The 56651-nt window shown below is 60.0% G+C and carries 58 protein-coding genes (1 of these 58 running past the window's edge); 24 read left to right on the plus strand and 34 right to left on the minus strand.

The genetic code is table 11. The features are described 5' to 3' along the window. The 5 genes from C8265_RS14280 to C8265_RS14300 form a co-directional block, all read right to left on the minus strand. Positions 1 to 123, minus strand: a 123-nt coding sequence (locus C8265_RS14280; protein ID WP_240611103.1) for a GTP-binding protein, incomplete at its 3' end; no start/stop codon positions are given. Positions 124 to 234: 111 nt separating this feature from the next. Continuing rightward, positions 235 to 855: a hypothetical protein gene (locus C8265_RS14285; RefSeq protein WP_126623179.1), complete on the minus strand. Its 621-nt coding sequence runs from the start codon at positions 853 to 855 to the stop codon at positions 235 to 237. 81 nt (positions 856 to 936) lie between these two features. Next, the gene (locus C8265_RS14290; protein ID WP_108484707.1) at positions 937 to 2091 is read right to left on the minus strand and encodes a M48 family metallopeptidase; all 1155 of its coding nucleotides are present in this window, start codon (positions 2089 to 2091) and stop codon (positions 937 to 939) included. Further along, positions 2088 to 3281 (minus strand): DUF898 family protein, encoded by a 1194-nt coding sequence (locus C8265_RS14295; RefSeq protein WP_108484708.1) that lies wholly within the window; start codon positions 3279 to 3281, stop codon positions 2088 to 2090. The genes C8265_RS14290 and C8265_RS14295 overlap by 4 nt, the downstream gene beginning before the upstream one ends. Further along, positions 3278 to 5692 (minus strand): DNA topoisomerase IV subunit A, encoded by a 2415-nt coding sequence (locus C8265_RS14300; protein WP_108484709.1) that lies wholly within the window; start codon positions 5690 to 5692, stop codon positions 3278 to 3280. Before C8265_RS14300 ends, C8265_RS14295 begins: the two co-directional genes overlap by 4 nt. 120 nt (positions 5693 to 5812) lie before the next feature. Here C8265_RS14300 and C8265_RS14305 point away from each other — a divergent pair, with 120 nt between their 5' ends. The 7 genes from C8265_RS14305 to C8265_RS14335 all read left to right on the plus strand — a co-directional run bounded on the left by C8265_RS14305 (position 5813) and on the right by C8265_RS14335 (position 10706). Continuing rightward, complete coding sequence (locus C8265_RS14305; protein ID WP_108484710.1) at positions 5813 to 6346, plus strand: SH3 domain-containing protein; 534 nt, start codon at positions 5813 to 5815, stop codon at positions 6344 to 6346. 8 nt (positions 6347 to 6354) lie between these two features. After that, positions 6355 to 7188 (plus strand): SDR family NAD(P)-dependent oxidoreductase, encoded by an 834-nt coding sequence (locus tag C8265_RS14310; RefSeq protein ID WP_108484711.1) that lies wholly within the window; start codon positions 6355 to 6357, stop codon positions 7186 to 7188. Positions 7189 to 7243: 55 nt separating this feature from the next. Beyond that, positions 7244 to 7453 (plus strand): twin transmembrane helix small protein, encoded by a 210-nt coding sequence (locus tag C8265_RS14315; RefSeq protein ID WP_108484712.1) that lies wholly within the window; start codon positions 7244 to 7246, stop codon positions 7451 to 7453. After that, positions 7454 to 8026: a cob(I)yrinic acid a,c-diamide adenosyltransferase gene (locus C8265_RS14320; RefSeq protein ID WP_108484713.1), complete on the plus strand. Its 573-nt coding sequence runs from the start codon at positions 7454 to 7456 to the stop codon at positions 8024 to 8026. Positions 8027 to 8298: 272 nt separating this feature from the next. Continuing rightward, complete coding sequence (locus C8265_RS14325) at positions 8299 to 9060, plus strand: electron transfer flavoprotein subunit beta/FixA family protein (protein WP_108484714.1); 762 nt, start codon at positions 8299 to 8301, stop codon at positions 9058 to 9060. Beyond that, positions 9060 to 9986 carry an electron transfer flavoprotein subunit alpha/FixB family protein gene (locus C8265_RS14330; protein ID WP_108484715.1) on the plus strand — a complete coding sequence of 309 codons (927 nt, stop codon included), beginning with the start codon at positions 9060 to 9062 and terminating at the stop codon, positions 9984 to 9986. Before C8265_RS14325 ends, C8265_RS14330 begins: the two co-directional genes overlap by 1 nt. A 240-nt stretch (positions 9987 to 10226) precedes the next feature. After that, positions 10227 to 10706, plus strand: a complete 480-nt coding sequence (locus tag C8265_RS14335) for a helix-turn-helix domain-containing protein (RefSeq protein WP_108484716.1) — start codon at positions 10227 to 10229, stop codon at positions 10704 to 10706. Positions 10707 to 10757: 51 nt separating this feature from the next. On the opposite strand, the gene C8265_RS14340 is transcribed toward C8265_RS14335, so the two are convergent. After that, positions 10758 to 11582: a DUF6473 family protein gene (locus tag C8265_RS14340; protein WP_108484717.1), complete on the minus strand. Its 825-nt coding sequence runs from the start codon at positions 11580 to 11582 to the stop codon at positions 10758 to 10760. 159 nt (positions 11583 to 11741) lie between these two features. Between C8265_RS14340 and C8265_RS14345 the strand changes: the two genes are divergently transcribed. Further along, positions 11742 to 12617: a 3-hydroxybutyryl-CoA dehydrogenase gene (locus C8265_RS14345; protein ID WP_108484822.1), complete on the plus strand. Its 876-nt coding sequence runs from the start codon at positions 11742 to 11744 to the stop codon at positions 12615 to 12617. On the opposite strand, the gene C8265_RS14350 is transcribed toward C8265_RS14345, so the two are convergent. After that, positions 12614 to 14548, minus strand: coding sequence for an AsmA family protein (locus tag C8265_RS14350; protein ID WP_108484718.1), 1935 nt, complete (start codon positions 14546 to 14548; stop codon positions 12614 to 12616). The genes C8265_RS14345 and C8265_RS14350 overlap by 4 nt on opposite strands. Positions 14549 to 14798: 250 nt before the next feature. Between C8265_RS14350 and C8265_RS14355 the strand changes: the two genes are divergently transcribed. Continuing rightward, positions 14799 to 15992 (plus strand): MFS transporter, encoded by a 1194-nt coding sequence (locus C8265_RS14355; RefSeq protein ID WP_108484719.1) that lies wholly within the window; start codon positions 14799 to 14801, stop codon positions 15990 to 15992. 12 nt (positions 15993 to 16004) lie between these two features. On the opposite strand, the gene C8265_RS14360 is transcribed toward C8265_RS14355, so the two are convergent. Further along, on the minus strand, positions 16005 to 18194 hold the full coding sequence (locus C8265_RS14360) for a primosomal protein N' (RefSeq protein WP_108484720.1): 2190 nt from the start codon (positions 18192 to 18194) through the stop codon (positions 16005 to 16007). A 183-nt stretch (positions 18195 to 18377) separates the two neighbouring features. Here C8265_RS14360 and fsa point away from each other — a divergent pair, with 183 nt between their 5' ends. The 4 genes from fsa to C8265_RS14380 all read left to right on the plus strand — a co-directional run bounded on the left by fsa (position 18378) and on the right by C8265_RS14380 (position 21580). Then, positions 18378 to 19031: a fructose-6-phosphate aldolase gene (gene fsa / locus C8265_RS14365; RefSeq protein ID WP_108484721.1), complete on the plus strand. Its 654-nt coding sequence runs from the start codon at positions 18378 to 18380 to the stop codon at positions 19029 to 19031. Positions 19032 to 19204: 173 nt separating this feature from the next. After that, the gene (locus tag C8265_RS14370) at positions 19205 to 19912 is read left to right on the plus strand and encodes a DUF484 family protein (protein ID WP_108484722.1); all 708 of its coding nucleotides are present in this window, start codon (positions 19205 to 19207) and stop codon (positions 19910 to 19912) included. Positions 19913 to 19916: 4 nt separating this feature from the next. Further along, positions 19917 to 20834, plus strand: a complete 918-nt coding sequence (locus C8265_RS14375; protein WP_108484723.1) for a tyrosine recombinase XerC — start codon at positions 19917 to 19919, stop codon at positions 20832 to 20834. A 47-nt stretch (positions 20835 to 20881) separates the two neighbouring features. Further along, entirely contained in the window at positions 20882 to 21580 is a 699-nt protein-coding gene (locus C8265_RS14380) for a CDP-alcohol phosphatidyltransferase family protein (protein WP_108484724.1), read from the plus strand. A 10-nt stretch (positions 21581 to 21590) separates the two neighbouring features. On the opposite strand, the gene C8265_RS14385 is transcribed toward C8265_RS14380, so the two are convergent. From C8265_RS14385 to C8265_RS14400, 4 genes are all read right to left on the minus strand, one after another. Continuing rightward, positions 21591 to 22049 (minus strand): methylated-DNA--[protein]-cysteine S-methyltransferase, encoded by a 459-nt coding sequence (locus C8265_RS14385; protein WP_338065787.1) that lies wholly within the window; start codon positions 22047 to 22049, stop codon positions 21591 to 21593. Next, the gene (gene ileS / locus C8265_RS14390) at positions 22046 to 25009 is read right to left on the minus strand and encodes an isoleucine--tRNA ligase (RefSeq protein ID WP_108484725.1); all 2964 of its coding nucleotides are present in this window, start codon (positions 25007 to 25009) and stop codon (positions 22046 to 22048) included. Before ileS ends, C8265_RS14385 begins: the two co-directional genes overlap by 4 nt. 185 nt (positions 25010 to 25194) lie before the next feature. Continuing rightward, positions 25195 to 26208: a YcjF family protein gene (locus tag C8265_RS14395; protein WP_108484726.1), complete on the minus strand. Its 1014-nt coding sequence runs from the start codon at positions 26206 to 26208 to the stop codon at positions 25195 to 25197. A 46-nt stretch (positions 26209 to 26254) separates the two neighbouring features. After that, positions 26255 to 27670, minus strand: coding sequence for a YcjX family GTP-binding protein (locus tag C8265_RS14400; protein WP_108484727.1), 1416 nt, complete (start codon positions 27668 to 27670; stop codon positions 26255 to 26257). Positions 27671 to 27837: 167 nt separating this feature from the next. Here C8265_RS14400 and truA point away from each other — a divergent pair, with 167 nt between their 5' ends. The 3 genes from truA (at position 27838) to C8265_RS14415 (ending at position 29736) form a co-directional block, all read left to right on the plus strand. Further along, positions 27838 to 28635: a tRNA pseudouridine(38-40) synthase TruA gene (gene truA, locus C8265_RS14405; RefSeq protein ID WP_108484728.1), complete on the plus strand. Its 798-nt coding sequence runs from the start codon at positions 27838 to 27840 to the stop codon at positions 28633 to 28635. Between the two features lie 98 nt (positions 28636 to 28733). Next, positions 28734 to 29045 carry a hypothetical protein gene (locus tag C8265_RS14410; protein ID WP_108484729.1) on the plus strand — a complete coding sequence of 104 codons (312 nt, stop codon included), beginning with the start codon at positions 28734 to 28736 and terminating at the stop codon, positions 29043 to 29045. A gap of 4 nt (positions 29046 to 29049) precedes the next feature. Then, positions 29050 to 29736, plus strand: a complete 687-nt coding sequence (locus C8265_RS14415) for an NAD-dependent deacylase (RefSeq protein ID WP_108484824.1) — start codon at positions 29050 to 29052, stop codon at positions 29734 to 29736. Positions 29737 to 29791: 55 nt separating this feature from the next. Here C8265_RS14415 and rpmB read toward each other — a convergent pair whose 3' ends face one another. Continuing rightward, entirely contained in the window at positions 29792 to 30079 is a 288-nt protein-coding gene (gene rpmB, locus C8265_RS14420; protein WP_108484730.1) for a 50S ribosomal protein L28, read from the minus strand. A gap of 133 nt (positions 30080 to 30212) precedes the next feature. Continuing rightward, complete coding sequence (meaB, locus tag C8265_RS14425) at positions 30213 to 31205, minus strand: methylmalonyl Co-A mutase-associated GTPase MeaB (protein ID WP_108484731.1); 993 nt, start codon at positions 31203 to 31205, stop codon at positions 30213 to 30215. A 106-nt stretch (positions 31206 to 31311) separates the two neighbouring features. On the opposite strand from meaB, the gene hrpB reads away from it, so the two are divergent. Both hrpB and C8265_RS14435 read left to right on the plus strand, forming a co-directional pair. Beyond that, a complete protein-coding gene (gene hrpB, locus C8265_RS14430) occupies positions 31312 to 33750 on the plus strand; it encodes an ATP-dependent helicase HrpB (protein WP_108484825.1) in 2439 nt (812 codons plus the stop codon). Positions 33751 to 33787: 37 nt separating this feature from the next. Further along, positions 33788 to 33994 carry a hypothetical protein gene (locus tag C8265_RS14435; RefSeq protein ID WP_108484732.1) on the plus strand — a complete coding sequence of 69 codons (207 nt, stop codon included), beginning with the start codon at positions 33788 to 33790 and terminating at the stop codon, positions 33992 to 33994. Between the two features lie 65 nt (positions 33995 to 34059). Here C8265_RS14435 and argF read toward each other — a convergent pair whose 3' ends face one another. Beyond that, positions 34060 to 34965, minus strand: coding sequence for an ornithine carbamoyltransferase (gene argF, locus C8265_RS14440; protein ID WP_108484733.1), 906 nt, complete (start codon positions 34963 to 34965; stop codon positions 34060 to 34062). A 78-nt stretch (positions 34966 to 35043) separates the two neighbouring features. Then, a complete protein-coding gene (locus C8265_RS14445; RefSeq protein ID WP_108484734.1) occupies positions 35044 to 36225 on the minus strand; it encodes an aspartate aminotransferase family protein in 1182 nt (393 codons plus the stop codon). Positions 36226 to 36460: 235 nt separating this feature from the next. Between C8265_RS14445 and C8265_RS14450 the strand changes: the two genes are divergently transcribed. Both C8265_RS14450 and C8265_RS14455 read left to right on the plus strand, forming a co-directional pair. Beyond that, complete coding sequence (locus C8265_RS14450; protein WP_108484735.1) at positions 36461 to 37351, plus strand: DMT family transporter; 891 nt, start codon at positions 36461 to 36463, stop codon at positions 37349 to 37351. A 126-nt stretch (positions 37352 to 37477) separates the two neighbouring features. Beyond that, positions 37478 to 38092 carry a GcrA family cell cycle regulator gene (locus tag C8265_RS14455; protein WP_108484736.1) on the plus strand — a complete coding sequence of 205 codons (615 nt, stop codon included), beginning with the start codon at positions 37478 to 37480 and terminating at the stop codon, positions 38090 to 38092. Positions 38093 to 38136: 44 nt separating this feature from the next. Here C8265_RS14455 and C8265_RS14460 read toward each other — a convergent pair whose 3' ends face one another. From C8265_RS14460 to C8265_RS14490, 7 genes are all read right to left on the minus strand, one after another. After that, a complete protein-coding gene (locus C8265_RS14460; RefSeq protein WP_108484737.1) occupies positions 38137 to 39012 on the minus strand; it encodes a lysophospholipid acyltransferase family protein in 876 nt (291 codons plus the stop codon). A gap of 116 nt (positions 39013 to 39128) precedes the next feature. Next, complete coding sequence (locus tag C8265_RS14465) at positions 39129 to 39407, minus strand: HPr family phosphocarrier protein (protein WP_108484738.1); 279 nt, start codon at positions 39405 to 39407, stop codon at positions 39129 to 39131. Beyond that, positions 39404 to 39805, minus strand: coding sequence for a PTS sugar transporter subunit IIA (locus tag C8265_RS14470; RefSeq protein ID WP_108484739.1), 402 nt, complete (start codon positions 39803 to 39805; stop codon positions 39404 to 39406). Before C8265_RS14470 ends, C8265_RS14465 begins: the two co-directional genes overlap by 4 nt. Positions 39806 to 39846: 41 nt before the next feature. Further along, positions 39847 to 40764: an RNase adapter RapZ gene (gene rapZ / locus C8265_RS14475; protein ID WP_108484740.1), complete on the minus strand. Its 918-nt coding sequence runs from the start codon at positions 40762 to 40764 to the stop codon at positions 39847 to 39849. Continuing rightward, positions 40757 to 41200, minus strand: a complete 444-nt coding sequence (locus tag C8265_RS14480) for an HPr kinase/phosphorylase (RefSeq protein WP_164512341.1) — start codon at positions 41198 to 41200, stop codon at positions 40757 to 40759. The genes rapZ and C8265_RS14480 overlap by 8 nt, the downstream gene beginning before the upstream one ends. Then, the gene (locus C8265_RS14485; protein WP_108484741.1) at positions 41197 to 42903 is read right to left on the minus strand and encodes a sensor histidine kinase; all 1707 of its coding nucleotides are present in this window, start codon (positions 42901 to 42903) and stop codon (positions 41197 to 41199) included. Before C8265_RS14485 ends, C8265_RS14480 begins: the two co-directional genes overlap by 4 nt. 3 nt (positions 42904 to 42906) lie before the next feature. Beyond that, complete coding sequence (locus C8265_RS14490) at positions 42907 to 43608, minus strand: response regulator transcription factor (RefSeq protein WP_108484742.1); 702 nt, start codon at positions 43606 to 43608, stop codon at positions 42907 to 42909. Positions 43609 to 43942: 334 nt separating this feature from the next. Between C8265_RS14490 and C8265_RS14495 the strand changes: the two genes are divergently transcribed. The 3 genes from C8265_RS14495 to C8265_RS14505 all read left to right on the plus strand — a co-directional run bounded on the left by C8265_RS14495 (position 43943) and on the right by C8265_RS14505 (position 47820). Next, the gene (locus tag C8265_RS14495) at positions 43943 to 45541 is read left to right on the plus strand and encodes a phosphoenolpyruvate carboxykinase (protein ID WP_108484743.1); all 1599 of its coding nucleotides are present in this window, start codon (positions 43943 to 43945) and stop codon (positions 45539 to 45541) included. Between the two features lie 142 nt (positions 45542 to 45683). Next, the gene (locus C8265_RS14500; RefSeq protein WP_108484744.1) at positions 45684 to 47372 is read left to right on the plus strand and encodes an acyl-CoA dehydrogenase family protein; all 1689 of its coding nucleotides are present in this window, start codon (positions 45684 to 45686) and stop codon (positions 47370 to 47372) included. A gap of 85 nt (positions 47373 to 47457) precedes the next feature. Further along, entirely contained in the window at positions 47458 to 47820 is a 363-nt protein-coding gene (locus C8265_RS14505) for an META domain-containing protein (protein WP_108484745.1), read from the plus strand. Here the strand turns inward: C8265_RS14505 and recO are convergent. From recO to folK, 11 genes are all read right to left on the minus strand, one after another. Beyond that, on the minus strand, positions 47811 to 48536 hold the full coding sequence (recO, locus tag C8265_RS14510; protein ID WP_108484746.1) for a DNA repair protein RecO: 726 nt from the start codon (positions 48534 to 48536) through the stop codon (positions 47811 to 47813). The two genes, C8265_RS14505 and recO, sit on opposite strands and share 10 nt — an antisense overlap. Next, entirely contained in the window at positions 48533 to 48862 is a 330-nt protein-coding gene (locus C8265_RS14515; protein WP_108484747.1) for a DUF1491 family protein, read from the minus strand. The genes recO and C8265_RS14515 overlap by 4 nt, the downstream gene beginning before the upstream one ends. Before the next feature lie 52 nt (positions 48863 to 48914). Further along, entirely contained in the window at positions 48915 to 49823 is a 909-nt protein-coding gene (gene era, locus C8265_RS14520; protein ID WP_108484748.1) for a GTPase Era, read from the minus strand. Continuing rightward, positions 49820 to 50503 carry a ribonuclease III gene (rnc, locus tag C8265_RS14525; protein WP_108484749.1) on the minus strand — a complete coding sequence of 228 codons (684 nt, stop codon included), beginning with the start codon at positions 50501 to 50503 and terminating at the stop codon, positions 49820 to 49822. Before rnc ends, era begins: the two co-directional genes overlap by 4 nt. After that, entirely contained in the window at positions 50500 to 51276 is a 777-nt protein-coding gene (gene lepB / locus C8265_RS14530) for a signal peptidase I (protein WP_108484827.1), read from the minus strand. Before lepB ends, rnc begins: the two co-directional genes overlap by 4 nt. Before the next feature lie 163 nt (positions 51277 to 51439). Beyond that, positions 51440 to 51838, minus strand: a complete 399-nt coding sequence (gene acpS, locus C8265_RS14535) for a holo-ACP synthase (RefSeq protein ID WP_108484750.1) — start codon at positions 51836 to 51838, stop codon at positions 51440 to 51442. A 31-nt stretch (positions 51839 to 51869) separates the two neighbouring features. Then, positions 51870 to 52622 carry a pyridoxine 5'-phosphate synthase gene (locus C8265_RS14540; RefSeq protein ID WP_108484751.1) on the minus strand — a complete coding sequence of 251 codons (753 nt, stop codon included), beginning with the start codon at positions 52620 to 52622 and terminating at the stop codon, positions 51870 to 51872. Positions 52623 to 52636: 14 nt separating this feature from the next. Continuing rightward, entirely contained in the window at positions 52637 to 53224 is a 588-nt protein-coding gene (locus C8265_RS14545) for a DUF2062 domain-containing protein (protein WP_240611097.1), read from the minus strand. Between the two features lie 96 nt (positions 53225 to 53320). Beyond that, a complete protein-coding gene (locus tag C8265_RS14550; RefSeq protein WP_108484829.1) occupies positions 53321 to 55441 on the minus strand; it encodes a RelA/SpoT family protein in 2121 nt (706 codons plus the stop codon). 29 nt (positions 55442 to 55470) lie between these two features. After that, positions 55471 to 55827: a DNA-directed RNA polymerase subunit omega gene (rpoZ, locus tag C8265_RS14555; RefSeq protein WP_108484752.1), complete on the minus strand. Its 357-nt coding sequence runs from the start codon at positions 55825 to 55827 to the stop codon at positions 55471 to 55473. Between the two features lie 87 nt (positions 55828 to 55914). Continuing rightward, positions 55915 to 56508, minus strand: a complete 594-nt coding sequence (gene folK / locus C8265_RS14560; protein WP_206050343.1) for a 2-amino-4-hydroxy-6-hydroxymethyldihydropteridine diphosphokinase — start codon at positions 56506 to 56508, stop codon at positions 55915 to 55917. 97 nt (positions 56509 to 56605) lie between these two features. Between folK and C8265_RS14565 the strand changes: the two genes are divergently transcribed. Continuing rightward, on the plus strand, positions 56606 to 56651 hold the 5' end (the start) of the coding sequence (locus C8265_RS14565) for a LabA-like NYN domain-containing protein (protein WP_108484753.1). The gene runs 530 nt beyond the window's last position; only the first 46 of its 576 coding nucleotides appear in the window; its start codon is at positions 56606 to 56608; its stop codon lies beyond the right edge, outside the window.

Genomic DNA, 56651 nt, shown 5'->3' on the forward strand with positions numbered 1-56651 from the left:
GGCCTGAAAATCGCCAAAATACTTGGTGATCGCCGCGGTCAATGTCGTCTTGCCGTGGTCAACGTGACCAATCGTGCCAATGTTGACGTGCGGTTTGTTACGTTCAAACTTTGCCTTTGCCATGGTGGCGTTACCCTTAATCTGGGGCTCGGATTGGCCCGGTTCAATCGGGGCCACCGAAGTGGCCAATTATTACGCGCGCTCTCTATCGCCCACAGCGGGCGAAATCAAGCGTCAGTTGGCCTGCGCCAGCCCAGAGGCAAGTGCCTTGGCCTTTTGGGCATTGCGGTCAAATTCGGTGCGGGGGGTTTCGGGATCGGGCACAAACCACTCGGGGTTCTTTTTCAGCCAATCCTGAAGCAGGCGCGCGCCCTCTTGCGTGAGGTTTTTCAACTGTGCCGCCTTGTCGCGGGTCAGACCCGAGCCGACGATCGGGGCTGAATTTTGCAGCCCTTCGAACGCCATGATCCGGTGGGGTTTTTCATTCAACTTCTTGCCCGTCGCATTGTCATACACGGTCACATCAAAAATCAGAACCGATTTCGGCGTGTAAATCACCGGCAAACCCGGTTGCGCCAGAACGTAACCGCCAATGGAAATGCCGAAATGATACAATCCATTGCCGTCGTAACGAACAAAGCGTTCTTCGATCGCAGCGGCCAAACCATCGCTCAGCTCTTGCGCGGTTGCATCGCGCGAAAACGGGCCCTTTTGCGCATCGGGGGCGATGACAATGTTATGGCCAAGCCGGAAATCGCCCAGCGGCACCAAGGGGCCCTGTGGGTCGACATTGGTACAGGCAGCGACCAGCGCCACCAAAACAAGGGCCATAAAACGGGTGGCATGGGTCAACATGGGGCGCAATCCTTTGTTCAGATCGCACTGGATTACCGCAGCTTTGCCCAAGGTGCAATTGGCGCCACGCTCACAGCCGCGTCAGGGCGTGTCGGACGGCGCACAGATCCGTTGCAGTGCGCGCCACGCATCCGCGTCCAACGCCGGGCGCGGTGTTTCGGGCGCGGTGGCGGCGGCGGCCTTGGCAATGCGGTCACCCAACGCCGGGTGCGCCATGAAATGCGCCATCACCGCCGAGGGCTCATCGCCCAGGGTTTGCAGGTGTTCGAAAAACCGCGCCAACGCGCCGGGCGCGATTTCGGCCTGTTGCATCAGCGTCAGGGCATAATCATCTGCCGCTGCCTCGGCCTGTTGGGTATAGGTGGCCTGAATCAACCGCTCGGTCAGAAACAGCACCACCGCCCCACCGGCAAAATCCCCCAACAAAAGCCCCAGCACCCCGATTGATCCGGCAGACCGCAGGGCAATGCGCGTGGGATCACGCGCCGCCACATGGCCGATTTCATGGGCCAGAACCGCCGCCACCTCATCGGGGCCTTGGGCCGCGTCGATCAGCCCGCGAAACAGCACAATGCGCCCCCCCGGCAAGGCAAAGGCGTTGACCAGCTCATGATCCAGCACGCTCACCTTTAACGGTTGCGCCACATCACCCGCGCCCGACAGTCGCCGTGTCATCGCGGCCAGGGCGGCGATGCCTTCGGGCGCGTCACAGATCGGCAACGGATTCATCCCGGTCTGGTTCAGCGCGCGGCGCACCTGTTCCAGCGTGGCATCGCCCAGCGCCGCCTCACCCTCGGGGGGGAGTCGTTCGGCCAGCTGATTGGCCAACAGCGGCACAAGCACCATCACGATCAGCGCCACCGACCCAACCGCCGCGCCCGCCCAGATCAACAGACGCCCCACCCCCAGGGGCCTGGGCCGTTTGCCCAGATCGGGGCAGCGGGCGCGCAACAGGCGGATGGTTTCGGGATCTTCCACGATCATGCGCGCCACCGGATCGCCCGTATGCGCCAGCACCATCCGCGTGCGATCCGCCTGATCGGGGATTGTGCGGATATCGGCCAGGGGCCACAGGGTGGGTGACAGGCCCGGCCCCTCAATCATCAAATTGCGCTGCTCTTCGTCAATCTGCAGGCTGATCGCGCGCAGCTCTGCCGTTGCACCGTCAAGATACAGCGCAGTGCCAGCAAAGGGCGCAGGCGCGCCGCCCACATGGATCACCATCCGCCCGGTCATATGGCGGCCCCCACGTCCAGCGCTTCGGCAAAACCTTCGGCCTCGTGAAACGGATCGCGGGGGCGCTGCGCCACGCTGGCAAGGGCGCCAACCCCGGTCAGGGTCAGGGTTTCACTGTAATGGCGCCACAACGGCAGGGTCAAAAACACATGCCGCATCACCCCGAACGTGATGAACACCGCAAAATACAGCGCCGCACCAATGGCAAATATCACCCAACCCGGCAAAATATCGTCCAGAACCTCTGGCAAGGGTTTGGAGGACGACACAACCCCCGTTTCCATCAGCCCGATCAAAACCGCGCCCACGCCCCCCACCACCAAAACCGGCCCAAGCAGAGTCATGAACCCGCCAAAGGCCCAGATCCACGCCACCCGCCCCACCCGGGGCTGCGCAATCAGGCCCAATGACCCCGCCGTCTTGTGCGCGGCCAACCGGCGAAACCCATGCACCCGGTAATGAACCAAGCCATAAAGCGCCCAAGGCACGAACCCGACCAGCAGCCATAGAAAACGATAGTTTTCGTTGGCCACGGCAATGGCAACGGTTGCCGCACTGAACAACACACCAAACATCAGATGCACGAATGCCTGATACAGCATCGCCACATTCCCCCCTTGGTGCAGGGTCACGGTACCAAATGTGGTGCGGTCGGTGCGGTATTTTTCCAACCAGAATGTCATCCGCGGCCAGGCCAGACCAAGGGTCAGGATCAGCACCACCCAATGGCCCATCGCCCGCCACGCATAGCCCGCCGCGCCCTGTTCCATCCCAAACCGGATGCCGCGCCAGCGGGTGCGCGACAGCACATAGCGCCGGGCGCGATAGCTGGCGTAAAACCACAGCGGGATCACCCCGAGAAAAGACAAAAGATACGCCACGCCATTGCTTTGAAACAATGAAAAGCTGGCAAAGACCAAAAGCAGATTCACGATCCCGAGGTAAAACGCCATGATCACCACGGCGATGAGAAAGCCCAACAGCTTTTCCAACGGCTCGCCCACATATTCCACCGGGCTGCCCGCCGGGCGGATCGATGACCAGTAATAACGCCGAAGGCGGCTTTTCATCCAGAACCGATACAGACCCAACGTCAGAACCGTCAGGATCGACAGGCCCAGCGCCATGGCAAACACCGGGGCGCGGCGGCCCACAAATTCGGTTGCGGCCCTGTCCGGCCCCGGGATCATGTAAACCGGTTGTTACGCGGGAACCCCCGGGGGGCCATGCGCCCGGAACTGGCGCGTTTGCCAACCCATTCGGCCAGTGCGGTTTCGGTGCGGGTGCGCCCCGCCGGGTCTTTCCAGCTTAGCCCATCGGCCAGGGTAAAGGTGGTGAGATCGCTCATCCCGCCGTCTTTGTAACTTTGCAGGCGCACGCCCTTACCCCGGCCCATTTCCGGCAGGTCTGCCAGTGGAAAAATCAACACTTTGCGGTTTTCGCCCACAACCGCCACATGATCGCCCGTGGCCCGGTGACACACCGCCGCGCGAACGCCGGATTTCACGTTCAGCACCTGTTTGCCACTGCGGGTCTGGGCAATCACATCGGCTTCGGCCACGACGAACCCATCACCGGCAGACGAGCCAAGCAATAGCCGCGCGTCGGGGCGGTGAATGAACAGATCAACGATTTCGGATTCGTTGGGCAGATCGACAATCAGGCGCACAGGTTCGCCCATGCCCCGCCCACCGGGCAGAGTGCTGGCCGCGATGGTGTAAAACCGCCCGTTGCTGCCGAACAGCAACAGTTTATCGGTGGTTTCGGCGTGAAACATAAAGCGTGATTCATCGCCGTCTTTGAATTTCAACTCTCGATCCAACGCGACATGGCCTGACAGCGCCCGAATCCAGCCCATTTTCGAACAGACAACGGTGATCGGTTCGCGCTCGATCATCGCCTCAAGCGGGACATCCTCGACCACGCCCGCCTCGGCGAATTGGGTCAACCGTTCACCGCGCAGGGTGTGTTTGCCAAATTGCTTGCGGGTTTCGCGCAGCTGATCGGCCACTTTCGCCCATTGCAGATCAGTTTCACCCAACAAATCCTCAAGCTCGGCCCGTTCTTTCAACAGGGCGTCGCGTTCGCGCAGCAACTCCAGCTCTTCCAACCGGCGCAACGATCGCAGCCGCATGTTGAGAATCGCCTCGACCTGCACATCGCTAAGGTCTTTGCCGGGGTAACGGTGCGGCACGCCTTTGGGGGCATCGGCCCCGTCGAGCGCGGCAATCGCGGCGGCGCTGGCCTGTTCATCGGCGATGGTGCCCTGGGCGGCGATATCCACACCGGTCAGGGGCGATTTATAATCAGCCTCGTCCATGGCGCGACCAATGGTGGCCTGATGGGCGGGGGTCCAATCCTCCCACATCATCGCGCGCTTTGGGTCATCGTCATACCGGATAATATCAATCACCCGATCGAGGTTGAGAAAGGCGATGATGAACCCTTCCAACACTTCCAGCCGATGATCGATTTTCGCCAAACGGTGGCGTGAGCGGCGGATCAACACATCGCGCCGATGGTCCAGAAACGCGCGCAACACTTCCTTCAGGCTGCACACTTTTGGCGTGCGCCCATCAATCAGCACGTTCATGTTCAGCGAAAACCGCGTTTCCAGATCGGAACTGCGGTACAGCGCATTCATCAAAACATCGGGGTCGACCGCGCGTGATTTCGGCTCGATCACCAGACGGATGTCTTCGGCGGATTCATCGCGCACATCGCCAAAAATCGGGATCTTCTTGGTCTGGATCAGCTCGGCCAGCTTTTCGATCAGTTTCGATTTTTGCACCTGATACGGAATCTGGGTGACGATAATCTGCCACTGACCACGGCCCAATTCCTCGATATGCCATTTGCAGCGCAGCCGGAAAGACCCGCGCCCGGTGCGATAGGCCTCGGCGATGCTTTCCTTTGGCTCGACAATCACACCGCCCGTCGGGAAATCGGGGCCGGGCACGTAATTGAGCAAGGTTTCATCGCGCGCATCGGGAGTTTTGATCAGATGCAGACAGGCGCCGATCAGCTCATCAATGTTGTGGGGCGGAATGTTGGTGGCCATGCCCACGGCAATGCCGCTGCTGCCATTGGCCAACAGGTTGGGAAATGACGCTGGCAACACCACCGGTTCGGTCAGAGTGCCATCGTAATTGTCGCGAAAATCCACCGCGTTTTCGGCCAACCCCTCCATCAACGCCTCGGCCGCGGCGGTCATCCGCGCCTCGGTGTATCGCGGCGCGGCCGGGTTATCGCCATCGATATTGCCGAAATTCCCCTGTCCATCCACAAGCGGATAGCGCACGGCGAAATCCTGTGCCAACCGCGCCATGGCATCGTAAATCGCCGCATCGCCGTGGGGGTGATAGTTGCCCATCACATCGCCGCTGATCTTGGCCGATTTGCGAAAGCCACCGGTGGGCGACAGTTTCAGTTCGCGCATCGCATACAAAATCCGGCGATGTACCGGTTTCAGCCCATCGCGGGCATCGGGCAAGGCGCGGTGCATGATTGTGGACAGCGCATAGGTCAAATACCGCTCGCCAATGGCGCGGCGCAAAGTCTCGGTCGGGTTCACCGGCAGGTCGGGGGCATCATCATCCATAGCGGCTGAGATAGCGGCCTGTGTGCACCACCACAAGCCAGAGGCGCGCATTCGGAAACTTTTTGCGCAGACAGATGTTCATTTTATGATAACTGAGCAGAAATCGGGTGAGGGTCGGGTATGATACGTATGACATTGGTGCTGTTGTTGGGCATCGGGGCAACCATGATGCTGTATGGCAATGACAACGGCGTGCCCCAAGGCAGCGATGCAGGCGGCATGGCCGTGACCCAGTCAAACGGTAATACGCCCGGGTTGCTGACCCGTGTGGGCAGCCTGATCGAAGATACCAGCGTGCAATCCGCCGAGGTCGAGCGTGTCCCGTTAAGGGATGAAGCCCGCGCCATCGAAATTGCGCTGGCCGCCACGGTTGCGCCGGATACGCCTGCCGCCGCACCCACGCGCTCGGTTCAGATCAATGGCCAGGGCACCGCACCGGCCAACACCGCAGACATCTGGTATGTGACCGGCACCCGCGTCAACCTGCGCGGCGGGCCATCTACCAGTGATGCAGTGGTCGGCAGCGTTGGATTGGGCCAACAGGCCGAGGTTCTGGAAAAATCCGACGATGGCTGGTTTCGCATCCGTACCGCCGATGGCGGGCAGAACGGTTATATCTATGGCCAGTTCCTGAGTCAGGATCGTCCGGGGTAATCTGACGATTGAGCGCGCAAAAATCTATTTTGATCACCGGATGCTCCAGCGGCATCGGATATGATGCGGCCAAGGCCATGCGCCAACGCGGCTGGCGGGTGTTTGCATCCTGCCGCAGCGCGGATGATTGTGAACGCCTGATCGGGCAAGGGTTCGACAGCCCGCGTCTGGATTATGCCGACCCAGACAGCCTGCAAAGCGCCCTGTCCCACGCTCTGGACGCCACCGGCGGAACGCTTGACGCGCTGTATAACAACGGCGCCTTTGCCCTGCCCGGCGCGGTTGAGGATTTGCCACGCGATGGGCTGCGCAGCATTTTTGAAACCAACGTGTTTGGCGTGCATGATCTGACCACCCGGGTCATTCCCGTAATGCGCGCCCAAGGGTATGGGCGAATCGTAAACTGTTCTTCTGTTCTGGGGCTTGTCACTTTGAAATGGCGCGGCGCCTATGTCGCCAGCAAATTCGCGCTTGAGGGTTTGACCGATACCTTGCGCCTTGAAATGGCCGATACACCGATCAAGGTGATTCTGATCGAACCCGGCCCGATCACATCAAAGATACGCGCCAATTCCATTGCACATTTCGAACGCTGGATTGATTGGCGCGCCTCTCCGCGCCGCGAGCAATACGAGACATCCCTGATGCCCCGCCTTTATACCAAACGCGCCCCGGATCGGTTCGAACTGCCGCCCAGCGCCACATCAGCCGCGTTGATAAAAGCGGTCGAGCGGTCAAACCCTGCCCCGCGCTATTATGTCACGACACCGACCCATATCATGGGCATCGCCAGACGGGTATTACCCACCAAAGCGCTGGATTGGATTATTTCGCGCGGCTAAGGGTTCGCTTTTGCAGCGCGCCCCGCTACATCTGCGACAAACACCGCGAGGAACCATGTTCAACGATCCACTTTTCGTCGTCGTCGCCGTTGCCGCCCTGGTTGTGCTGTTGATCCTCATGATCGGGATCGGCGGGTTCGCCAAAGGCGGTGATTTCAACAGAAAACACGCCAATCGTCTGATGCGATGGCGCATTTATGCCCAGGCCATCGCGGTGGCCCTGATTTTGGCATTTGTCTTTTTCCGCCGCATGGGAGGTTCTTGAATGGTCGTTTTATCAAAGATTTACACCAAAACCGGGGATGGCGGCCAAACCGCACTGGGCAATGGCGACCGGGTGGCGAAACACTCCATGCGCGTCAACGCCTATGGCACGGTCGATGAAACAAACGCCACCGTCGGTCTGGCCCGCCAACACGCAACCGGAAAAATGGATGCGCAACTGGCGATGATCCAGAACGATCTGTTCGATCTGGGCGCAGACCTGTGCCGCCCCGACATGGAAAAGGACGCCGAAGCCGAATATCCGCCCCTGCGCGTGGCCGATGCCCAGGTCTTGCGCCTGGAATCGGAAATCGACGCAATGAACGCCGCGCTGGAGCCTTTGCGCAGCTTTGTCTTGCCGGGCGGCTCGGCGCTGGCAGCCTATCTGCACCTGTGCCGTACGGTATCACGCCGGGCCGAACGCCTGTCGGTTGAACTGGCCACCATGGAAACGGTGAACCCGGCCGGGGTGAAATACCTTAACCGTCTGTCAGACTGGTTTTTTGTTGCCTCGCGGATTGCCAATGACGATGGCAAATCCGACGTCTTGTGGGTTCCGGGCGCGAACCGCTGAAAGCGGAGAAGATGCCAGTGGCACGTTCGGCACCCGGAAGCGCCAACCGCTGCCCCTTGTGCATGATGCCCTGTCGGATGCCTCCGGCGGGGATATTTTTAACAAGAAAAAGCCGGTCGGTGTGCGGGCCGGCCACCCGTTAGCGCAAACCTGCCGTCAGAGGTGGACAGTGGGGGAATTTTGTACTGTTTTGCAGGATGATGGCACGCTACTTAGAGGCCAGTGAATAAAACGCGCCCGTTTCTTTGGGCGCCCAGTCAGGAGATACGCCCATGAAGGTGCTCGTGCCGGTTAAGCGCGTGATCGATTACAATGTGAAAGTTCGCGTCAAGGCGGATGGCAGCGGTGTCGATCTGGCCAATGTGAAAATGTCGATGAACCCGTTCGATGAAATCGCCGTGGAAGAGGCTATTCGTTTGAAAGAGGCCGGGAAGGTTGACGAAGTGATTGCCGTTTCCATTGGTGTGAAACAGGCGCAAGAAACCCTACGCACCGCCCTGGCCATGGGCGCGGATCGGGCGATTTTGGTGATTGCCGCCGATGATGTGCATACCGATATCGAACCTTTGGCCGTGGCGAAGATCCTGAAAGGGGTGGCCGAGGCCGAGGGCGTTGGCCTGGTTTTGTGCGGCAAACAGGCGATTGATAACGATATGAACGCCACAGGTCAGATGCTTTCGGCGCTGTTGGGCTGGTCGCAGGCGACCTTTGCCTCGAACCTGGAGATTGACGGCGATCATGCCACCGTGACCCGCGAAGTTGACGGTGGGTTGCAAACGATCAAGGTCACGATGCCCGCCATCGTTTCGGTCGATCTGCGCCTAAACGAGCCGCGCTATGCGTCTTTGCCAAATATCATGAAGGCCAAGAAAAAGCCGTTGGACGAAAAGACCGCCGCCGATTACGGCGTCGATGTTGCACCGCGTCTGACGGTGGTGTCCACCGCCGAACCCGCAACGCGCAAGGCGGGTGTGATGGTCGGCTCGGTTGATGAGTTGATCGCGAAATTGAAAGACGAAGCAGGAGTCCTGTAATGGCTGTTCTTTTATTGGCTGAAATCACCGACGGCGCGTTGAACATGGATGCCACCGGCAAGGCAGTGGTGGCCGCTGCGGCGTTGGGCGACATCACGGTTCTGGCCTGTGGCGCCACCTGCGCCGATGCGGCGGACGAAGCGGCAACCATCAAGGGTGTGTCGCGGGTTTTATGCGCCGAGGACGCGGTGTATGGGCACCGCCTGGCCGAACCCACGGCGGCCCTGATTGTTTCGCTGGCGGGCGATTATTCACATATTGTGGCCCCCGCCACGACCGATGCCAAAAATATCCTGCCCCGGGTTGCCGCCCTGTTGGATGTGATGGTGATTTCCGATGCATCGGGCATTGTGGATGGCGACACCTTTGAGCGCCCGATTTATGCCGGCAACGCGGTTCAAACCGTCAAATCCGCCGACGCAACCAAGGTTATAACCCTGCGCACCGCGGCGTTTGACCCGGCTGAACTGGGCGGCAGTGCCAGCGTGGAAAACATCAATGCCGCCGACAACCCCGGCCTGTCGGAATGGGTGGAAGACAAAGTCGCCGAAAGCGACCGCCCCGATCTGACCTCGGCAGGGATTGTCGTGTCAGGTGGCCGTGGTCTGGGCAGCGAAGAGAATTTCGCCATGGTTGAAAAACTGGCCGACAAATTGGGCGCGGCGGTTGGTGCGTCACGCGCGGCGGTCGATTCGGGCTATGCGCCGAATGATTGGCAAGTGGGCCAGACCGGCAAAGTGGTGGCACCCGAACTGTATATCGCCGTGGGCATATCGGGCGCGATTCAGCATTTGGCCGGCATGAAAGACAGCAAAATCATCGTCGCGATCAACAAAGACGAGGAAGCGCCGATTTTTCAGGTCGCCGATTACGGCTTGGTCGCCGATCTGTTCGAAGCTTTGCCAGAATTGGAAGGCAAGCTGTAATAACAGCTCATAACCTAGCCCGTCACATGTATGTTTCGGTCTGATGTGTGGAACATAAAGGCCCCCGATTTTTCGAGGGGCCTTTTGCGTCAAAGTGTAGCGATCTGATGCCAACAGGCGGGCATCGCGCTGTAAAAAACACCCAATACCGCGACACTGTCGTGAAACTGTCGCGGGTCTGTCGTGGCGCTCTGCCGATTGGCATTTCATTTTGGTCCTCGGAACAGAAGGTGAGACACAGTGATCGTTCGAAAACTACGTTTGGAAAAGGGTCTGTCCCAAGAACAGCTTGCACATATGGCCGGGGTCAGCACACGCACGTTGCAGCGGATTGAGCGGGGCGCAAAGGCCAGCCCGGAAACGTTGAAATGCATCGCCTCTGTTCTGGAAACCGATTTCGGAAACCTGATAAAGGGGCAAAACATGCCGACTGATACACATTCAGCACTTCCAGAGCTGTCATCCAACGAACAAAAAGCGATGGAGTATGTTCGCGACCTAAAGTCATTTTATATGCACGCGTTGCAATATCTTGTCGTGATGATTGCACTTACAATCGTAAACCTGCTGACGAGCCCCGGATATCTTTGGGTGCTTTGGGTGGCCTTTGGATGGGGCATTGGCCTGTTAAGTCACGGTCTAAGCGTATTTGAAGTGATCAACCTGTTTGATGACAAATGGGAAAGACGCCAGATCCAAAAACAGATGCGGCGCCGATAGGGTGGCCGTGTTGCCGCGGTGACGCGCAGTTCCGCCGCGCCTCCCTTGGCCTTAATCTTTTTCGCGCAACACCCGAGACAGTCGGACAGCGACCGCCTCGTGCGCCGTGGGCCCGGGCATCAGCGCGGCGGCTTGGGATTCGGTTTCGGTAAACACCTTACCATCCAGTGACCCGATACCGTCCGGCCCGGCAAAGCAATATTCAACGATATCAGCTACGCGCCCCCGTAAACTGCGCAACATGGTACGATTGACAAACATCGGCCCGCCATCGGCGATCGTTTCCGCCGGATCGTCGGGCGTGCGTTCGGCCATCCATAATATCACCACGGGCCGACCGATTTGCGCCATCAACAGGTTCATCCGTTGCACCCAGACCCGGCGCAATTCATCGCGAATCAGTGCGAACCGCGCCGCGGAGGTGTGCGACAGTGTGGCAAGCATGTGACCGGTAAAATGGAATTCGGTAAAATCCACTTCGGGGAACACCGCCTTCATCATCGGGCTGGCCTTTACAAACCGGTCGTTGCGGCGCGGATGCACCGTATAAAACCGGTTTGACAGGTTTTGTGCGCCTGTTACCTGCAACACCACGGCCCGCGCCCGGCGGCATGCCTCAAGAATGGTTTCATCGTTCAAAAACACATCCACCCCGGCATTCACATAGCCCAGGTTCACGGTTTTCACGCCGGTTTCATCCTGTAACAGCGCCGGATAGGGATCAGTCAGATACCGGCCATAGGTTTCCGACCCGCCCAGAACCGCGATAAAATCACCATTCAACCGCTGCGCCGGCCCGCGGAACATCAGTTTTGATCGCCCGTACCTGCATGGCGCATAGTCCAACACAGGCCCCGGCATATTTTCATAAGCCATGACTCACCCATTCAATTACTCTCACCCAAGGGCAGGATGGCCGATGAATTATGATGATTCGGCTAAAGCGGGCATTTGAACAATTACATCTGTTCCTATTGCGGCTTGCGCCTGTGTCGCGGTGCCGCCTATGTTCTGTCGAAACTGAAAGGGCGCAAGATGGATATTCACCGGATCGGAATTGTGGGCGCGGGGCAAATGGGCAACGGCATTGCCCATGTCTGTGCATTGGCCGGATATGACGTGGTGATGACCGACATCAGCCAAGACAGCCTAGACAAGGCGCGCGCGATCATTGATGGAAATCTCGAACGTCAGGTCAGCCGCGAAAAGATATCAAAGGCTGACAAGGATACCGCCATGGGGCGAATCTCGTCCACGCTGAAACTGTCGGATCTGGGCGATACCGATCTGGTGATCGAGGCGGCGACCGAACGCGAAACCGTGAAAACCGCGATTTTCGAAGACTTGGTGCCGCATCTCAAACCCACCACGATCCTGACCTCGAACACGTCATCCATCAGCATCACACGTCTGGCCAGCCGCACCGACAGGCCGGAAAAATTCATGGGGTTTCATTTCATGAACCCGGTGCCAGTGATGCAGTTGGTCGAACTGATTCGTGGCATCGCCACCGACAAGGAAACATTTGATGCCTGTCTGGGCGTGGTTGATCGTTTGGGCAAAACCGCCGCCACCGCCGAGGATTTTCCAGCCTTCATCGTCAACCGTATCCTGATGCCGATGATCAACGAGGCGGTTTATACCCTGTATGAAGGGGTGGGAAACGTGAACAGCATTGATCAGGCGATGAAACTGGGCACCAATCACCCGATGGGGCCGTTGGAATTGGCCGATTTTATCGGGCTGGATACCTGTTTGGCGATCATGAACGTGCTGCATGATGGGTTGGCCGATACCAAATATCGCCCCTGCCCGTTGTTGACCAAATATGTCGAGGCCGGGTGGCTGGGCCGCAAAACAAACCGTGGGTTTTACGATTATCGCGGCGATATGCCGGTGCCGACCCGCTAATTCCCGCCCAGCAGGTTCAACAAACCGTCTTTCAACTCGTCCTCAAGCTTGCGCTTGACCGCATCTTCGACGCTGCGCCCATCGGTGATGGGCGTGCCCAACTCTTGCTCCAGCTTCTTGCGCAACTCTTCCTTGGCGCGGTCTTCCACCTCGCGCGCCTCTTCCTTCAACCGGTCCTTGGCCAGGCTTTCCAAGTCCAGTTTGAACTTTGGCGCGGCCCAGGTGCCGGTGATCAGGATCGGCACCCGCACATTGCCGTCTTTCAACAGGCGCGGTTCCAGCCGGTAATTCAGGGTTTGCGCCCCCAACCCCACCGTGCCACTGCCGGTGGCGGCAATCAGAGGCGCCAACAGCGTCAGGTCGTCATTGCGCAAAACCCCCTGATTGACGGTGAATGAGGCGCTGATTTTATCAAAAATGGTTTTGCTGCCTTCACCGATGAAATTCGGGTTCAGCGTGCGCAACATCCCGACGATATCAAGGCCCAGCAATTCGCCCGCCCCGGTGGAAAACCCGCCCTCGCCCTCAAGGGAATTCATCAGCGTGTGCATGTCATTGCCCACGCCCAACACGTTGATCGCCAGATTGCCCGTGGCCACCAACCGGTCATAGCCCAGCAATTCATTGAACAGTTTGGAAATCGCCAAGGCCGAGCCTTTGACGTTGATCCGCGTGCTGAGCCCGCCGCGCGAATTGACGATCACCGCGCCGTCGATATTGCCGCCATATGCCTCGATCTGTTTGATCTCGGTCACGGCGCGGCCCCGGTCGAGCGTGGTGTAAAGACTGGTCAGGCCCAGATCGGTTTTGCCAATCTTGATTGACGCGGCGGTGAGGGCGATTTTTGCATCCAGCGCCTGTAATCCGCTGACGTCAATCGGCGCGCGGCTCCACCCGGTTTGGGCAGTGCCGGTGCCCGATTCACTGCTCGACAGGCCCGACAGGTCCAGCGGGCCGGTGGAAAGTTTGGCATTGATCAGCGGGCGTGGCCCATCAAGTGTGATATCGGCCGCTGCCGCGACGGTGTTTTTATCAAGGGTCAACGTGGCATCACGCAGGTTCAGCGTGTCGCCGGTATAGGTGATATCACCCACCATCGCCACCTTGTCACGGCCCAACCCCCGGGGCAGTTTGACAGGCCCTTGACCAAGGGCGGCCATGATATCGGACAGATTACCCAGATCGCCACTCAGCCGCCCTGCCGCACCAAGAGGGGTCAGCCCGGCGCGACCCGCAAACGCGATTTTTGCGCCGCCCAGGCTGAGGTTGGCCTGTGTCGGCACTGCGCCGCGTTCCAGAAACGCCGCCAACCCTTCGATATTGCCATTCAATCGCGCCGCTTGGCCATTTATCAACGCGCTGAGGTCAAAGGTTGCCTTGCCCTGCATCGATGGCAGCGTCAGGGTGGCATCCAGCGCCGTCAGCCGTTGATCGGTGCCGGTTTGCCGGTTCACGAACCGCAAACTGCCGCGCTTTATCTCGGCCTTGTCGATGGTCAGCGTGGGCAGGCCACCGCCGGAGGTCGCCGCGCCGCTGGCTGGCTTTTCCTCGCCCATCTCCCAGTTGCCCATGCCATCGGGCCCAATTTCAAGCAGGATTTCAGGCGCAATCGCGCTGACGCCGGTGATGCGGATATCGCCCCGGAGCAACCGTGCAAGATCAACCGCAACCGACAGCCCTTCGGCCTTTAGCATCGGGCCGTTGTCGGACCAGGCGGCATTGGCAACGGTGACCGCGCCCGTGGTCACCCCCAGGGTTGGCCAAATTGTCGGCCGCACATCGCCGGTAACGGTCAGGGTGCGGCCTGTGGTCTGTTGAAAACGGTTTTCCACCAGATCGGCAATCTTGTCGGCGGGCAGAAACAGCAGCGCCACGATGGCCACAGCCCCCAGCACGACAAGGCCCAACAGCCCCCGGATAATCCAACGCATTCCCGCCTCCGCCCCATGTTTTTCCCGAGTCTAGGGCATGAGCCGCAGTTTGCGCAACACAGGTCTGACCCAAAGGAGGCGCTGGCGCGCCACACGATTCTGTGTTTGGCGCGTCTGGCCGATGATGGGGGCGACGGGCACGGGTCGTGGGCAACTCGAACTTGCAAAGCTCCGGCATTCAACCCATCCTGCGCGCAATCCCTGCCCCGCTTTCCCGCGCTGTTGCGCGACGGCCAGAAAGTAAACAATCATGACCACATCTTCGATCATCCCTCGCACTTATATGCCGGTTCTGGCCGTTCTTGGGATTGCGCATCTTCTGAACGATCTGATGCAATCTTTGATCCCGGCGGTTTATCCGCTTTTGAAAGAAAGCTATGCGCTGGATTTTACCCAGATCGGAATGATCACCCTGACCTTTCAATTGGCCGGGGCGATGTTGCAACCGGTGGTTGGCATGGTCACCGACAAACGCCCGGCCCCCTATTCGCCGGTGGTCGGGATGATGTTTACCCTTGCCGGGTTGATCAGCCTGGCCTTTGCCGCCAGCTATACGGTGATTTTGATCTCGGTCGCGCTTATCGGCATCGGATCGTCAATTTTCCACCCCGAGGCGACGCGCACCGCGCGCTATGCGGCGGGCGGACGGCAGGGGTTGGCGCAAGGTATTTTTCAGGTCGGCGGGCAGACCGGCGGGGCCTTGGGGCCGGTTTTTGCCGCCCTTATCATCGTGCCTTGGGGGCAGCCCAGCCTGGCCTGGTTTGCGGTTGCCGCTTTGAGCGCAATGATGCTTTTGATCTGGATCGGCCGACAGCAGGCCGAGATCAGCGAAGCCTTTGCCACCATGCGCGCCGCGCGCCAAAGCAAGAGCGACAAACCACAGCCATCGCGCCGCAACGTTGCCATCGGATTGACCGTGCTGACGTTTCTGATGTTCACAAAAAACACCTATGGCGAAAGTTTTCGGTCGTTTTACACATTCTATCTGATCGAGCGGTTCGATGTTTCGATCCCGTTTTCGCAGATGATGCTGTTCGTGTTTCTTTTGGCGGCGGCGGTGGGCGTTCTGATCGGGGGGATTGTTGGGGATCGCGTGGGGCGATACCGCATCATTTGGATTTCGGTTCTGGGGCCTTTGCCCCTGACCCTGATCCTGCCCTATGCCGATCTGTTCTGGACCGTCGCCCTGACCATCATGATCAACCTGATCATGGCCAGCGCCTTTGCCTCGATCCTGATTTACGCGATGGAGCTATTGCCAAACCGGATCGGGCTGATTGGCGGGCTGTTTTACGGGCTTAATTTCGGCCTTGCTGGGATTTCGGCGGCGCTGCTTGGATCTTTGGCCGATGTTTATGGGGTTGAAACGCTGTACCAGATTTGCGCGCTCTTGCCATTGGCCGGGTTGATGGCGTGGTTTTTGCCCCGGATTGACGATACCTAGGGGGTTCTGAGGTCAATAAAAACTCTGCGGATCAATATCGATCGAAAGGCGCACCGAATTGGGCAGTTTGAATTGCGCCACCCATTGCGCCAAAGCCCCCTGCAGCGGTGCGGCCTTATCGGCCTTGACCAACATCCGCACGCGGTGCCGCCCGCGAATGCGCGCAATGGGGGCCGGGGCGGGGCCGTAAATTTGGGCGTTGATCTGACGCAGGGGGCCATCGCGGCGCGCCATATCACTGGCCACATCGAACACCTCTTGCACATTCGGCGAAGACAGGATGATTCCCGCCATCCGGCCATAGGGCGGCACACCCGCCGCCTGCCGTTCGCCCGCCTCGGCGGCCCAGAACCGTTCTTCATCGCCTGCCAGAATCGCGCGGATCACCGGGTGTTCGGGTTGAAACGTTTGCAACATCGCACTGCCCGGTTTATCGGCCCGCCCGGCGCGCCCGGCCACCTGGCGCATCAATTGAAACGTGCGCTCGGCCGCGCGCAGATCACTGCCTTGCAGGCCCAAATCGGCATCAATCACCCCCACCAGGGTGAGCAGGGGAAAGTTATGCCCCTTGGCCACCAACTGCGTGCCGATAATCAGATCGGCCTCGCCTGCCGCGATGCTTTCGATATGGGCCTTTAGCGCGCGGGCACTGCCGTAGAGGTCAGACGACAGCACGGCGATCCGCGCCTCGGGGAACAGCTCTGCCGCCTCTTCGGCCAGACGTTCGACGCCGGGGCCAACGGGCGATAATTTATCCACGGCCTCGCAATGGGGGCATTTTTCGGGCATCGGTTTTGTTTCGCCGCATTGATGGCACACCAGCCGTTTTTGAAACCGGTGTTCCACCATCCGCGCATCGCAATGATCACAGCCAATCTGAAACCCACAGGCCCGGCACAGGGTGATCGGCGCATAGCCGCGCCGGTTGATGAACAACAGCGCCTGTTCACCCTTTTCAATGCGCGCGGCCACGGCCCGGCGCAGGGTGGGTGATATCCATTTGCTGCCGGGCAAATCCTCGGCCCGCATGTCGATGGCGCGCATGTCGGGCATGACCGCCACGCCAAACCGCGCGCTCAGGTCCAACCGGTGATATTTGCCCGCCTGCACATTGGCCCAGGTTTCAAGGCTGGGCGTGGCGCTGGCCAATACCACATGGGCACTGCACAAAGAGGCGCGCAAAACCGCCATGTCGCGGGCGTTATAGAGCACGCCATCTTCCTGTTTATAGGATTGATCATGTTCCTCATCGACCACGATCAACCCCAGATCGCGAAACGGTAAAAACAACGCCGAGCGTGCGCCCACCACCAATTGCGCGCCGCCCTCGCCCACCATCCGCCAACAGCGGCGCCGTTCGGTCATGGTGACACCGCTGTGCCATTCGGCGGGCAAGGCCCCGAACCGCGCCTGCACACGGGTCAGAAATTCGGCCGTCAGCGCGATTTCTGGCAACATCACCAACGCCTGTCGCCCCTTGGCCAGACAGGCGGCGACGGCCTCAAGATACACCTCGGTCTTGCCCGATCCGGTGACGCCGCGCAGCATGGTGGTGCCATAACGGGCCGTGTTTACCGCCGCGCGCAGGGTTTCGGCCCCCGCCGCCTGATCCGGGGTCAGGTCATGCCCCGGCAAATCAGGATCAAGCCGGGGATAGGGCAGATCGCGCGGCGAGGCCTGTTCGATCACCGCGCCTTGTTTTACCAGCCCTTTGACGACTGATGATGTGACACCCGCGCTTTCGGCCAGTTCTTTCAGGGTGAACGCCAGCCCGCCGTATTCGCGCAACACGCCCAACACCTTTTCGCGCGCCGGAGTCATCCGGTCGGGCACGGAATCGCCCAGACGATACACAATCCGCATCCCCGGCGGATCGCCCAACCCCGGCGATCGTGTGGCCAGGCGCAGCATCGCGGGCAGCGGTGTGAGCGTATAATCGGCAGCGCGGCGCAGAAATTGCTGCATCTCATCGCGCATCGGGGCCACGTCCAACACCCGGATCACCGAGCGCACCTTGGACAGGTCATACCCCCCCTCGCCCGGCCCCCAGACCACGCCGATCACCTTGCGCGGGCCAAGTGGCACTTCGACAAACGCGCCCTCCATACACCCGCCCTCGGGGGCGCGGTAATCCAGCGTGCGATCCAACGGTTGCGTGGTCAAAACGGCGATCAATGCGCCCTGGTCGTAGAACCCGCTCATGCAAAATAGCGGCGCATGGGGCCCTGTGAAATTCCCATCGGCCCGAACAAATGCGCGCAAAACGCCAACCAGATCGAAAATTCCATTGCATGCTCCTGTTAGCGGTCGCATTTGGCTTTAGACTTGGCCCTTGTTGCGCTATTAGGGGGCCGAATTCAACACAGCAGCTTAGGGGACTCTAAGATGAAATTCTTTGTCGATACCGCCGATGTGGACGCGATCCGCGAATTGAACGACCTGGGCATGGTCGATGGGGTGACGACCAACCCCTCCTTGATCCTGAAATCAGGCCGCGACATCAAGGAAGTGACCAAGGAAATCTGTGATATGGTGTCCGGTCCGGTCAGCGCCGAATGTGTCGCACTGGATTATGACGGCATGATGTCCGAGGCCGCAGAACTGGCCAAGATCGCCGATAACATCACCATCAAACTGCCGCTGACATGGGACGGGCTGAAAGCCTGTAAAGAGCTGACCAGCAACGGCACCATGGTCAACGTGACCCTGTGCTTTTCCGCCAATCAGGCCCTGTTGGCCGCCAAGGCGGGCGCCACGTTCATTTCGCCTTTCGTCGGGCGTCTGGATGATCTGAACGTCGATGGTATGGAGTTGATCAGCGATATCCGCACGATTTATGACAACTATGGATTTGAAACCCAAATTCTGGTCGCATCGATCCGCACCGCCAACCACATGAAAGACGCCGCATTGATCGGCGCCGATGTGGCCACCGCACCCCCGGGTGTGATCAAGGGCATGGCGAAACATATCCTGACTGACAAAGGGTTGGAGCAGTTCATGGCCGATTGGGAAAAGACCGGTCAAAAGATCGTCTGAATACAAAGCGCCACAGCCCTGGGTTGCATGGTTGTGGCGCAAAATCCCGTGGTGGGCGATGCAAATCTGTCGCGCCATTCCGCCGGATTTACAATTTCCAACAAATACCCTCTGCCCAGATCAAAATGTTCGGTATAGACTAGCACAAATCGAACAACACACATGAGGCCGGTATGGGCGAAAGCGCCGTGATAGCGGATGATTTGCGCAACAAGATCATCTCACACCCCGACGTTATTCTGGAAGATCTCGATCTGATGCGCGCCCTTGTGGCGGGCAATGATCAGACGATGGGCGAAAACATCGTTGATCTGCGCGGCATCGCCATGAAACGGCTTGAGGCACGTCTTGACCGGCTAGAGGATACGCATCGCAGCGTCATTGCCGCCGCCTATGAAAATCTGGCCGGCACCAACCAGATTCACCGTGCCGTGCTGCGGATGCTGGCCCCTACCGATTTTGAAACCTTCCTGCGCGATCTTGGCACCGATGTGGCGGAAATCCTGCGCGTCGATGCGCTGCGTCTGGTTCTGGAAACCGATGAGGGCGGCGATGATGCCGACCTGCGCCGCCTGTCCGATGTGCTGAGTCTGGCGCAACCGGGGTTTATCGCCGATTATCTGACCAACGGGCGCAACATTCCCGAACGCCGCGTTACCCTGCGCGGATGTCAGGGCGGCGCGCCGCGGGTGTACGGCGCGATTGCGGCCGATCTGCGATCCGAGGCGTGCCTGAAACTTGACTTTGGCGAAGGCCGCCTGCCCGGCCTGTTGGTTCTGGGCAGCGAAGATCCGCATCTGTTTGCACCCACCCACGGCACCGATCTGTTGGGGTTCTTTGCCGGGGTGTTTGAACGCTCCATGCGCCGCTGGCTGGCCTAGGCGCATGATTTCCCCCGCCGCCCGTGACGCGTTGCAAACCTGGCTGGATGGCATGGGGGCCATGGGCGGGGCTGCGGATAACACGCTGACCGCCTATCGCACCGACGTGTTGGGCTGGCTGTCGTTTCTGCAAATGCATCTTGGGCAAAGCTGCGGGTTTGCCGCAATTGCGGCGGTCGGCATTTCCGACATGCGCGCCTGGATGTCCCATGAACGGGCGCGCGGCGTCGCGCCGCGATCATTGGCGCGCAGCCTGTCGGCGGTCAAATCCTTTACCCGCTGGCTGGCCGAACGCGAGGGGTTCGACCCCACCGCGATTCTTTCCACCCGGTCGCCGAAATTCCAAAAGAAACTGCCCCGCCCCCTGACCGAAGACAGCGCGCGCGCCTTGATTGATACGGTTGAATTACAGGCCATGGATGGCTGGGTGGCGGCGCGCGATGTGGCGGTCGTGACCCTGCTTTATGGCTGTGGATTGCGCATCTCCGAAGCACTGGGCCTGACCGGGGCCAATCACCCCCTCCCCGAATCCCTGAGGATCAGGGGCAAGGGCGGCAAGGAACGCATGGTGCCGGTATTGCCAACGGCACGCCGGGCCGTTAGCGCCTATGTGGCGCTGTGCCCGCACCCGATGGAACCGCGCGCGCCGCTGTTTCGCGGCGTTCGCGGCGGCGCGCTGACGCCGGGCACGATTCAAAAGGTGGTGGCAAAATCGCGGATGCAACTGGGCCTGCCCGCCACCGCCACCCCCCACGCCATGCGCCACAGCTTTGCCACCCATCTGTTGAATGCGGGGGGTGATTTGCGCGCGATTCAGGAATTGCTGGGCCACGCATCCCTGTCGACCACTCAGGCGTATACGGCTGTGGATACTGCGCGTCTGATGGATGTCTACAACGCCTGTCACCCAAAGGCGGGTTAGCAAGGTTCCTATTTGCGCCCGCCCGCCGTTTGCGGCATGAAAGACCCATGACAACCAAAAACCGCGCTCTTCTTGTACACCTGCTGACCGCCACCGGAGCCGTATTGGCAATGTTGGCGATGCTGGCGGCTGTCGATCAAGATTGGGATATGATGTTTTTCTGGTTGATCGTGGCATTTTTTGTCGATGGAATCGACGGCCCCCTGGCGCGCAAATACGATGTAAAAACCTATGCCCCGCAATATGACGGGGCATTGATGGATCTGATCATCGATTATCTGACCTATGTGTTCATCCCGGCCTATGCGTTGTTCAAGTCCGGGCTTTTACCCGGTTGGACAGGGTGGTTCGCGATCATTGTCATCACCTTTACCAGCGTGGTTTACTTTTCCGATACCCGCATGAAAACAAAAGACAATTCATTTCAGGGCTTTCCCGGTTGCTGGAACATGGTGGTGATCGTGATGTTTGCCCTGTCGCCTAATTTCTGGGTGATCCTGGCCGTGGTCGTTGCCCTTTCGGTGGCGATGTTCTTGCCATTGAAATTTGTGCACCCGGTGCGCACCGAACGCTGGCGAAACGTGACCTTGCCTATCGCAATTTTATGGACCGCCTTGGCCGGACATGCCGCCTGGGTTGGGTTTACGGAACCGGCCTGGATGCTTTGGGCGCTGGCGCTGAGTTCGATTTATTTGATTTCTGCGGGCATCATTCAACAGCTTATTCCGGCGCAAAACAGATCCTGACACCCAAAGCTTAAATCAACAGCCCCGCCGCGCCTTCCAACCGCAGCAAGGCGACCTTTGTTTCAATCCCACCTGCCCCGGAATAACCGCCCAAACCCGTTGCGCCCAATACCCGGTGACATGGAATGATGATGGTCAGCGCGTTTGCACCACAGGCCTGACCAATCGCCTGCGCCGGAGTATTCAGCGCCTGCGCAAGATCGCCATAGGTGCGGGTTTCACCATAAGGAATCGCCTGGATCGCGCGCTGAACCTGGGATTGCAAAACGCCACTGGCCAGTTGCAAAGGCAGGTCGAATTGGGTCAACGCGCCAGCAAAATATGCCGCCAGTTGGTCTGCCGCGCGGGTCAACAGCGGTGTACGATCATTGCCGCGCCCGCCCCAGCGCAGGGCGATCAACCGCTCGCCCTGGGCCACCAACGTCAGGCGGCCCAGGGGTGATGATATGGTAAGGGCGGTTTCGCTCACCCCGCCGAAAGCGCGGCATCACAGCGCGCGCAGGTGCCGGGGTGATCATGGGTGCCGACATCGGGCAGGATTTTCCAACAGCGCTGGCATTTTTCGCCACTCGCACGATGGAATTGCACCGAAACGCCCGGCACATCATCCAAGGTGAATCCGCCGCCATCCCCCACCGTGACGGTCAGCCCCGAAGTGATGCAGATATCATCAAACGGCACTGTCGCCAGAATATCGGCGGTGGCCTGATCGACAAACACCACCGGTGCCGCCTCAAGCGAGGCCCCGATGGTTTTTTCCCGCCGCTCAACCTCAAGCGCGCCCAAAACCACGCGCCGCACCTTGCGGATCACGGCCCATTTCGCGGCCAAAGCGTCATCGCGCCAAGTGTCGGGCGTTTCGGGAATATCGACCAGATGAACCGAGGAGTCTTCGCCCGGGAAACGCTCTAGCCACACATCCTCCATGGTGAACACCAGAACCGGCGCCAACCATGTGGTCAGGCGGTGAAACAGCAGATCCAGCACGGTGCGCGCCGCATTGCGCCGGTTTGACGGGCCATCGCAATACAACACATCCTTGCGAATGTCGAAATACACCGCCGACAGATCGACCGTGGCAAAGGTGAAAATCGCCTGAAACACGCCTTGGAAATCATATTTGGCGTATCCGTCGCGCACGACCTTATCCAGCACGGCCAGACGGTGCAAAACCCAGCGTTCCAGTTCCGGCATATCGGCAGGCGCGACACGTTCCGCATCCGTGAACCCGTTGAGATTGCCCAGCAAGAACCGCATCGTGTTGCGCAAACGGCGGTAACTGTCAGACGTGCCTTTCAGGATTTCATCGCCGATCCGCAAATCACCGGTGTAATCGCTTTGCGCCACCCAAAGGCGCAAAATATCGGCCCCGTATTGTTGCACCACCTTTTCGGGCGCGACGGTGTTGCCGACAGATTTGCTCATCTTGTTGCCCTTGGCATCCAAGGTAAACCCATGGGTCAACACGCCACGGTAAGGCGCGCGCCCGATGGTACCACAGGCCTGCAACATCGACGAATGAAACCAACCGCGGTGCTGATCCGTGCCCTCAAGATACAGATCGGCCAAGCCATCGTCAGACCCATCCGCACGATCCCGCAAAACAAACGCATGGGTAGACCCGGAATCAAACCAGACATCCAGAATATCAAACACCTGATCGTAATCGTCGGGGTTTACGATCCCATCCAGGAATCGCTGTTTGGCCCCCTCAACATACCAGGCATCTGCGCCCTCTTGTTCGAAAGCGTCAACAATCCGCTGATTCACCGCTTCATTTCGCAGCAGATAATCGGAATCGTCCAACCCCGCGCCGCGTTTGACGAAACAGGTCATCGGCACGCCCCAGGCGCGTTGGCGCGACAACACCCAATCGGGCCGCGCCTCGATCATCGAATACAAACGGTTGCGCCCGGTTTGCGGCGTCCAGGTGACCAGTTGGTCAATGCTGGTCAGCGCCCGCTGGCGGATGGTTTCGCCATATTGATCCTGGCCATCGCCCACGGGCCTGTCGATGGCGGCAAACCATTGCGGCCGGTTCAACCGGATCACCGGTGCCTTTGAGCGCCAGGAATGGGCATCAGACAGCGTGATCCGCTTCATCGCCAACAGCGCGCCGGGTTCTTTCAGCTTTTCGATCACCGCCTTGTTCGCGCCACCCGGTTTGCCATTGGGTTTCAACACCGCCTGACCGCCGAAAAACGGCAAATCCTCGCGAAAGCTGGAATCATCCAAGATGTTATAGGTCATCGCCAGACCATGTTTCACGCCGACAACATAGTCATCATCGCCATGGCTGGGCGCGGTATGTACAAACCCCGTGCCTGCACCATCGGTCACATGATCGGCGGCAAACAGCGGCACGTCGTAATCCCATTCGCCATGCGCCCCCTCAACCCCGCGCAGGGGGTGGGCGCATGTCAGCCCGGCCAATTCCTGCGACGTGACATCGCGCAACCGGCGCACCATCGACATATCCAACCGCCCCGCGGCAAGGGTTTCCTCCGCCAAAGCATCGGCCAGGATCAGTTTCTCACCGATCTGCGCCCAACATTCTTCGGGGCGGCCTGTCACCTCGTACAGACCATAAGTGATGCCCGCACCAAAACAGATCGCGCGGTTTTGCGGGATCGTCCAAGGCGTGGTTGTCCAGATCACCACCGCCGCATCGTGCAGTTGATCGGCCAAAAGCGCGCTGTCGGCCCCGGCGAAATCATCGTCTTCGCCGCGCACCATCACAGTGTTGCCACCGGATACAACCGGGAACCGCACCCAGATCGCATCGGCCTGACGGTCGTGGTATTCCACCTCGGCCTCGGCCAAGGCGGTCTTTTCCACCGGTGACCACATCACTGGTTTTGATCCGCGATACAGGGTGCCGTTCATCAGGAATTTCTGAAATTCCTCGGCAATCACCCGTTCGGCGTGGAAATTCATCGTCAGATAGGGATCGGCCCAATTGCCGGTGACGCCCAGACGCTTGAACTCATCGCGCTGCACATCCACCCACCCGGCGGCAAAATCGCGGCATTCCTGGCGAAACTCGACCACTGGCACGGCGTCTTTGTCGCGCCCTTTGGCGCGGTATTTCTCTTCGATCTTCCATTCAATCGGCAGACCGTGGCAATCCCAACCGGGGATATAGCGCGCATCGCGGCCCATCATCTGTTGGCTGCGCACCACCATATCTTTCAGAATCTTGTTCAGCGCGTGACCGATGTGCAGATTGCCATTGGCATAGGGCGGCCCATCATGAAGCGTGAACGGCGTGCGCCCCTGTTTGGCGCGCAACCGGTCATAGATGCCGATTTTTTCCCACCGCGCCAGCCACTCAGGCTCGCGCTTGGGCAAGCCCGCGCGCATGGGAAAATCAGTCTGCGGCAGGCGCAGGGTTTGTTTATAGTCGGTTTCAGGCGTGTCAGCGCACATGGAAAAAACCCATCAGTTCTAAGGGAAAAGGGAAAAAGGGCGGCGCGACCAGCCGTCAGGCGCCTTGACCCGGCGACCCTGAACCATCAAGGCGCCGGGCGGGTAATTCGCCGGTAAAGATATATCATAGCGGTCATGTTGGCGCGGTTATAGGCCCGTGCGCCGCCCCCGTCCAGAGCGCGATTTCAGTCTTTTTGCCCCGGAAACAGTCCGGTCAAGGCCCGGCTGACCAGGCGCGACACCGACGGGCGGCGTTCGCGGTGAAACGGCAGCGGGCGGCACACCTCAATCGCGGCCACGCCAACGCGGGCGGTCAGCGCGCCATTCACGATACCCTCGCCAAACCGGCGCGACACTTTTGACAATAATCCGCCCCCCGCAACCGATCCGATCAGATCATCGCCCACCGCCACGGCCCCGGTTGCCACCAGATGGGTCAGCACAGTGCGGGTCAGCCGCCAACTGCCCATGGTGCCGCCGCGCCCGCCGTACACCTCGGCGATGCGGCGGATCATCCGCAGATTGCTGGTCAGGGCCGCCACAACATCGGCCAGCGCCAAAGGCACCAACGCGGTAACTGCCGCCACTTGCCGCGCCGCCGCCTCGACCTCAAGCTTTGCGGCAGCGTCCAGCGGGGCGAGCAATTCAGCCTCAACCAGATCGAACAAACCGTCGGCATCAAAACTATCGCCGCGCCGCTCGGCCAACCGGGTGCGGCCCCATTCCAATTCGGGCCGGTCGCCATAAAGCAGCAACAGCCGGTCCACCACCTTGCGCGCCCCGGCCAAATCGCCATTGGCGCGGGCGGTTTCGGCGGCCTTGTGTACCCCGTCCAGCTTTTGCAACCGCGCCAGGGCCGACCATTCCTTGATCGCAATCGCCAGCAAAACCAGGATAAACGCGCCAACCAGCCCCGCCGCCGCGTAGCCCAAAACAGGCTGCGCCGCGATCAACGCCGTGACCGCATTCCAGGCAGCCAAAGACAGAAAGAACACAACAATCGCCCCAAGCAGGCGCCAAAACCAGCGCGCCAATGGCGACGAACGGCGCGCGGCCAGCACCGCCATGGTGCGCATCGCCTGGCCCGTGGGCGGTTCAACCACGAGATCGGGCACCGGTGGCACATCACCGGGTGTGGGGCGCGGCGCGCCGTCTTCTTCTTCCTCGATCAACACGGGGCCCCTGACTGAACCGCTCATACCCGAACCCCTGTTTTTTCTTGCTTTAAATATCCAAATCCCATGCTCACAACCGATCTCCGATCAGAAATTGCGCGGCACGGTCCAGCCGGATATGCGGCGGCCCCTCGCCCGGTTTCAACGTCAAAGGTTGGGGCGCAAAGGACATAACCGAGTAATCCCCATCCAACCACCGCTCGTGCCCATCCCGCGCAGGGCCAAGCAGGTGCATCGGGTCTTCGGGCAAATCACCGGGGTAGAATGCCGCGCGTTTGCCGCTGTGCAACAACTCTCCGCGCACCACATTCAGTGTGCCGCCATTGTGGGGCACCGTGTCTTCGGTGGTGGCGCGCAGGGCGGCGATGGACATGGCAGCGGTTTGCGCCCCGGCAAAATCGGCGCGGGATTTGGCATCGCCCACCAGGGCCTGCATGATTGCGGTCAGACGCGGGTGTTGCAGATGGTGCAAATGATCGGCCTTGGTGGCGGCAAACAGGATTTTCTCAACCCGTTTGCCCAACAAAAACTGCGTCAGCCAGGCGTTGCGCCCGGGGCGAAAGGCCGACAGGATATCGGTCATCGCCAGACGCATATCCTCCACCGCCTGCGGCCCGGCATGGATCGCGCCAAGGGCATCGACCAGCACAACCTGTCGATCAATCCGCGAAAAATGATCGCGAAAAAACGGTTTTACCACCTCGCGTTTATAGGCGTCGTAGCGGCGCTCCATCTCGCGCCACAGGGCACCGCGCGGCGGGCTGTCGGGCTGGGTCAGGGGCGCAAAGGTTAACACGGGCGAACCCGCCAGATCACCGGGCAGCAGAAACCGCCCCGGCGTACAGTCGGAAAACCCCGCCTCGCGCGCGGCGGTCAGATAGGCGGTGAATTGCGCGGCAAGCCTGCGCGCGACGGGTTCATCCAACCGGGCATTCGGATCGGTCGCAGATTCCAGCGCCAGGTATTCCGCCGCAAGGGGGCGCGGCGCAATTCGGGCCAGGGTTTCGGCAGACCACTGGCCATAGGATTTTTCCATCAACGCCAGATCCAGCAGCCATTCGCCCGGATAATCGACGATATCCAGATGAACAGTGCGCGGCCCGCGCAGACCCGCAATCATCCCCGTGGGTTGCACGCGCAACGACAGGCGCAGTTCCGAAATCGCGCGGGTGCTGTCGGGCCAATGGGGGTTTGGACCGGTCAGCGCGCCCAGATGCGATTCGTAATCAAAACGTGGCAAGGTGTCATCGGGCTGGGGTTGCAAATATGCGGTGCGAATCGCCCCGTCGGCGGCGGCCACCAATTGCGGCATCCGCGCCCGGTTCATCAGGTTGGCCACAAGCGACGTGATAAACACCGTCTTGCCCGCCCGCGACAGGCCGGTCACCCCCAGACGAATCGTCGGTTCAAACAACGCACCCGATACGGTTTGCCCGATCGTACTGGCGCCCCGGCTTAACCCGTCTGCGATATCGCCTATAATCACCTGCGCCGCCCCTTTTTCCTTGCCCTTCGCAACATAAGGCCGCCCTGGCCAAGGTTCCAGTGGCGGGTCTGACCTAACGGGCGCGCCGTTGGCGCGACTTGATTCTTTGTTTGGCGCTTGGGGCCGGTGGAATTGCCTTTGTCACCGCTTGGCGTTACGTCGTCGCCATGCCCAGATTTGCCCTGAAGATAGAATATAACGGCGCACCGTTTTCCGGATGGCAGCGTCAGACCGACCAGCCAAGCGTACAGGGCGCGATCGAAGCCGCGTTGCGCAAACTTGAGCCTGACGCACCGGGCATTGCCGCCGCCGGGCGCACCGATTCGGGGGTGCATGCCACAGCTCAGGTGGCCCATTGTGATTTACGGCACGACTGGTCAGCGTTCCGCCTGAGCGAAGCATTGAATTATCATCTCAAACCCGCCCCTGTGGCAATTGTCGCGGCGGCCCGGGTCGCCGATGACTGGCACGCCCGGTTTTCGGCGCAGGAACGGCGATATCTGTTTCGCCTTGTGGCGCGACGCGCGCCAGTGGTTCACGATGCGGGATTGGTGTGGCAGGTGCGCCATCCGTTATCGTTGGACGCGATGCGCGCCGGGGCGGCGCATTTGCTGGGTCAGCACGATTTTACCACCTTCCGATCTACGATGTGCCAAGCCCTGTCGCCGGTCAAGACATTGGATCAGCTGGATATTTCCGAACACCCCTATCCGGGGGGGCAGGAATTCAGGTTTGCGTTGCGCGCGCGCAGTTTTCTGCACAATCAAGTGCGCAGCATTGTTGGCACGTTGGAGCGGGTCGGCGCGGGCAAATGGCCCGCTGAACGGGTGGGCGCCGCGCTATTTGCCAAAGATCGCGCCGCATGCGGCCCGGTTTCGCCGCCTCAGGGGTTGTATCTGGCGCATGTGGAATATCCGAGCGATCCGTTCGAAATACCACAATCCGACCAGGGCGAAAAAATGTGATTTGCCCGAATCTCGTGTTCCTGCCAATATCCCGCTTATTGGGCAGCAGACCGGGAGACACTGTAAAAGCAGGGTCCGGTAAATATGAGGCAAACAAAATGAAGACATTGCTTATCATCGCGGTTTTGGCCGCTGGAACAACCACACTGACCGCGATTCCCGCACAGGCGGGCGCGATCGAGCGGGCGTGCCTGAAATCTGACCGTCGGGCGGCCAGCAGATCGTTGTGTGGGTGCATTCAGGGTGTCGCAGATCTGACGCTCAGCCGTCAGGATCAGCGTTTGGCGGCCAAGTTCTTCCGCGATCCGCACCAATCACAGGTCGTGCGCCAATCCGACAACAGCAACCACGAAACATTCTGGAAAAAATATCGCCAGTTCGGCAATACCGCCAAGGCCTATTGCAGCTAAGGTGTTGCCGCGAATCGTTGTGCTGACGGGCGCGGGCCTGTCAGCCGAAAGCGGGCTGGGCACGTTTCGCGATGTGGGCGGATTGTGGAGCCAGTATGACCTGAACGAGGTGGCAACGCCCGAAGGGTTTGCGCGTGACCCGGTGCGCGTGCACGAATTTTACAATATGCGGCGGGCCAATTGCCGGGCCGCCGCCCCAAACGCCGCCCATATTGCGCTGGCCAAAGCCACCGAACAGTTGGGCGATGCATTGATGCTGGTCACCCAAAACGTTGACGATTTGCACGAACGGGCCGGGGCGCAGAACGTGATTCACATGCATGGCCGTTTGGATGGTGCGCTGTGCCATCACTGCGATCATCGCTGGCCCGCACCCTTGGTGATGCAGGCCGATGACCCCTGCCCCGCCTGTCAGGTGGCCGCGACGCGCCCCGACGTGGTGTGGTTTGGCGAAATGCCCCATGAGATGGAAACGATCACCAGCGCGATTGCCGGGGCGGACATGTTTGTGGCCATCGGCACATCGGGCACCGTTTATCCCGCTGCCGGATTCGTGGATATCGCGCAAGATCACGGCGTGGAGTCGGTTGAGATTAACCTTGACCCCACATCGGGCCGATTCGATCGGATACTGCAGGGCAAGGCCACCGAAACGGTGCCTGCCTTTGTCCGCACACTTCTAAACAGTTGAAACGCCAAAAGGCCCCGCATTCCAGCAGGGCCATTTCCGCGATCATAGCAAAGAATCAGGCCTCGGCCTGTGCCTTGGCGATCTGCTTTTTAATCTTCAACGCCGCCGTCGAAAGTTCGGCATCCTTGGCTTTTGCCATGAACGCATCCAAACCGCCCCGGTGATCCACTGTGCGCAGCGCAGCGGCGGAAATCCGCAACTGGAACGTGCGGCCCAGAGTTTCGGACATCAGCGATGTTTCATTCAAATTTGGCAGGAACCGGCGACGGTGTTTATTATTGGCGTGGCTGACAGTGTTGCCAGTCATCGGGCCTTTTCCGGTCAATTCGCAAACGCGCGACATGGTGTCATCCTATTTCTGTCGTCAGAGCCACGCCGGGGCGCACCAAACTGACACTGCTTACCGATGCCGCTGGCGCAGCACCATGAATTCCGTCTCAGGCTCATATGACCGCAGGCGCACGGCGTCAAGGGTTTCATCCCGATTTGGTGGCAATCAACCCTGCCAAAATCTCTTGCGCGGCGGCAGAGGGCGGGCGCGCGCCGCTGGCCACCTGTTGATCAAGCCGCGCCATGGCGTTTGACATCGCCGGATCGGCCCGCAAATGGGCCAGCAATCCCTGGCGCACGTCTTCGTGAAACCAATGCAACGCTTGCGCCTGTCGCTGTTTGTCATGATGGCCGGTGTCGCGCCGCCACTTGGCCAGCGCTTGCATTTTTTCCCAGGCTTCGGGCAATCCGGTGCCCTCATAGGCCGAAACCATCATCGCCAAAGGATATCCTTCGGGATCTTGCACCCGCTTGCGCAGCAATCGCAGCGCGCCGGCATAATCGGCACAGGTGCGTTTGGCCGTGGCGCGCAATTCACCATCGGCCTTGTTGATCAGGATGATATCGGCGCTTTCCATGATCCCGCGCTTCACCCCCTGAAGCTCATCCCCCCCCGCGGGCGCCAACAGCAACACAAACAGATCGGCCATATCGGCGACCATGGTTTCGCTTTGCCCCACACCAACCGTTTCAATCAGCACCACATCAAATCCCGCCGCCTCGCACAGCGATACCGCCTCGCGGGTGCGCCGGGCCACGCCGCCCAATTCCGATTGGCTGGGGCTGGGGCGGATAAAGGCGTTCGGGTGACGCGAAAGCTGCTCCATCCGGGTTTTATCGCCCAGGATCGAACCGCCCGAGCGCGCCGAACTGGGGTCAACCGCCAACACCGCCACGCGCAGGCCCTTTTCGCACAGCATCATGCCGAACGCTTCGATAAAGGTGGATTTGCCCACGCCCGGCGTGCCCGACAGGCCGATGCGCAACGCGTGGGGTGCGGTGGGGGCCAGCCGTTCCAACAATGCGGTGGCGGCGGTGCGGTGATCGGCGCGCCGACTTTCCACCAAGGTGATGGCACGGGCCAAAGCGCGGCGTTCGCCCCTGACGATTGCCTGGGCCAGCGGTTCGATATCGGTCATGGTGCCCCCTTTTGCCCCAGATGTGGCCGGGGTTGGGGGCAAATGTCCAGCCGGATTTGGCGCGCGGCCTCTGGCCCCGCTGGCCCGGTTGCGCAATAACGCCCCCATGCGATTGCCCATTGATGATGCCCTGCCCGATCTGTTGGATGCCCTGCGCAGCCATAACCACGCTGTGTTGCAAGCGCCCCCCGGGGCGGGCAAAACCACCCGGGTGCCATTGGCGATGCTGCAAGGCTTGCTGTTGAAGGGCCGCATCATCATGCTGGAACCCCGCCGCCTCGCCGCCCGCGCCGCCGCCGAACGCATGGCCGATACTTTGGGCGAAAAGGTGGGCGAAACGGTCGGGTATCGTATTCGCGGCGAGGCAAAAGTAGGCCGCGCCACCCGGATTGAGGTGGTGACCGAAGGCATCCTGACCCGGATGATCCAATCCAACGCCGAATTGCCCGGCGTCGCCGCGATCATTTTCGATGAATTTCACGAACGCTCCCTGAATGCCGATCTGGGCCTGGCGCTGTGTCTTGAAATACGCGCTGCATTGCGTGACGATCTGATGCTGGTGGTCATGTCGGCCACTTTGGATGCCGATCCGGTGGCCACCCTGATGGGCAACGCACCCCTAATCACATCGCAAGGGCGCGCCTTTCCGGTTGAAACCCGCTGGCTGGACCGCCCCCTGCCCAAAGGCACACGGTTTGAAACCGCCATGGCCGAACTGATTGCCCAGGCGGTGGGCGAAACCACCGGCGGGCTATTGGCGTTTTTGCCCGGCGAGGGCGAAATCCGCCGCGTCGAACAGGCGTTGAACGGGCGCCTGCCCGGCGATGTGGCGCTTCGCCCGCTTTATGGCGCCCTGCCCTTTGCCGCCCAGCGCGCGGCGATTGAACCGGCGCAAACCGGGCGCAAACTGGTCCTGTCCACCGCGATTGCCGAAACATCGCTGACGTTGCAAGACGTGCGTGTGGTGATTGACGGCGGGCGGTCGCGCCGCGCCCGGTTTGACCCCGGTTCAGGCATGTCGCGCCTGGTGACCGAACGGGTAACACGGGCCGAGGCCGAACAGCGCCGGGGCCGCGCCGGGCGCGTGGCAAGCGGCACCTGTTATCGGCTGTGGGCCAAGGCCGAAGAGGGCGCGCTGCCCGCCTTTCCCCCCGCCGAGATCGAGGCGGCGGATCTGGCGGCACTGGTGCTGGAGCTGGCCCTGTGGGGCGTGGCCGATCCCGCTGATCTGCCGTTCCTCACCCCGCCGCCTCCCGGCGCCTATGGCGAGGCGCAGGCGCTGCTGACCAGCCTGGGCGCGCTGCGCAACAATCAAATCACCGAACACGGGCGGCACTTGGTGGCGATGCCGCTGCACCCCCGGTTGGCTCATATGCTGCGCCACGGCGGGCCAAGTGCCGCGCCCCTTGCGGCCCTGTTGGCCGAACGTGATATATTGCGCGGCGCGCCTGTCGATCTGGCCCTGCGCCTGTCGGCCCTGCAAAACCCCCGCGCCTTTGCCAATCGCCATCCCTATACCCCCGACCGTGCCACGCTGGACCGGGTGCGCGCCGAACAAAAGCGGCTTAACCCCCTGGCCGGTCCAAAAACCGCGCTGAGCCCGGCGCAACAGGCCACGCTGGCGTTTCCCGACCGTGTCGCGCTGCGCCGCAAGGGCGATGATCCGCGCTATGTGCTGTCGGGGGGCAAGGGGGCATATCTGGCCGCCGATGATCCGCTGGCCAATGCCCGCCTGTTGGTTGTGACCGATACCGATGGCCACCCGCGCGAGGCGAAAATTCGCCAGGCCATCGAACTGAGCCAGGCCGATCTGGCACAGGTGCATGGCGCAGACATGACATGGCATGATCACTGTGCCTGGGACAAACGCGCCCGCCGCGTTACCGCGCGCCAACAGCTGCGCTTTGGCGCACTGGTGCTGGAGGATCGCCACTGGAATGACGCCCCGGCACATGCGTTGGCAACCGCGATGATGGACGGGGTGCGCGCCCTGGGCCTATCGCCCTCGCCCGCTGCGCAACGTTTGCGCGCGCGGGTGGCTTTGGCCCGTGAAACCGGCGCCGACCTGCCCGATATGGCCGATGCGGCGCTGTTGAACACGCTTGAAACATGGCTATTGCCGCATCTAACGGGTGTGGCCACCGCCGCCGATTGGAAGGCGTTCGATCTGCACCCGGCTTTGGCGGCGATGCTGGATTGGACCCAAACCGAAACCCTGAACCGGATCGCGCCGCCTCATTTCACCACGCCTTTGGGCAACAAAGCCCCGATTGATTACAGCGGCGATCACCCCGAGATCGAATTGCGCCTGCAAGAGTTGTTTGGCACCACCACCCACCCCACCGTCGCCGGGCGGCCGCTGCGCCTGACCCTGCTTTCACCGGCGCGCCGCCCGGTGCAAACCACGATGGATTTGCCCGGCTTTTGGCAAAGTTCCTACGCCGATGTGCGCAAGGACATGCGCGCGCGATACCCGCGCCACCCCTGGCCCGAAGACCCGGCCGGGGCCGATCCCACCTTGCGCGCCAAACCGCGCGGCACCTGACACCATCTGACATTGAACCATAACAGCAGGACCAAAAATGAAACTTCTGGAAAACCTTGCCGATGAACTGGCCCGCGAAGCCCTGTCAGCCGCCAAGAAAAGCGGCGATGATGACATCGTGACCCAAGTGGGCAATGTGCTGGGCGCCTCATCACAAACCCTGGAAGAGGCGTATCTGACCGCCGTGCGTATCCGCCGCGCCGAGGCGCGGGCCCGCGCGCTGCTGGATCCCTACAAGAACTGACCTCGCCGTGGCGCGCCCGCCCGCAGGGCGCGAAAGAATGGTGTGCGCGCCAGCGCTCCTTCAGGTCAGACGCCCAGGCACCAGCGCATCACGGCCTTTTGGGCATGCAGCCGGTTTTCCGCCTCGTCAAAGATCACGGAGTTGGGGCCATCCATCACGGCGCTTGTCGCCTCATCCTCGCGGTGGGCAGGCAGGCAGTGCATGAACAATGCATCGGGCTTGGCCTTGGCCATCAATGCCTCGTTCACTTGATAGCCGCGCAATTGGTTGTGGCGCCGTTCGCGGGCCGATTGCGGATCATGCATTGACACCCATGTGTCGGTCACCACCAGATCGGCGCCTTGCACGGCTTTGGCCGGATCACGCTCAATGGTGATGCCCGCGTGCAACGAGGGGTGCGGATCAAGCGGCGGCGGCCCGGTGAAGGTGAGGTCAAATTCAAATTGTTTCGCCGCATGGGCAAAGCTGGTGAAAACGTTGTTGCCATCGCCCGACCACACCACCTTGCGCCCCTTTATCGGGCCTGCGTGTTCTTCGAATGTCATGATGTCGGCCATGATCTGACACGGGTGGCTGGCATTGGTCAGCCCGTTGATCACCGGCACCGTCGCATATTCGGCCATGTCCAGCAGGGTCTGTTCTTCAAACGTACGGATCATGATCAGATCGACATAGCGCGACAGCACCCGCGCCGTATCGGCGATGGTTTCACCGTGACCCAACTGCATATCGGCCCCCGACAATACCAGGGTTTGCCCGCCCATCTGCCGCACCCCGACATCGAAACTGACCCGGGTGCGGGTGCTGGGCTTTTCAAAGATCAGCGCGACCATGTGATTGGCCAAAGGTTGATCGGCGTCCAGCGTTCCGCGCAATTGGCCAGTGCGGGCTTTTTTCATGCTGTGCGCTGAATCGATGATTTTACGCAAATCTTTGGGGTCGGTTTTGTCGATGTCGAGGAAATCGGTCATATGGGGCCTTTTTTGCGTCCCGCGACGCGGGGGGCCAGCCCCCCGCACCCCCCGGGATATTTGAAAAACGAAAATGGATTATACAGTGTGTGCTTGCACCTTGGCGGCGGCGCGATCGAGGCGGATCAGGGCCTCGGATATGTCCTCATCGGTGAGGGTGAGAGGGGGTAGCAGGCGCACGACGTTATCGGCTGCCGGCACCGTGAGCAGGTGTTCGCCATATCCGGCGGTGACGACATCGGTGTTGGGCGCGTTGCATTTCAGGCCAAGCATCAGACCGGCGCCGCGCACCTCCTGGAAGACACCGGGATGGGCGGCGACCAGGGATTCGAGCCCCTGGCGCAACAGCCCGGCTTTGCGAGTGACCTCGGGCAGGAAGGCATCATCGGTCATGATTTCCATCACCCGCGCGCCGACCGCACAGGCCAGGGGATTGCCGCCGTAGGTTGAGCCATGGGTGCCTGCGGTCATGCCGCTGGCCGCGTTTTCGGTGGCAAGCACCGCGCCAAGGGGAAAACCGCCGCCGATGCCTTTGGCGACCATCATGATATCGGGGGTGACGCCTGCCCATTCATGGGCGAACAGTTTGCCGGTGCGTCCCATGCCGCACTGAACCTCGTCGAAAATCAGCAAGATACCGTGGTAGTTGCACCTGTCGCGCAACCCCTTCAGGCATTGATCGGGCACGGTGCGAATACCGCCTTCGCCCTGGATCGGTTCGATCAGGATGGCGGCGGTTTTATCGTTGATTGCCAGGCTCAGCGCCTCGTGATCGCCAAAAGGCAGGTTGATGAACCCGGGCAACAGCGGGCCGAAGCCTTTGGTCATTTTTTCCGACCCGGCGGCGGCGATGCCTGCCGCCGAGCGGCCATGGAACGCGCCGGAAAAGGTGATGATGTCGGTCTTTTCTGGCTGACCCTTGTCGTAGAAGTATTTGCGGGCCATTTTCACCGCCAATTCGCAGGCTTCGGTGCCGGAATTGGTAAAGAACGCCGTATCGGCAAAGGTGTGATCGACCAGAAGATCGGCCAGTTTTTGTTGTGCCGGAATGTTATACAGATTGCTGACATGCCACAGAGATTGCGCCTGTTCGGTCAGGGCCGCCACCAGATCGGGATTGGCATGGCCAAGGGCATTCACCGCGATTCCTGCGCCAAGATCCAGATATCGATCGCCCCCCGATTCAAGCAACCAAGCGCCTTCGCCTTTGACGAACGACAGCGGTGCACGGGAATAGGTGGGCAGAATAGATGGGATCATCGGATCGGTCCTTTCGCACGACAAGCCCGATTGGTGGCCGTTTGGCGCGGGTCTGTCAACAATTTGTGAGGAGGAAGAGCAGAGGGCACGGCGCAGCCGCCCCCGAAATTCGGGATCAACGTCGGCGTCGAAGGGTCAACAAAACCATGCTCATGCGATGCTTTTAGGCGTGATTTGCGGGTTTGTGAAGGCAAAATCCGCTTGCTCTTGTGGTGTGCAGCGCGCAATCGGGGGTATGACACCACGCGCCCCCAACCCGCCCATGGCTGTGGCTTTGATGATTTTTGCCACTGCGTTTATCGCGGCGACCACGGTATTGGCAAAAGCGTTGGGCACCGAAAGCCTGAGCGCGCCATTGCACCCGCTGCAAATCAGCCATGGTCGGTTCATGTTCGCGTTTCTGGGAATCTGCACCATGGCGGCGGTGCTGCGCCCCCCTGTCAGAACGGCCAATCTGCCGCTTCATGCGGTCAGGTCATTGTTTGGCTGGGGCGGTGTCACACTGATGTTTGCCTCGGTGGCGTTTATTCCGCTGTCCGACGCGACAGCAATTTCGTTTTTGAACCCGGTGTTCGCCATGGTTCTGGCAATTCCTCTGCTGGGGGAAAGGGTGGGGCCGGTGCGATGGTCGGCGGCGGCCCTTGCCTTGGTCGGGGCGGTGATTTTGTTGCGCCCCGGATCGGGCGTCATTCAGCCCGGCGCGCTGTTGGCGTTGGGCGCAGCGGCAATCATGGGGGTTGAGATCATCCTGATCAAACGGCTGAGCGGACGCGAAAGGCCGTTGCAGATCCTGCTGATCAACAATGCCATCGGGTTTTGCATTGCCTCGTTGGCGGTGGTGTGGGTGTGGGCGCCGCCAACCGCGCCGCAATGGGCGGCCCTGGTGGCGATCGGACTGTTGATGGCCTGTGCCCAGACCTTTTTTATCAATGCGATGGCCCGGGCCGAGGCAAGTTTCGTGGCGCCCTTCAGCTATGGCACATTATTGTTTGCCACGCTGTATGATTTTGCACTGTTTGATGTGGTGCCCGATGGCATATCGACACTTGGCGCGATGGTCATTGTCAGCGGTGGTGTGGTTCTGGCGGCACGGGATCGGCGGCGTGCGGCGGTGTTGCCGAAATAAGAACGCGGCGCGCAAACTCTTGTATCCGGCGCTGGGGTGATTAAAATAGGGACAACCCGATCTTTGGGCGCGGCGGCCATGGGGCCGCTATTGGCGCCCGTCACCCCTGCCGCTAAGGAGCCGCCCATGTCATGGACCGATGAGCGCGTTGAGACGCTGAAAAAGATGTGGGGCGAAGGACAATCCGCCAGCCAGATCGCCAAGGAACTGGGCGGTGTGACCCGCAACGCCGTGATCGGCAAGGTGCACCGCCTGGGCCTGTCGAACCGTGCCGCAGCGCCCGCCGCCGCCAAACCCGAGGCCCCGGCAGAAGCCGCCGCGCCCGCCCCAGCGCCAAAGCCCGAAACACCGGCAGAAGAACCGGCCGCCGCCGCACCGCCACCGCCCCCCGAACCAAAGGTTGAGACACCCGAACCAACCCCGGCCCCCGCAACCGCCGTGGCAACAGTGACGCCGTTTCGCAAAACCATCATTCCCGCCGGTCAGCCCTTGCCGCCACAACCCAGCGCCAATGAAATTTCGCCCGAGGCCTTGGCCAGTGTGCGCGAAGTGGAAAAGACCAGCAAGAAAATCAGCCTGATGGAATTGACCGAGCGTACCTGCAAATGGCCCGTGGGCGACCCGGCGACCGATGATTTCTGGTTCTGCGGTCTGGCCACACAAACCGGCAAACCCTATTGCGAGGCCCATGTCGGCGTTGCCTTTCAACCGATGAGCGCGCGGCGCGACCGCCGCCGGTAATCAGTATCGGCACCTGTAGCGGGGGCATTGCCCCCGGCGCAGGGCTATTTGCCCAAAGACAGCGTTTGTTCGCGCAGCCAGGCCATGAAACCCCGGGCGCTGTGTGATTGTTGGCGCCATTCTTCTGGCGAAATCGGATCACCGACACGCGGCTTTTGCGGCGTGTTCAGGGCATGAACCACTTCGTGCAACAACAGCCCTTGACGCAGTGTTGCGGAAATTCGGTTGGCCATTTGATACCAGCGTGAATTCTGACCGGGAAAATAGATCGGAACCACTGTCGCGCCGGACCGGGTGATCATCTTGGCGGTGAACGGGTTCCACTCTGCCTCGATGGCCGGGCCGGTCAGGGTTTGTGACGATGCCACGACGCCGGACGGAAACAGGATGATCACACCGCCCTGTGCCAGATGGGCCATGGCCCGTTTGCGCATCGACAGGTTTTGTTGCAACGCGTCGTGTTCATGGGGGAACGGAACCGGGATCATGAATTGTTCGATCTCCCCCACCCCGGTCAATAAGGATCGGGTGAGGATCTTGTAATCCCGGCGCACGTGCCCGACCAATTCAGCCAGAACCATGCCATCGACCAACCCATGGGGGTGATTTGCAGTGATGATCAACGGACCGCTGGCGGGAATGCGCGCGATTTCTTCGGCCGGTGTGGTCAGGGAAATGCCCATGACACCCAACGCCTGCGCCCAGAACCCCTGACCGTGGGGTACGCCCATGGATTCAAACCGGCGGATCAGGCGCAACAGACGGATTTTGCCCGTCAGCAGTTCCATTGTTTGAATGGCAAAGGATTGCCAGGGATTGGTGAACGTTCCGGCATAGGACAACCGCCGCCGATCATAGGGTTGATCAGACAGATTGCTGCCGTCGCCCTGCCCCATCAGGGGGCGGGTTGGGTCAACCATGCCAGGATCGTCAGGGGCGGGTTTTGGGGAATCGGCCCCGTGCGGCCCGGTTAGCGGGCCTGTGTCGGTGGGCGTATGTACCACGCGCCTCGCCTTTCCGGGCTAGCCTTTTGGCGCTACATATCCTCGCCAAAACGGTCAGCCACCAGTGTTTCAATCGCGTCGGCCAGGGCCTCTGCCTCTGGTCCGCTGGTCTGAACCTCAATAAAGGTTCCTTTTGAGGCTGCCAACATCAAAAGCCCCATGATGCTGTCGCCAGCGGCGCTCAGCCCGTCCTTGGAGACGGCAGCGCGTGCATCGTGCTGTTCCACCACCTCAACCAGACGGGCCGAGGCGCGGGCATGCAGCCCCTTTTCGTTGACGATCTTCAGCTTGCGGGTGATTGGGGCTGTCATTCAGACTCCTCCTTCGGGCCATCGAAGGCATCAATATATTTGCGCCCTGCGGCCAGGGCCATACGCACCGCATCGGGCATTGGTAATTGGCGCGATTTCACCAGTTTGATCAACATCGGCAGGTTCACACCATAGGCAATCTTGCGATCAGGCGGCGCACTGGCCTGCAATGACAGGTTTGAGGGCGAACCACCAAACATATCTGTCACCACCACCACACCATCGCCCACATCCACAAGATTGGCAGCGGCAGAAATTTCGGCCTGTTTGGCGGCACGGTCATCGTTGGGGCCGATGGAAATGGCAATCAGACCGGCCTGTTTGCCGACCACATGTTCCACAGCGGCCTTGAACTCTACCGCCAATCCCCCATGTGCCACGATCACAATCCCGATCACGCCCCATCACCCTATCCACGCTCATGCCAAAATCGGCAAAGTTACGCCCCTTGCCCCGTGCCCAGCAAGGCTGTGCGCCGCTCCATCTCTCGGTGGCGAGTTGACACTTGCCATCCCGCTTCTGCAAGCGCTTTTGTCATATGCTCCGCCACGGCAACCGACCGATGCTGCCCGCCGGTACAGCCAAACGCGATGGCAAGATGGGTTTTACCCTCATCCGCATAGGCCGGCAAAAGCGCCAGCAACAGATCGCGCGTGCGTTCAAACACGTCTTGATACCGCTGATCCTTTTGCACATAGGCGGCCACATCGGGGTTTGTCCCGTTCAACGGCCGCAACTCGGGCTTCCAATACGGGTTTTGCAAAAATCGCACGTCAAACACCATATCAACGCCCTGTGGCAGGCCGCGTTTGTAACTGAACGATTGCACCGAAACCGCCAATTTGCTGCTGCCTTTGGCGGCGAACCATTCTGCCAGTTCAGCGCGCAGATCATGGGGCGTCAGTTCCGAAGTATCGATCAGGATATCCGCCGCCTCGCGGATCGGCGCCAACAGATCCGCCTCGCGCGCGATGCCCTGTTCGGGGGTTTGGGCGGGGGCCAAGGGATGGCGGCGGCGGGTTTCGGAATAGCGCCGCTGCAACACTTCGGCGCTGGCATCGAGATACAGAACATCGGTGCGCAGGCCCGGGATGGTTTGTATCTGATTGATCACAGCCATCAAACCCAAGGTTGAAAAATCACGGTTGCGCGCATCCAGCCCCAAGGCCAGGGGCCGGGTCAGCGCGCCCCCCTCCAACAGCCGCGGCAACAGGGACAAGGGCAGATTGTCAATCGCCTCAAACCCCATATCCTCAAGCACATTGATCGCCGTCGACCGGCCCGCACCGGCCGGCCCGGTAACCAGAACCAGCCGGGCGGCGCTGTCGGGGGGGATTGGAAAATTCGGATCAGTCATGATGGGGTACATAACCAGTTTTCAGCGTTTGGAAAAGGCTTGCCGCAAGATGGGGCCCGACCTGACCGGCCCATACGGGGCATTCAACCCCACACAGCGTGATATACCGCGATGGGGGCATCCGCGATGCCGGTGCAAGGGTCATATCAACAACCAACAGGATCGGCATTGGCGACACCAGCACAGTGGGCAGCAAACCAATACCGCGCGCCTCGATCATTGCGGGCAATGTGGCGGGCGCACGGGCGATCAACGTCCCGTTCTGCACGAAAATCTCGGTCTGATCATCGGCGATCAGACCAGCCCCCAAGGCCATCAGGTTCAACGCCAGTGCCGATTTTCCACTGCCGCTGTCTCCGGTTATCAAAACGCCACGCCCCGCAAACCCCACCGCACTGGCATGAAGGATGCGGGGGCGCGCCGCTGCGGGCGTCACACCGGCAGGCCCACCACGAACCGCGCGCCCAACGGATCAGACGTGATATCGGCATCGGTCGGGCGGATGTTTTCGGCCCAGATCACGCCGCCATGGGCCTCGACGATCTGTTTCGAAATGGCCAGACCCAGGCCCGAGTTGTTGCCAAACTGCCCCTCGGGACGTTCAGAATAGAACCGGTTGAACACCTTGGCCAAAGCGGAATCCGGGATGCCGGGCCCTGTGTCTTCGACCACCACCAGAACGCGGTTTTCACGTTTGCGCGCCCAGACGCGGATGGCATCGCCGTCTTCGCAAAATGACACCGCGTTGGAAATCAGGTTGACGAACACCTGCGCCAGACGGCTTTCCAATCCGTCGATGATGATCGGATCGGACGGCAAATCGGAAATGAATTCAACGCCTTTGCCTTTGGCATCTTCGCCCAGATATTCGGTCAGATTGCCCAGCATGTTGAGCAGATCAAAGCTCTCTTCCTCTTCTTTGACCAACTCACTGTCGAGGCGCGAGGCATTGGAAATATCACTGACCAGCCGGTCCAGACGCCGCACGTCGTGGTCGATCACATCCAACAGGCGCTCACGCTGCTCATCCTTTTTCACAAACCGCAGGCTGCCCACGGCAGAGCGCAGCGAGGCGAGCGGATTCTTGATTTCATGGGCGACATCGGCGGCGAATTGTTCGTTTGCATCAATGCGATCATACAGGGCGGCAACCATGCCGCGCAGCGCGCCGGACAATCGGCCAATCTCATCGGGTCGCGCGGTCAGGTCGGGAATCCGCACGCGGCTGGGCTTTACGGTTTTCGAATTGCGATCACGCCCGATTTCCGCCGCCGCCGCCAGATCGGACAACGGGTTGGCAATGGTCGACGCCAGAACCAGTGACAGGCCAATCGACACCAGAATTGCGATCACGAACATCTGCAAAACCTGTTCACGCTCTTCGCGCACCAGGCGATCAATCTCGCCCGCCGCACTGGTGATGGCCACGGCGCCGATCACGGCACCGCCTTGGCGAATGGGGCTGGAAACAGCAAACACCGCGCCGCCATTGGCATCGACGCCGGTGTTCACCTGGGTGCTGCCCGCAAGGGTACGCTCGACCAAAGCGCGCGCCTGAGATTCAAAATCCTTTGGCGGGATTTCTGTTTTTCCTGCGGCGAAAATCGCCGACATGCCGTCCCACAGGGTGTTGAGAAAGTTGGTGATCATGGTGTTGCCACCCTCGGGGTTCAGCCCGGGCACGTTTTCGGGCGCATTGCGCACCATACCAACGGTTGAGGCCACCAGATCGCCGCCCTGATCGTAAACGAAAATCTCATTGCTGCTTGAGAACTGCAAATCACCCAGCACCGCCGCCGCATTGGCCGGGTCGGGCGTGTCGAGCTTGGCGGCAAATACCTGTGCGACCAATCCGGCCTCGGTCACCAACGCCGCTTCGCGCTGCACCACAAGACTGTCCCGGAACGGGTTCAGATACAGAACCCCGGCCACCAACACCAGAATGGCAAGCAGGTTGAACGTGATGATCTTGCGGGCCAGCGGCGACCGGTTGATCGAAATCAGCCCGCGCTTTTGGCGCCGCTCGCGCAGCTCGGCCTCGACAACCGTGCCCGGGTTGGTCCAGTCTTCGCCCAGAACCACCCCGCGCTTTTTGGCGTTGCGTGTTTTGCCCACCTCAATCCCTGACGCCATCGTCATCGTTTACTCTTCGTTATAGCGGTAGCCGATGCCATACAGCGTCTCGATTGCCGAAAACTCATTGTCGGCTGTGCGCATTTTCTTGCGCAAACGCTTGATATGGCTGTCGATTGTGCGGTCATCGACATACACCTGATCGTCATAGGCCACATCCATCAACTGATCGCGCGATTTTACGAAACCGGGCCGTTGTGCCAATGCCTGAAGCAGCAGGAATTCGGTCACGGTCAGCGAAACATCGCGCCCTTTCCACACCACCGCATGGCGCAGCGGGTCCATCGACAAATCGCCGCGCTGCATGACCTGGCTTGCCTCGGCCTCGGTTACTTCGTCACCTGAAATCACCTCCTGGCGGCGCAACAGCGCGCGAATCCGCTCTACCAGAAGCCGTTGGGAAAACGGCTTTTTCACATAGTCGTCGGCGCCCATCCGCAGGCCAAGCACTTCGTCGATCTCATCATCCTTGGAGGTGAGAAAAATCACCGGCATCGCCGATTTCTGGCGCACCCGCTGCAACAGATCCATGCCATCCATGCGGGGCATTTTGATATCGAACACCGCCATATCCGGCAGACGCTTGTTGAAAGCATCCAGCGCGGCCTGCCCATCGTTATAGGTTTCAACTTCGAAACCTTCGGCCTCAAGAGTCATGGACACGGACGTCAGGATGTTCCTGTCGTCGTCCACCAATGCAATCCTAGACATAGGTTTTCCTTGTGCTGCTCGATTATTGTTTTCTTCTTTTGAGGTATATTCACGTCACGGTCCCACGGAATCAACAATTAACTGCGAATCAGGCCAGTATCGGCGTCACAATTCAGCCATAAAGTCCTTACCAATGACTAAATTGTCTCACTTTTAGCGAATTTCTGCCGCCTCTCGCCCTGTGGATAACCGGCCTCACCCCATGGTTGCGCTAAACCTGAAATTGGTTGCGCTAAACTGTTGCATGGTTTGATTTCAGGTGTTTTGACCAAATCACGCGGCGTCGCCAGGGCGCCGTGACCGCCCCAATCCGGGCATAGCAGGAGCGAAAAAGATGAGTACAGGACGGGTGAACCCAGCCAAAACACTTGAAACGCAAGGCATAAATGGATTGGGCAACGTCTATTACAACTTGTCCGAGCCTGATCTGATTACCCAGGCCATTAAGCGCAACGAAGGTGAACTGGGCCGTGGCGGCGCATTTCTGGTGACCACGGGCAAATTTACCGGCCGGTCCCCGAACGACAAACATGTGGTGCGCAGCCCCAGCACAGAAGACACCATCTGGTGGGACAATAACGCAGAAATGGCCCCCGATGCGTTTGACCGCCTGTATGACGACGTGCTGGAGCATATGAAGGGGCGCGATTATTTCGTTCAGGATCTGTTTGGCGGTGCCGATCCGGCCTATCAACTGGATGTGCGCGTCATTACCGAACTGGCCTGGCATTCGCTGTTCATTCGCACCCTGCTGCGCCGCCCCGAGCGTGATCAACTGGATGAATTTGCCCCCGATTTCACCGTCATCAACTGCCCCAGCTTCACCGCTGATCCCGAAAAACACGGCTGCCGGTCGGGCACGGTGATCGCGCTGAACTTTGATCGCAAGATCATCATCATCGGTGGCACCGAGTATGCGGGTGAAAACAAGAAATCGGTCTTTACCCTGTTGAATTACCTGTTGCCTGAAAAAGGCATCATGCCGATGCATTGCAGCGCCAACCATGCGCCGGGCAATCCGGTGGATACGGCTGTTTTCTTTGGCCTGTCGGGCACCGGCAAAACCACCCTGTCGGCGGATCCGGCGCGCATTCTGATCGGTGATGATGAACACGGCTGGTCCGACCGCGGCACGTTCAATTTCGAAGGCGGATGCTACGCCAAAACCATCAATCTGTCGCGCGAAGCCGAGCCCGAGATTTTCGCCACAACCGAAAAATTCGCAACCGTCATCGAAAACATGGTGTACGATCCCGAAACCAAAGAGCTTGATTTCAAAGACGACAGCCTGACCGCCAACATGCGCTGTGCCTATCCGCTGCACTATATCTCTAACGCATCGGAAACCGCCTTGGGCGGGCACCCCAAGAACATCATCATGCTGACCTGCGATGCCTTTGGCGTGTTGCCCCCGATTGCCCGCCTCACCCCGGCGCAGGCGATGTATCATTTTCTGTCTGGTTTCACCTCAAAAGTGGCCGGCACAGAGCGCGGTGTGACAGAACCCGAGCCCACATTCAGCACCTGTTTCGGCGCGCCGTTCATGCCGCGCCGCCCCGAAGTGTATGGCGAGTTGCTGAAAGGCAAGATCGCCAAACACGGCGCCACCTGTTGGTTGGTCAATACCGGTTGGACCGGCGGCGCCTATGGCACCGGGTCGCGGATGCCGATCAAGGCAACCCGCGCCTTGTTGACCGCCGCCCTGGATGGCAGCCTGGAAAAGGCCCCGTTCCGCAAAGACAAGAATTTCGGCTTTGAGGTTCCGACAAGTGTGGCCGGTGTGCCCGACATCCTGCTTGATCCGCGCCGCACCTGGGACAAGCCCGACAGCTATGACCGGCAAGCCGCCAAATTGGTCAAGATGTTCTCGGAAAACTTTGCCCAATATGCCGATCACATCGATGACGACGTGCGCGCTGTCGCGATTGGCTAAATGAAAATGGGGCGTGTCATTGGATGCGCCCCACCCTGCGTCATTTTCGTTCAAAATACATCTCTGAAAAGAAATCTTGTTGCGCAGTCGCCATCGCCGCGCTAGGTCATGCTGCAACCGCAGAATAAACCCGGAGTTCCCCATGCCCGCTGATGGACAAGACCTGAGCAGAGCCACCGCCACCCCGATCCTGACCGATCTTCTGGGCCTTACCGGCCAGGCCACAGGCGCGGTCGATACCCTGATCAGTCGCGCAACCGACACATTGCGCGCCATGGTCACCGTTGCGGGCCGGGTGTCGAACGCCAAGATCGAAGAGCATCAGGTCGCGGCGCATGGTCTGGCCTGGCTTGCCACCTATGGTGAGGCGTTGCGCCAGATGCAGGGTTGGGCCGAACGGTTGCAGGCCGAAGGCAAGTTTGGCGAAGTCGAACAATTGCTGCATCAAATCGCCTTTGGTGAATACCTGTGGCAGCTTTACGGCGGCCTGCCCATGTCACAGGGCGAAATCCTGCGCCCTCAGGATGTGGGCCTGTCACAGGACGATCAGCGCGCGCTGATGATCCCGGCGGTGATGACCCTGACCCAACACGGCAACACCCAAGCCGCCCGCACCCGGTTGGTTGACCTGATGCAGGAGCGCAGCGCCGAGATCACCGTTGGGGCAACCGGCCTGGATGACGAATTGGAGATGATCCGCGAACAATTCCGCCGCTTTTCGGTGGATAAGGTTGAACCCCACGCCCACGGCTGGCACCTGAACGATGAATTGATCCCAATGGAGATCATCACCGAAATGGCCGAAATGGGGGTTTTTGGCTTGACCATCCCCGAAGAATACGGCGGGTTCGGCCTGTCCAAGGCCAGCATGTGTGTGGTCAGCGAGGAATTGTCGCGCGGGTATATCGGCGTCGGGTCTTTGGGCACGCGCAGCGAAATCGCCGCAGAACTGATCCTGTGTGGCGGCACCGACGCGCAAAAGGAAAAATGGCTGCCCGGTCTGGCCAGTGCCGAAATCCTGCCCACGGCGGTGTTTACCGAACCCAACACCGGATCGGATTTGGGCGCATTGCGCACCCGCGCCGTGAAAGATGGCGACGATTGGAAAGTGACCGGCAACAAGACCTGGATCACCCATGCCGCGCGCACCAATGTGATGACCCTGCTGGCCCGCACCGACCCCGACACGACCGATTACAAAGGTCTGTCGATGTTTCTGGCCGAAAAAACCCCCGGCACCGATGACGCCCCCTTTCCCACCCCCGGCATGACCGGCGGCGAGATTGAGGTGTTGGGATACCGCGGGATGAAGGAATATGAACTGGCCTTTGATGGCTTTGCCGTTTCGGGTGAAAACCTGTTGGGTGGCGAAACCGGCAAGGGATTCAAACAGTTGATGGAAACCTTTGAATCCGCCCGCATCCAAACCGCCGCGCGCGCCATTGGTGTGGCCCAATCGGCGCTGGATGTGTCGATGAAATACGCGCAAGACCGCAAACAGTTCGGCAAATCCCTGATCGAATTTCCCCGTGTGTCGGGGAAATTGGCGATGATGGCGGTTGAAATCATGATCGCCCGGCAGCTGACCTATTTCAGCGCCCACCAAAAAGACGAAGGCAAACGCTGTGATCTTGAGGCGGGCATGGCCAAACTTCTCGGCGCGCGCATCGCTTGGGCCTGTGCCGATAACGGGCTGCAGGTGCATGGCGGCAATGGATTTGCCTTGGAATACAGCATTTCGCGGATTCTGTGTGACGCGCGGATCCTGAACATTTTTGAAGGCGCCGCAGAAATTCAGGCCCAGGTGATCGCGCGCCGTTTGCTGGGCTAAGGAATTTCCAAAACAACCCCAAGCGCGGTCTTGTCATTCAAGGCCGCGCTTGGCATGTCGGGGTATTAAAAAACTTTTGATCTTGATGGCGCTTGCCGGATGTGCGGGCGATGAAACGGTGTCGGGGTTCGTTGACCCCACCACGGAATTTGCCCTGGAATCCATCTCAGGCAGCCCCTTTGCCGCCCGCGCAACCATAACCTTTCCCGGCGCGGGCAAGGTGTTGGGCGAAGCGCCCTGCAACCGCTGGTCAGCCGCGCAAACCGCAACGCACCCGGCGGTAAACATCGAAAATATCCTGTCCACAAAACGGTTTTGCCCTGATCAAGCGTTGGAAGATCAATATTTCGACGCCCTGCGCGCCATGAGCCGGGTTGAGGCGACAGGCAATGTCGTGATCCTCAGCGATGGGTCAAACCGCGAAATGGTGTTTCGCGCTCAGAAATGACGGGCAAACAGATCAATCAACCGCTGCCGCGCCGCCGGTAACGGGCGATTGCCCAAGGACGGCGCCAAGTGGTGGTGCAAAAAATGCCCGGTGGTGCGCAGCCCCTGTTGCAACTCATCCGCCGATGCCGTGCCCTGGCCCAACATGCACAGGGGCAATGGCAACAACCGATCGGCCCATTCGCCCGCCCCCTGACGGCTGACCGCGCGGCCGGTACGTGGCGACACATAGGCCAGATCGTCATACCCCCCCGTCACCGCGCAAGACGTCAGATCCAGCGCAAAACCGGTTTGTTCAAGCAGCGCCTGTTCCCAGCGCAAATACTCCAGCGGCCAATCATCGTTATCGCCCAGCGCATCAAGCAAGGCGATGGAATGGGCGTAAAGCTGTGGCACCGGCTCGCGTTCAGGCAGGCAAAACGCCAACAGGCCGGTGATTGCATTCAGCCCCGCCAAAGGCAGACGATCAGCCATAAGCGCCGCACGGCTGGCCAATGGTTCCACAGTGAACGCGCCCAGATGATCTTCAAGCCGGGCGCGCCAGGTCAGGTCAAGCTGCGCACCGGGTTGCAGGATCGGCGCCATCTTCCGCCCTGCCCCGCCGCGCACCACACCGGCATGGCGGCCATGGGCGGGCGTGAACACATTGATAATTGCAGAGGTTTCGCCGTGGCGCAGCACGCTCAGCAGCACCCCCTGATCGCGCCAATCAATCATTCGGAAAAGCCGGGTTCATCCAACAAATGCCGCCCGGCGCGGTCCTCAACCTCGATCACCCAAAGATCGCCGTCAAAGCTGCGCTGTTTGGCGATACTGGCGTCCACGTCGCGTTCATCTCCTTGGGCCAACACCACCCAACTGCGCGTGTCGGTCATAAAATCGAACTGGCGCTGAAACGCCTGGGCCTGACCATCCAACGTGTTCAGCTTTACCAAAACCGCGCCCGCCGTGTCATCGCCATGGGCCACCACAAAGGCCGGAATATCAGCCAGCCGCAGCCGCGCCAGATATGCATCCACCCAAAACCGCGCCGTCAGCCGCATGTTGCCCTTTCCTGCCGCTCAATGCCCTACAGAACACCCCGGCGGACTGGCATCAATCGCCATCTTTGAAATCAAGCCCGATTTCGGAATACCGCGCCGCCTCATCCAACCAACCGGGCCGAACCTTGACCTGTAAGAACAGATGCACCTTGCGGCCCAGAAATGCCTCCAGCTCGGCCCGTGCCGCCTGTGACACAGCTTTGATCGTTTCGCCCTTCTTGCCCAGAATGATGCCCTTGTGCCCATCGCGCTGAACATAAATCAACTGTTCGATCCGGGCCGATCCGTCTTTCTTTTCTTCCCAGCTTTCGGTCTCGACCGTCAGCTCATAGGGCAATTCCTGATGCAACCGCAGGGTCAGCTTTTCGCGGGTCATCTCGGCGGCGATCATCCGCATCGGCAGATCGGCAATCTGATCTTCCGGGTACAACCACGGGCCAACAGGCAATTCCCCCGCCAACCACTTGCGCAAATCCTCAACGCCAAACCCCTTTTCCGCCGAAATCATGAAGGTTTCGGCAAACGGAAAGGCATCGTTCATTTTCTGGGTCAGCGCCAACAGAACCGGTGCCTCGACACGGTCGATCTTGTTGATCGCCAGAACCACCTTGCGCCCGGCGGTATGTTCGCCCAGGTTTTCCAAAATCGCCTGAACGCCTTCGGTCAGACCCCGGTGCGCCTCGATCATCAGAACCACGATATCGGCATCCCCGGCCCCGCCCCAGGCGGCCTTGACCATGGCGCGGTCCAACCGGCGGCGCGGGCGAAACAGGCCCGGCGTGTCCACAAACACAATCTGCGCCGCGCCCTCCATGGCCACACCGCGAATCCGCGCACGGGTGGTTTGCACCTTATGGGTGACGATTGAAATTTTCGCCCCCACCATACGGTTCAACAGCGTGGATTTGCCTGCGTTCGGTTCGCCAATCAGGGCCACAAACCCTGCGCGTGTGTCGGTCATATCTGTTCCATCCGGGAAAGAAGCGCACTGGCCGCGGCCTGTTCGGCGGCGCGTTTGCTGGTGGCTTGGGCAATTTCGGCCTCGCCCGTGGCCAGGCGCGCCTCAATGGTGAAAACCGGCGCGTGATCGGGGCCATCGCGGCGCAGTTCGATGTATTTGGGCGGGGATAATTTGCGCGCTTGCGCCCATTCTTGCAGGCTGGTTTTTGGGTCGCGCGCGTCGGTCTCGACCGTGTCGATCCGGGTGGCCCACAGGCGCAAGATCACATCCTGCGCCGCGTCAAACCCACCGTCCAGATAGACTGCGGCAATCACCGCCTCCATCGCATCGCCCAACAAAGCTTCTTTGCGCCGCCCACCCGAAATCATTTCGGACCGGCCCAGTTTCAGCACCGCCCCGATATCGATCTCACGCGCCACAGCGGCGCAGGCTTCCTTGCGCACCAGGGCATTGAAACGTGGTGCCAATTGTCCCTCGGCGGCGGCCGGGTCGGCGCGCAACAATGCCTCGGCCATGACCAGGCCCAGAACCCGGTCACCTAAAAACTCCAACCGCTGATTGTCGGGCCGCGTGGCCGATGAAATCGATGCATGGGTCACCGCATGCAACAAATGTTCAGGCGTCTGAAACCTGTACCCCAACCGCGCGCAAAACGCTGTAATATCCGCTGAAAGCTTCACTCAATCGCCTTGAAAAACCGATCACTGCGCCAGGTCCAAAAGAATAACATGGATTTGCCTGCCGACGAAAACATAACCCGATCCGCCCGGCCGATCAAATTGGCATAGGGCACAAACCCCACGCCCATGGCATTCTGGCTGACCCGGCTATCGGTCGAGTTGTCGCGATTGTCGCCCATGAAGAAATACTCGCCCGCCGGAACCGTATAAACCGGGGTATTGTCCAGCCGCGATTCGCGGATGTTCAAAATCGAATGGGTCGGACCATCGGGCAGGGTCTCTTTGAATTTACTCTTGATACAGTCCGCGCCAATCCCCACCCCGGCATTTTCACACTGGGGCAAATTGCCAACCGGGCCTTGCTGCTCGAACGTCTCGACAAACGTGCCGTCCGGCTCTTGCACCGCCTCGCGGCCATTCACAAACAACACACCGTCCGTAACCTGCACAGTATCACCGGGCATCCCGATCAACCGCTTGATGAAATCGCTGCCCGTCACCGGATGGCGAAATACCACCACATCACCGCGCTCGGGCTCTGATCCGAAAATACGCCCCGAAATCGGGCAAATCGCAAACGGGCAGGAATAGCGCGAATAGCCATAGGCCATTTTATTCACGAACAAAAAATCACCCACCAAAAGGGTGTCTTTCATACTGCCCGACGGAATCCAGAAGGGTTGAAAAAACAACGTGCGGAACAATCCCGCAATCAACAGGGCATAAACCACCGTCTTGACGGTTTCCATGATGCCATCTTTTGCGTCTGCCATTGCCTGTCCGCCTGTATTTGCCTGCCCGCGCTTCATGGGCGTCCGGGCCTGAGGTGTCAAGATTGCAATCCCAACGCCCGGCGCCCTCATTTCTGTTTCCTAAATATCCCGGGGGGTGCGGGGGGCTGGCCCCCCGCTGCGCTAACAATATGATCGCAAAGCGTTATTCAGGCACCGCCTCGATCACCACAAAGGCCTGTGCCCAAGGGTGGTCATCGGTCAGGGTCACATGGATCACGGCCTTGTGGCCCGGCGGGGTCATTGCGGCCAGGCGTTCTGCGGCCCAACCGGTCACCGCCATCACCGGTTGTCCCGTGGCCAGGTTCGACACCGCCATGTCTTTCCATGCGATTCCCATGCGCAATCCTGTGCCCAGCGCCTTTGAACAGGCCTCTTTCGCCGCCCAGCGTTTGGCATAGGTGGCGGGTTCGTGGGGGCGGCGCTTTGCCTTGCGCTGTTCGGTTTCTGTAAAGACCCGATTGCGAAACCGGTCGCCGTGGCGCTCCAGAACGCCGGCGATCCGGTCAATATTGGCCAGGTCAGTGCCGATCCCCAGGATCATTCAAGACACCCGTCGCGCCACACCCCATCGATCACCGGCGCGCGGTGTCCATGACGCTGCGCATCTGCGCGATGGCGGCAGGCAGGCCGGTGAATATCGCCTCGCCCATCAGGAAATGACCGATGTTCAATTCGCGCACCTCGGGAAAGGCGGCAATCGGCGGAACACTGTCAAAGGTCAATCCGTGCCCGGCATGCACCTCAAGACCCAAACCATGCGCATGGGTCGACATGGCGCGCAAACGTTCAAGTTCGGCGTCGCGTTCGCCGATCTGACCCGCCTCGTGAAAATCGCAATAGGCCCCGGTGTGCAATTCCACCACCTCGGCCCCCACCTCTGCGGCGGCGTCGATCTGGGCTGCGTCGGCGGCCACAAACAGCGACACACGGCATCCCGCATCGCGCAGGGGCGCGATGAACGCGGTCAGGCGTTTGGCGTCTTTCACCACCTCAAGCCCGCCTTCGGTTGTCCGTTCTTCCCGCTTTTCCGGCACGATGCATACGGCATGGGGTGCATGGCGCAGGGCGATGGCGTGCATTTCCTCGGTCGCGGCCATTTCGAAATTCAATGGAATGCTCAGCGCCGCCATCAACCGTTCAATGTCGGCATCGCGAATGTGGCGGCGGTCTTCGCGCAGATGGGCGGTGATGCCATCGGCCCCGGCACTTTGCGCCAACAGCGCCGCGCGCACGGGATCAGGCGTGACACCGCCCCGGGCGTTGCGCACGGTGGCCACATGATCAATATTCACGCCCAGCCGCAGACGATTTTCCGATTTTGACATCTCAAGTCCCCCTGTCAGCCAACGCTTGGCTCTTCAACCTTCAGTTTTGCCGCCTCAATCGCGGCGCGCCGTTTTTCGAAATTTCGTTTCAACCGCTTGATCCGTGACTTTTGATAGGCCGTGATCAGGGGCCGTGACGCAAAATAGGCCGCCAACCCGGCGATGACACCCGGAATAATCCCGCCCACCAGATAGGGCAGAAACACGTGGTCGAAAAACTGGCTCAGGCGGTGCCATTGCACCGGGTCCGCGGTGAAGATCGCCTTGAGATTGCTCCAGATTTCCAACGAAGCATAGGAAAACGCCGCCACAACCGATGGATGTGACAATTCGGCGCTGGCTTCGCCCAACATCCAACTGCCCAATCGCACCGATGCTGTCGCGATCAGCGGAAATGTCAAAGGGTTGCCCGCAAAGGTGCCCAACACGGCGGCCAGGATATTGCCCCGCATCATCCACGCAATGGCGGCGGCAGTGACAAAGTGAAAACCGAACAGCGGCGTGAAGCTGACAAAAACACCTGCGGCAATGCCGCGGCTGATCTTGTGCGCCGGATCGGGCAAACGGCGCAACCGGTGAACAACGTATTGCCCAGCCCGCAACCATCCGCCCCGCGGATAGAAGAACTCTCCAATTGCTTGAAGATACGAACGAGGGGTGCGTCGCTTGAACACCACGGCTTTGATTTTCCTCTGGCCCTAGGGTTTCTGGTTCAGATCGCGATGGCGGCGAATGGTGGCCACGTCGCTGTCGGCCTCCAGCGCCAGGCGCACCGCATGCATATGTTCGACATCACGCAGTTCCACATCAATGATAAGGCGATAGAAATCCTGTTTTCTGTCACTGAAGTGCAAGTCAGAGATATTGGCCTTCTGCTCTCCAATCAAGGTGCATAACCGCCCCAGCACCCCGGCGTCATTGCTGATCGTCATGTCAAAGCTGACCTGATGCACGGCGGCATGGGGCCCCGAATGCCATGTCAGATCGACCCAGCGGTCGGTTTCTTCCTCAAAATCAATCAAGGCCGGGCAATCGATCGCGTGAATCATCACGCCCTTGCCGCGATAGGTGATGCCGACGATGCGCTCACCGGGCACCGGTTGACAACAGGCGGCGCGCTCAAAACTCTGGCCCGGCGACAGCCCGACAATGGCGCGACTTGGCTCGATCTCGCCGCCCGGCTGGATCACCAGTTCGGGGTACAACGTTTGCACCACCTGACGGGCGTTCAGCTCGGCCGATCCCAGACGCGCCAGCAAGGCATCGCTGTCGGGCAGATCCAGCCGTTTTGCGGCAGTGATCAGCGCCCGGTCGCTGACCCGTTTGCCAACGTGGTCAAAGGCAACCCGCGCCAATTCAAGACCCAGCTTGATATACCGCGCGCGGTCTTCTTCACGCAAGGATCGCCGGATCGCCGTTTTCGCACGCCCCGTGGCGGCAATATCCAGCCATGTCACCTGCGGGCGCTGCCCCTGGGCCGTCATGATTTCGACCGACTGGCCATTTTTCAGACGCGTCCACAGCGGCACGCGAATGGCATCCACCTTGGCCCCGACACACCGATCACCGATGCTGGTGTGGATCGCATAGGCGAAATCCAATGGCGTCGCCCCACGCGGCAACGGCACCACATCGCCCTTGGGGGTGAAACAGAACACCTGATCGATGTACATTTCCAACTTGACCGCTTCGAGGAAATCTTCGTGATCCTCGGCGCTGTCCAGGCGTTCGGTCATGGTGGCAATCCATTGCACCGGGTCCACCGCAAACGGGTTTTGCACCCGAACGCCATCACGGTACGACCAATGGGCGGCCACGCCGGTTTCGGCGACTTCGTGCATTTGCCGGGTTCTGATCTGTACCTCGACACGTTTGCCATCGCGCCCCGATACCGTGGTGTGGATACTGCGGTAACCGTTGGATTTTGGCTGGCTGATGTAATCCTTGAACCGGGTCGGCACGGCGCGCCATCGCTGGTGAATCGCCCCCAGAATGGCGTAACATTCCGTTTCGGTTTCGCAAATCACCCGAAATCCGTAAATGTCGGAAAGCCGCGAAAACGTCAGCTTTTTCTCCTCCATCTTGCGCCAGATGGAATAGGGTTTCTTGGCCCGGCCAAGGACCTGGGCCTTGATCCGCGCCTTGGTCAATTCATGCTGGATATCGCCGGTGATCTTGTGGATCACATCGCCGGTTTCACGCTGCAGCTTGATAAACCGGCGGATGATGCTGGTGCGCCCTTCCGGGTTCAACACCTCGAACGCCAGATCCTCAAGTTCGTCGCGCATCCATTGCATACCCATGCGCCCGGCAAGGGCGGCAAAGATATCCATGGTTTCGCGGGCTTTCTGGGCCTGTTTGGCCGGACGCATCGATTTGATCGTGCGCATGTTGTGCAGCCGGTCAGCCAGTTTTACCAAAATCACGCGCATGTCTTTCGACATCGCCATGAACAGTTTGCGAAAATTCTCGGCTTGTTTGGTTTCGGTGCTGTTCAGCTGCAGATTGGTCAGCTTGGTCACACCATCGACCAGTTCTGCGATCTCGGTGCCGAATTTTTCAGCCACCTCGCCATAGGTCGATTTGGTGTCTTCTATGGTGTCATGCAGCAATGCGGTGACGATGGTGGCATCGTCCAACTGCATTTCAGCCAGAATCGAGGCGACGGCGACCGGGTGGGTGAAATATGGCTCGCCCGAATGGCGATACTGCCCCTCGTGCATCGCCTGGCCATAGGCATAGGCATCGGCCAAAAGCTGTGCGTTGGTCTTGGGGTTATAGGCGCGGACCAGGCCGATAAGGTCGTCAACTGTGGTCATCTGGTCCGCCGCCATGCGCTGTGCGCGGTTTATTGCTGCCCCTGTGCTTCCATCAAAGCACGCAACAGTTTCTCTTCGCTCATGTCATCTTCGGCGGGCTTGTCTGGTGCGCCGCCCCCCATAAGAAGCGCCATGGAATCTTCTTCCGGCTCATCGACTTCGATCTGGGTCTGGTGCGATTCGATCATCCGCTCACGCAGATCATCGGCCTTTTGGGTTTCTTCGGCAATTTCGCGCAAGGATACGACAGGGTTCTTGTCGTTGTCACGATCCACGGTCAGTGGGGCACCTGCGGTGATTTCGCGCGCACGATGCGCCGCCAACAACACCAGCTCAAACCGATTGGGAACTTTATCAACGCAATCTTCAACGGTCACGCGGGCCATGGGAATCTCCGTTTATGGACAGGAAAGCCTGAAGGATGACACTTACGCCCCCTCAAAACGCTTGACAACCACCAAACACTGTAAATGTCACGGGTTAATTGGGATAACTTGCTGTTTATCGTCATTTGGCAGGGCCTGCGCCATCTGACGCACCGACAAACCCGATACCGGGTGCACCCAATCGGCGGCAATATCCATCAGGGGAATCAGCACAAAGGCCCGTTCGGCCAGGCGCGGATGCGGAGAGATCAGCACATCCGGCGCTGTGTTGATCTGTTTTTCCAATGGCAAATCGCGCCAGGCGGTGAATGTCGCCAGATCAGGCAACACCCGATCCCCATAGGCGAGCAGATCCAGATCCATCGTGCGGTTGCCCCAGCGCTGAGCCCGCTTGCGCCCCAGCGTGTTTTCAACCCCATGCAGATGCGTCATCAGATCAACAGGCGACAGGGTGGTTTCAACGGCAATTGCCGCGTTCACGTAATCGGGCCCCGCCCCGGCCGGAAAACACGGAGTTTTGAACAGCCGACTTTGGGCGATGATCCGGCACGACGGGCCATCCACCAAAACAAGAGCCTGTTCAATCGCTTGGCTCAATGTTTGATTTCCCAGGGTTGTGTTTGCCCCCAATGCAACCAATACTCGCGCAGCGATCGGGGTGGGATTGGACGCTTGCCCCACGTTTTAAAAACCCTAAATAAGTTTCAAACCTTGGATCGCGCTATCAGTTCCAGCTCACGGACACCAGCGACCAGGGAGATTATGAGGAATAAATTTCATGTTTTACAAAGACGAACGGCTGGCGCTGTTCATTGACGGGTCGA

The organism is Oceaniglobus ichthyenteri (assembly GCF_003057885.1).
Taxonomy (GTDB): Bacteria; Pseudomonadota; Alphaproteobacteria; order Rhodobacterales; family Rhodobacteraceae; genus Oceaniglobus; species Oceaniglobus ichthyenteri.

Excerpts from the sequence above, each read along its gene's own strand:
- C8265_RS14285 (WP_126623179.1), bottom strand. The coding sequence starts at position 855 with ATGTTGACCCATGCCACCCGTTTTATGGCCCTTGTTTTGGTGGCGCTG.
- C8265_RS14290 (WP_108484707.1), bottom strand. The coding sequence starts at position 2,091 with ATGACCGGGCGGATGGTGATCCATGTGGGCGGCGCGCCTGCGCCCTTT.
- C8265_RS14295 (WP_108484708.1), bottom strand. The coding sequence starts at position 3,281 with ATGATCCCGGGGCCGGACAGGGCCGCAACCGAATTTGTGGGCCGCCGC.
- C8265_RS14300 (WP_108484709.1), bottom strand. The coding sequence starts at position 5,692 with ATGGATGATGATGCCCCCGACCTGCCGGTGAACCCGACCGAGACTTTG.
- C8265_RS14305 (WP_108484710.1), top strand. The coding sequence starts at position 5,813 with ATGATACGTATGACATTGGTGCTGTTGTTGGGCATCGGGGCAACCATG.
- C8265_RS14315 (WP_108484712.1), top strand. The coding sequence starts at position 7,244 with ATGTTCAACGATCCACTTTTCGTCGTCGTCGCCGTTGCCGCCCTGGTT.
- C8265_RS14320 (WP_108484713.1), top strand. The coding sequence starts at position 7,454 with ATGGTCGTTTTATCAAAGATTTACACCAAAACCGGGGATGGCGGCCAA.
- C8265_RS14325 (WP_108484714.1), top strand. The coding sequence starts at position 8,299 with ATGAAGGTGCTCGTGCCGGTTAAGCGCGTGATCGATTACAATGTGAAA.
- C8265_RS14330 (WP_108484715.1), top strand. The coding sequence starts at position 9,060 with ATGGCTGTTCTTTTATTGGCTGAAATCACCGACGGCGCGTTGAACATG.
- C8265_RS14340 (WP_108484717.1), bottom strand. The coding sequence starts at position 11,582 with ATGGCTTATGAAAATATGCCGGGGCCTGTGTTGGACTATGCGCCATGC.
- C8265_RS14345 (WP_108484822.1), top strand. The coding sequence starts at position 11,742 with ATGGATATTCACCGGATCGGAATTGTGGGCGCGGGGCAAATGGGCAAC.
- C8265_RS14350 (WP_108484718.1), bottom strand. The coding sequence starts at position 14,548 with ATGCGTTGGATTATCCGGGGGCTGTTGGGCCTTGTCGTGCTGGGGGCT.
- C8265_RS14355 (WP_108484719.1), top strand. The coding sequence starts at position 14,799 with ATGACCACATCTTCGATCATCCCTCGCACTTATATGCCGGTTCTGGCC.
- C8265_RS14360 (WP_108484720.1), bottom strand. The coding sequence starts at position 18,194 with ATGAGCGGGTTCTACGACCAGGGCGCATTGATCGCCGTTTTGACCACG.
- fsa (WP_108484721.1), top strand. The coding sequence starts at position 18,378 with ATGAAATTCTTTGTCGATACCGCCGATGTGGACGCGATCCGCGAATTG.
- C8265_RS14370 (WP_108484722.1), top strand. The coding sequence starts at position 19,205 with ATGGGCGAAAGCGCCGTGATAGCGGATGATTTGCGCAACAAGATCATC.
- C8265_RS14375 (WP_108484723.1), top strand. The coding sequence starts at position 19,917 with ATGATTTCCCCCGCCGCCCGTGACGCGTTGCAAACCTGGCTGGATGGC.
- C8265_RS14380 (WP_108484724.1), top strand. The coding sequence starts at position 20,882 with ATGACAACCAAAAACCGCGCTCTTCTTGTACACCTGCTGACCGCCACC.
- ileS (WP_108484725.1), bottom strand. The coding sequence starts at position 25,009 with ATGTGCGCTGACACGCCTGAAACCGACTATAAACAAACCCTGCGCCTG.
- C8265_RS14395 (WP_108484726.1), bottom strand. The coding sequence starts at position 26,208 with ATGAGCGGTTCAGTCAGGGGCCCCGTGTTGATCGAGGAAGAAGAAGAC.
- truA (WP_108484728.1), top strand. The coding sequence starts at position 27,838 with ATGCCCAGATTTGCCCTGAAGATAGAATATAACGGCGCACCGTTTTCC.
- C8265_RS14410 (WP_108484729.1), top strand. The coding sequence starts at position 28,734 with ATGAAGACATTGCTTATCATCGCGGTTTTGGCCGCTGGAACAACCACA.
- rpmB (WP_108484730.1), bottom strand. The coding sequence starts at position 30,079 with ATGTCGCGCGTTTGCGAATTGACCGGAAAAGGCCCGATGACTGGCAAC.
- meaB (WP_108484731.1), bottom strand. The coding sequence starts at position 31,205 with ATGACCGATATCGAACCGCTGGCCCAGGCAATCGTCAGGGGCGAACGC.
- hrpB (WP_108484825.1), top strand. The coding sequence starts at position 31,312 with ATGCGATTGCCCATTGATGATGCCCTGCCCGATCTGTTGGATGCCCTG.
- C8265_RS14435 (WP_108484732.1), top strand. The coding sequence starts at position 33,788 with ATGAAACTTCTGGAAAACCTTGCCGATGAACTGGCCCGCGAAGCCCTG.
- argF (WP_108484733.1), bottom strand. The coding sequence starts at position 34,965 with ATGACCGATTTCCTCGACATCGACAAAACCGACCCCAAAGATTTGCGT.
- C8265_RS14445 (WP_108484734.1), bottom strand. The coding sequence starts at position 36,225 with ATGATCCCATCTATTCTGCCCACCTATTCCCGTGCACCGCTGTCGTTC.
- C8265_RS14450 (WP_108484735.1), top strand. The coding sequence starts at position 36,461 with ATGACACCACGCGCCCCCAACCCGCCCATGGCTGTGGCTTTGATGATT.
- C8265_RS14455 (WP_108484736.1), top strand. The coding sequence starts at position 37,478 with ATGTCATGGACCGATGAGCGCGTTGAGACGCTGAAAAAGATGTGGGGC.
- C8265_RS14460 (WP_108484737.1), bottom strand. The coding sequence starts at position 39,012 with ATGGTTGACCCAACCCGCCCCCTGATGGGGCAGGGCGACGGCAGCAAT.
- C8265_RS14465 (WP_108484738.1), bottom strand. The coding sequence starts at position 39,407 with ATGACAGCCCCAATCACCCGCAAGCTGAAGATCGTCAACGAAAAGGGG.
- rapZ (WP_108484740.1), bottom strand. The coding sequence starts at position 40,764 with ATGACTGATCCGAATTTTCCAATCCCCCCCGACAGCGCCGCCCGGCTG.
- C8265_RS14485 (WP_108484741.1), bottom strand. The coding sequence starts at position 42,903 with ATGACGATGGCGTCAGGGATTGAGGTGGGCAAAACACGCAACGCCAAA.
- C8265_RS14490 (WP_108484742.1), bottom strand. The coding sequence starts at position 43,608 with ATGTCTAGGATTGCATTGGTGGACGACGACAGGAACATCCTGACGTCC.
- C8265_RS14495 (WP_108484743.1), top strand. The coding sequence starts at position 43,943 with ATGAGTACAGGACGGGTGAACCCAGCCAAAACACTTGAAACGCAAGGC.
- C8265_RS14500 (WP_108484744.1), top strand. The coding sequence starts at position 45,684 with ATGCCCGCTGATGGACAAGACCTGAGCAGAGCCACCGCCACCCCGATC.
- C8265_RS14505 (WP_108484745.1), top strand. The coding sequence starts at position 47,458 with ATGGCGCTTGCCGGATGTGCGGGCGATGAAACGGTGTCGGGGTTCGTT.
- recO (WP_108484746.1), bottom strand. The coding sequence starts at position 48,536 with ATGATTGATTGGCGCGATCAGGGGGTGCTGCTGAGCGTGCTGCGCCAC.
- C8265_RS14515 (WP_108484747.1), bottom strand. The coding sequence starts at position 48,862 with ATGCGGCTGACGGCGCGGTTTTGGGTGGATGCATATCTGGCGCGGCTG.
- era (WP_108484748.1), bottom strand. The coding sequence starts at position 49,823 with ATGACCGACACACGCGCAGGGTTTGTGGCCCTGATTGGCGAACCGAAC.
- lepB (WP_108484827.1), bottom strand. The coding sequence starts at position 51,276 with ATGGCAGACGCAAAAGATGGCATCATGGAAACCGTCAAGACGGTGGTT.
- acpS (WP_108484750.1), bottom strand. The coding sequence starts at position 51,838 with ATGATCCTGGGGATCGGCACTGACCTGGCCAATATTGACCGGATCGCC.
- C8265_RS14540 (WP_108484751.1), bottom strand. The coding sequence starts at position 52,622 with ATGTCAAAATCGGAAAATCGTCTGCGGCTGGGCGTGAATATTGATCAT.
- C8265_RS14550 (WP_108484829.1), bottom strand. The coding sequence starts at position 55,441 with ATGACCACAGTTGACGACCTTATCGGCCTGGTCCGCGCCTATAACCCC.
- rpoZ (WP_108484752.1), bottom strand. The coding sequence starts at position 55,827 with ATGGCCCGCGTGACCGTTGAAGATTGCGTTGATAAAGTTCCCAATCGG.